A 57,671-nucleotide genomic window follows, 5' to 3' on the forward strand; every position below is an offset into this window, starting at 1 on the left:
TGAACCGCCCCGGGATTGTCGGAGACCTAATATTCTGAGAGAATACGACAATGAAAACACGACATTATACTCCTGAGATTAAAGAACGCGCCGTTCGCATGCTCATTGAAGCGGCAGGCGACTACCCCTCTACCTGGTCAGCGATTCAAGCCATCGCCCCTAAGATTGGCTGCACACCTGAGACCCTGCGATCCTGGCATAAAAAGCACATCGATCAAACTATTCCTGCCTCAGTACAAGCGCAAAGTGATAAAGAGCGCATCAAAGAGCTTGAACGCGAGAATAAAGAGCTTAAGCAAGCTAATGAAATCATCAGGAAGGCTGCGGCTTTTTTCGCCCAGGCGGAGCTCGACCGCCCACCGAAATAATGGTCGATTTCATTGATGTTAACAAGCAAGAATATGGGATCGAGCCAATCTGTAGAGTACTACCGATTGCCCCATCAACCTATCACCGTACTAAAGACTTGGAGAGCTACCCTGAAAAACGCTCACTGCGCAGTCAACATGACGACTTTTACATCAGCGAGATTAAACGCATCTGGCAGGACAGCAAATGCCGTTACGGTGCGCGTAAAGTATGGCAGCAGATGAAAGCTGAGGGGTTAAAGGTTGCTCGGTGTACCGTAGAGCGATTAATGAAGCAGTATGGCCTACAAGGCGTCTGGCGTGGCAAAGGCAAGATTACCACCAACAGCCGTGACGACCAAAAGCGCGCTGATGACTTAGTCAATCGTAACTTTAATGCACGTCAACCCAATCAGCTTTGGGTAGCTGACTTCACCTATATAAAAACAACTAGCGGCTGGGTATATACCGCTTTTATTATTGATGTATTTGCTCGCGCTATTGTGGGCTGGAAAGTATCGAATCGCATGAATACCGATATGGTTATGGCTGCGCTAAATCAGGCGATAGTAGACAGAAACAACCCTAAGGATGTCATTCATCACAGTGATCGAGGGGTTCAGTACTTATCCATTCGCTATACTGATAAAATGTGTGACTCTGGTATCATCGCTTCTGTCGGCACGACTGGTGATTCATACGATAATGCACTGGCTGAAACGGTCAATGGACTCTATAAATCTGAGGTAATTGACTATTTAAAGGAGAACTGGACTGGTATCAATGATGTTGAACTGGCAACCCTTGAATGGGTGGATTGGTTTAATAAAATACGACTGCATAGCACGATTGGTTATGTGTCACCCTTTGAGTTTGAAAAGCGGTATTATGATAATTTAATCCTGTCAGGCATGGCTGCCTGACTCAAGTAAATCACTCTCCGATATAGTCGGGGCGGTTCACCAAGGGCTTTAATGAGATGGAAGCTGAGGTTAGGCTGACTTACGAGACGTTCAGTCGCCAGCTAGCCCCTTATGTGGGGGTTAGTTATGAGACAGCGCTTGGCAAGGCTCGTGGCCAAAGACGTCAAGAAAATGAATCAGTTGATAGCAGTAGTTTGACTGCGGGAGTTAAATTCTGGTTTTAACTGTCTACCCATTTTAATTTAACAAAACAATGGAGGTCATATCATGGAAACTGCTAAGCAAAAAAATATGAATCCTTATGTAAAATTCACCTTAATGATTCTGACATCGACTGTCATCATGTATATCATGATGTACTTCAATACCTATCAGTGGGATCACATTTACTTTAGTGAAACCCGAGCTTATATGGCGCTATACATGGGTGCCGGTATGGCAGTCGTCATGTTGGCATTTATGACCGATATGTATAAGAAGACCAAGGTCAATTTGATGATCTATGGTCTAAGTGTATTGATGTTTGCAGTTGGTATCTGGGGCGTTAGATATCAAGCGACTGTCGATCAAGTCGATTGGATGCAGGCGATGATACCGCATCACTCGATTGCCATTCTCACCAGTAGCCGCGCTGATATTGAAGATCCGCGTGTGCAACAGCTTGCTGATGATATTATAAAAGCACAAAAACGTGAAATTGATGAAATGAAGCAGTTGATTGATGAGCTTGAATAAGAGAATGGTGTACCAGTGAACGCTGCGAAAAGTGATCACTCTTTTCTGCTCAGACGCTCAATGACCCAGCCTGCTAGTGGGAAAGACACCAACTGTGTCAGTGGAACAAGTATTATCGTTTCAATTAATACCACTACTGGCAGGCTTAATCCTTGGGTCACAGGCTTCAATAACGTCAATACGATTAGGAGCGTTGGATAAAGTCCGACATATCCTATCAATATGCGTATAAGTCTATCTTTGGAATTCTGATTCATTGCCTACTACCTATTGATAAAACGATAAAAGAAAAACCTTTAAGCGACAAAAACAATAATTGTCGCTTAAAGATTGACTGTCTGTGAATATCCAACAAGTCACAAATTTATAAATGAAAATAAGGCCATTAGTATTAATGGCCTTATCTCAGTCACTGTTTATATACTTTGCTATTCTTGATAGTAAGGATAATCACTGTAGCCCACATCAGTACCACCATACATCGTGGTAGGATCTACTTCATTCAATGGCCAGTTATTGGCAATACGCTCTGGCAGATCAGGATTGGCGATAAAAGGACGACCAAACGCGAATAAATCACCGTAGCCTTTTTCTAAAATGTTCACAGCTTTTTGTACCGTGTACTTGCCAGCATAAATAATACGGCCTGAAAACTCTTCTCTGACTGCTTGATAAAAAGTGTCTGGTAAATCAGGCGCATTATCCCAATCAGCTTCTGCAATGGACAAATAAGCAATACCCGCTTGCTCAAGCAATTTGACTGCTTCGACATAGGTATGATGGGGATCTGACTCTACCAAGCCTAAATACACGCGCGTCTCATCCGTACTCGCAAATAATGGCGCAAAGCGTACGCCTAAACGATCAGCACCCACCACATCACTGACAGCAGCCACGATTTCTTTTAAGAAGCGCAAACGATTGGTCAACGACCCACCATATTGATCATCACGGTGATTGGTGTGCTCAGAGATAAACTGATTGACCAAATAACCGTTAGCACAATGCAGCTCTACCCCATCAAAACCCGCCTCCAATGCATTGCGCGCAGCGGCCGCATACATCGTTACCAACTCACCAACTTCATCGGTACTGAGAGCGCGTGGCTCACTTGGATCAGCCAATGCACCTGCACCTGGACCTGTTTCAATAAATACTTTGACGTTATCAGCGGTAATATCAGACGGCCCTACCGGCTGAGCACCATTAGGCTGCAAGCTGGTGTGCGACACACGGCCTACATGCCAAAGCTGAGCAAAAATAATACCGCCTTTGTCATGTACTGCTTGCGTGACTTTTTTCCAACCTTCAACTTGGGCTGATGAATGGATACCTGGCGTCCAAGCATAACCTTGACCTCTTGGCTCAATCTGCGTACCTTCCGTCACCATAAAGCCTGCTGACGCACGCTGTGCATAATAGCTGGCCATTAATTCATTAGGGATATTGTCAGGTTGCGTGCTACGAGAGCGTGTCAATGGCGGCATGACGATGCGGTTTTTGAGCGTATAAGGCCCAAGTGCTATAGGGGAAAATAACGTATTTTTGTTTAGAATAGTTTGTGTCATAAGTGTCTCTTTTAAAGCAGCTGATGGCTTATTATTGAATGTATTGAGCCTGTTTTGATGCTTAATAGCTCATTTAGTGGCTACTTAAGCAATGTTGGTCAGCATAGCGTTTTGAGGGTACAATTAGAAACAACCAATTATTGTTTAAGATACAACTATTAATGGTACTCATTATGAATGGAATGAATCGGCTCGATATTAAGCAGCTTAGAGTATTACAAGCACTGCTTGATCTAAAAAACTTATCGCAAGTCGCACGCAAAATGGGGCTGACCCAACAAGCCATTAGTGAGCAGTTACGCAAGTTACGTGAGGTGTTTGATGATCGTTTGTTTATTCGTCAAGGCAATAGCATGGTAGCAACACCAAAAGCGCTATCGATGCAGCAACCTATTGACCATATATTAAAGCAGTTGGAAGATTTGTTAGAGCCAGAGATTTTTATGCCGCACACATACAAAGGCATATTTACGATTAGTGCGACTGACTATGCGACGCAGGCATTATTGCCGCAATTGTTTAATATTACGCGACGCGACGCACCAGATTTGAAGTTAATCGTACGTGATTTTGCCTCAGACAATATCAATCAGCTGATTGCAGCAGGCGAGCTTGATTTGTTGATTACCTTCCCTGAATTTATCCCTGATAACTTATCGTATGTGACTTTATTTGAAGAACAACATTTATGCGTGACGGGTTGTGAAAATACCTTTGCCACAGAGCCATTAACGCTGGCGCAAGTGGCTGCACACGCGCAGCTAGTCGTGTCACCCTCGCGTGCTAATTTACGCGGCTCTCATGATCAATGGTTTGCAGAAAAAGGTCTAAAACGAAATATTGTGATGTCGGTTCCTAGCTTTTCGGCTGTACCAGATATTTTGCACACGACTGACATGATTGCGTTTTATCCTTCGCGATTATTGCCGAGCAATAAGGTCAAAGAACTTGAGGTGGAAGCATTGCCGCCTACTTTTAAGGTCATCGCAGCATGGCATCCACGTACTGCTGACAGTGGCATACATCGTTGGTTAATCGAGCAATTACGAAATCTATAATAATTAACTTAGCTATAGCCAACCTTGAAACGACATCGAACACTCTTAAACTTGATGTAAGTATTATCTAGACTAAACATGGTTCTACACAAGATTCTAGACGGGTGCACATAATCACCTTAGTAACAGTTTCTTAAAATAACAGTCTTTTAAACATAGTTATCCTACGCAATACTCTCCAAATTGGGTATTAAATCATTACTGCTTATCACTTTATCAACATCAACAAACTCACCTTTACCCATGGCGCCAAGATTATAGTCTGCAAACTCATGATATAAAGTGACCACATCACCCATAATCAATAGTGCAGGGGTTGGCAGTTTTGCTTCAGCTTGCTGATCAGCGATATCACTTAATGTGCCGATAAGTACTTGCTGCGTTGGCATACTGGCATGACTAATGATAGCAAAAGGCGTTTCGCTGTCACGTCCGCCTGCTATCAACCCTTGTGTCATCTCATGCAAACGGTGCAAACCCATGTAAAACACAACTGTCTGGCTGCTGTCCATTAGCTCACTATAATCGTTATTAGGCGCTCCATTTTTTTTGCAAGCAGTAACAAACTTGACCGATTGAGCATGGTCACGGTGCGTTAGTGGAATTCCTGTACGGCTAGCAGCGGCACTGGCGGCAGTAATACCTGGAATAGACTCAAAATGAATGCCATGACGTACCACTTCCTGTAGCTCTTCGCCGCCGCGTCCAAAAATAAAAGGGTCGCCACCTTTTAAGCGAACCACCATCTTACCTGCCAGCGCGTGTTTGACCAGTAGCTCGTTAATACTTTCTTGTGGCAATGCATGATTGGCGCGGCGCTTACCAACGAATATTTTTTCAGCCGTGCTCGCGCACATATCCAAAATATCCTCAGACACCAGACTGTCGTATAACACTACCTCTGCGCGCTGCATTACTCGCCACGCTTTTAATGTTAATAGCTCAGGGTCACCAGATCCTGCGCCAATCAGATGCACAGTGCCTCTTTTGGTGCAAGTTTGCACGTTTTCTGCGCAGTGTTGATCCATTAGCTGATAGGTCTCATGCATTGAGGTAGCGGCAGATATATTGGTCATGGTGGTGACTCCTGATAACAGCGTGAATACAGCAAAATGGGCAACCACAAGCAAAGTTGTCAATAAACCCCTACCCTAAAATGGCTTATTGTTCATAACACAACACTCAACCAGTAATTGCATATAAAAGGCTGCAAGCGACGTGCCATAACATCATTTAAGCTTGTGCCAATGGGCCGCATTCTGCGATTAATGCGTTAATTTGCCCCACGCAAGAGCCACAATTGGTACCTGCTCGGCACTGCTTACCCACTGCCGTCGCACTAATACAACCATGCTGTGTGATAGCGTTGAGAATGGTATTTTTTCCAACTGACATACATGAGCACACTAAAGGTCCTGGATCAACATAGCCGCTGGCAGGCCGCCCCGCTAGCAACCATTTATATCGTTGATTAACAGGTATTTGACTAGTATCCGTAAAGCAGCTATCGAGCCAACGTACACTCGGTAATTGCTTTTGCGTTGGAGCAACATAAATAGCCATAATCAGTTGTGTGCTGGGTCTCTCATCATCAGATGACCCACTATTTATGGCAGCGTTATTTGAGTCCGTCTCAGGCGCAGATTGCGTCACAATAAAACGCAATTGATTCTGTACATTATCGACCGTAAACGCCGTATGCATGACACGCTCTTGACAGTTTGGCTGTGATAATGATTGCATAGAGGCCATAAACTGCTGCCAAAACTCGGGGCACGCTAAGGTACTGCTAGCCTCCACCATCGGGCTAGCGAGATTTATCAAGACACTGTTATTTTGATGACTCAAACTCCAAGTAAGTGCAGGTAATGCCTCTGGCAAAATATTATTCGAATGTGCTTCGCATTTTGTTTCAGACAATTCTTTCTCTGACGATTGCGCAGAAAAATTGGCCAAAATAGTACGTAGTTGCACTATAACGGCGTCTTGCCACTCAGGATGCACCAAAATCTTGCCAAATGATTGCATAGGAACGGACGTGACACTGATCGCCGAATTTTTGAGCTCTGGCTGCCCTGAATGTGGATCGACGACTGTTGGAATAAGGGGACCTACCCGAGCAAAGCTAGCAAAAGCATTGCTCCAATGCATGGGCATAAACGCATCACCAACGCGCAACGTATCGCTAATGGCAACTTGCGCCATTACGGTACTTGCGGGCTCGTTGCCATCCCTAGCCGTACTCATCGCGATATCAATGACTATGCCATTATTGGTCACGCCGTTCTCATAACTTTCATACTTTCCGTAGTTTTCATACCTACGATGCAGTTGCACAAAATCATTGTCTTGAACACCTAGCTGCCGTGCATCATTAGGATGTATGGTCAGTGTCGGTACTGGCTGATGTTGATTTAACTGCGATGCAAGGCCAGTGCGAGTCATGGTGTGCCATTGATCACGCAGCCTGCCAGTAATCAGGCGTACATGAAACACTTCGTTTTCAGATTGAGTATCATACTCAACCTCGTGTTTAGAGGGTGTTCGATTATCAACAATCAGTTGGGGTTTTTGCCTGCTTTGATATCGATGCACATTAGCTACGCTCGCTTCATTAGAGGGTGTAATAGCGATTAACTGTGACTTAGTAATAGTAGCAGCGGAATTAATAATCTCGTTTTCTAAAGGTTTTATCTTATCAATCATAGAGATACGCGTGCCACCCCATTGAAACGGTAGCATCTCTTCGTATGCTTGCTGACTGAGTACGATTGGCTGATGTATTTGATTGCCGTTCTGGTTAATATGCTGGCTAATATATTGTTGAGCAGGTTTATCGGCTGGTACCTCATCTGTCATTAAAGCAGACAAGTCTTTGCTAAGGTTCAGATAACGAGGGTAATTCTTATTAGAGTGAGATGTTCTGTGGCTATGCGTATTACCATCAGCGGTCAATGCCACATGCTCATTAAATATCTCGCTAGGATGTTGGTAATCAAACCCCGTTAATCCCATTCGTGTGGCAACTTGAGACAGTATCCACCAATCTGGTTTGGCAAGCCCTGCTGCAGGCATTAATGTCCGCTGCCGAGAGATACGCCGTTCAGAATTGGTGACCGTTCCAGATTTTTCACCCCACCCTTGAGCAGGCAGTACAATGTCGGCACACTTTACCGTATCACTGTCTACCGAGCAATCAGAGACAATTACCAAATCACATGCAGCAAGCGCTTGACGAAAATTATCCGCATCTGGCAAGCTGACCACAGGGTTGGTGGCCATAATCCAAATGGCCTTGATACGACCATCCAATATGGCAGCGGCAGCATCGCAGGCTTTGACACCCACGTTTGGGGAGATAGGTTGAGGCGACTGCCAAAAGTCTGCCACAAGCTGACGATGATCGGCATTGTCTAGTTCTAAATGCGCCGCCAACAGATTTGCAAGGGCGCCGACTTCTCGTCCACCCATTGCATTAGGCTGTCCAGTAAGTGAAAACGGACTGGCCCCTACTTTGCCCACACGCCCCGTGAACAAATGGGTATTGGTAATAGCATTGACCTTATCGGTTCCGCTTTGTGATTGATTAACGCCCATACTAAAGGCAGTGACTGTTTTATCAGTGGCGGCAACGCATTCATAGAACTGGCGGATACTATCTGCCGACACTTGGCAGGCGTGTGCAACTTTGTCAATGCTCCATGCTTTGGCAGCATTCACCGCATCATCAACGCCCAAGCTTTGGTTAACATATTCATCATCTTGGCAACCCTGCTGATCTAGGTAATGCAGCAACCCATTATATAAATGTGTATCCGTACCCGCAGCAATTGGTAAATGCAAATCAGCAAATTCACAAGAGTCCGTACGGCGCGGGTCTATTACAATCAGTTTTTTATTAGGATTGGCTTTTTTGGCTGCTAAAAATCGACCAAACAAAATAGGATGGCACCACGCCATATTGGAGCCTACCAGTACCAATAAATCACAAGCTTCCAAATCCTCGTAATTACCCGGCACAAGGTCTGCACCAAACGCACGTTTGTGCCCAGCTACTGCAGATGACATACACAGCCGAGAGTTGGAGTCGATGTTATTATTACCAATAAACCCTTTTATAAATTTGTTAGCCACGTAATAGTCTTCAGTCAGCAATTGACCTGAGACATAAAACATAATGCTGTCTCGCCCGTGTTTAGCGATAGTGTCATTTAAACGACTGGCTACGTCATCTAAAACGGTGTCCCAGTCTGTCTGATTTATAAGTGGCTTGTCGGATACGTCTATAGCATTGAAATCATTACCCAATTGCATAGGCTGATGCTGTTTCATGACTGCTTGCTTGTTTTGATAATATGGCTCGGTCAAGCGGCGCGCAGTGCCCAGTGTTTGTGCTAGCGCACTCCCTTTGGAGCACAATTTACCAAAGTTAGCCGGATGCTCAGGATCTCCTTTAACGCTCAGCACCTCTGTCTCATTTACGCTCGCTAAAACACCGCATCCCACTCCGCAATAAGGGCACGTCGTGCGGATAGTAGTGATAGAGCTATCAATCGAGCTATCAATCAAATCGCCATCAGAAGACGTCAGTGCTTTTTTTATATTTTTGGCAGCACTTATATCATGTGTTTCAATGACGCAGTCTGTTGCTTTTTGCACGCTATTAGGTAGGCCGTTCGATTTATTAGCTGATACTACTTTGCTTGCAGCAGATTCATTGGCAATAGCGTCATTCATAATGCATCCTCTAACAGTTCAGCCGCTTTATGATGATCGACGTTCTTGTCTGTCTCATTAAATTCTATATCTACTTCCGTAGTTGGCAAATTGTTAAGTGTGATTTCATCCAAATGACAATATGCCTCACCAAATATGAGTGTGTCTTTGATGGACGTAATATCAACGTTATCTATAATCAACTGGCTATAAAAGCTGCCATCGCTGGTGTCCCCATAAAGCACAGCACCAATGAGTTTGTTTTCTTTGAGGTACAGACAATGATAATGGTTTAATTCAGGCTGACGATATACGAGGGTTTCAACAGTATCAGCGGCTTCGTCATCAAAAGCGATTTGCCCTGCAGAAAATGCCGACATACCAGATACTTTTAATTTTAATGACAACGGTTTGCTCACAAAAGAAACCCAGTGATCTGGTACGGCAGTTTTATTGTCTATCACATTTGTATCGTTTTTTATCAAAGCATCTTTTAAAACCGTGACCAACGTATCTACTTGTTGATTGACCGGCGCCACCATTCCAAATAGCTCGCCCTCTCGCTCTATACACTCACCAATCGCATAAACATTGGGACAACTGGTATGCATAAAATCATCGACCACAATACCGCGATTAACCTCGAGTCCGCTTTGCTTAGCAAGCGCTGTATTGGGTATCACACCCACTGCCATCACGATAAAATCGGCCGCTAGCATGCGCCCGTCTTTTAAAGATAGTCCGCATACTTCTCCTGCGTCATTCATCTCAATGGCTTCAGTGTGTGCAGAAACCGCGAGACAAACCCCTCGGCGGCGGAGCTCGGCTTGCAAAAGTTCGGCGGCTGGCAGGTCTAATTGACGATTGAGGACATAACCATCCATATGAATGACCGTCATACTCGCGCCCTGTGCCGCTAACGCGCAGGCAGCCTCCAATCCCAGTACGCCACCGCCAATCACCAAACCCGTTTTTCCTTGGCGGGCATAGTCCATCAGAGCGGTCACATCGGCAAGGTCTCGAAACACATGCACGCCCTTAGCCGTGTGATTGGGGAACGGAATGACTCGAGCAGTTGATCCTGTGGCCATTATTAACTTGGCATAGTTGAGTGTTTGCCCATCATCTAGCTCAATACACTGGCACTTAGTATCTATTGTCTCTACTGCAACCCCAGCCAGCACGGTAATACCCAGCTGCTCATACTCTGAGTTGTCATATAAATAAGTATCTTCAAACGCTGTGTCGCCAGCCAATACTGGTGACAGCATAATGCGGTTATAGCCCACTTGCGGCTCTTTACTGATTAACGTAATTGGCAAACGGGCGGTGTCATCATTTGATTGCGTGCGAGCAAGCTCAATGGCAAAACGACTGCCTGCCATGCCCGCTCCGATAATAACGATGCCAGCGTTTTTTTGATGGTCTGATGCTAAGGCGTGAGTGTTGGTATGAGTATCTACCCTAGTGGCGGCTTGCGACATAGATAGCGACATAAACAGAAAATTCCTTAGCCGCGCGGAGCAGCATTGAATGCAAAACAGCGTGTCATGAAAAGTACGCCAACAACAATAAAATGATGACAAACTCTATGAAGCAAATGCCATGCCATACTAGTAGAGGGTTACGCTTAATGAGAGGCTCTGGGTCGCGGCTGTGCGCCTTATTATCGGGGTTAAAATCTTGTAAAAACTCACCAATGGCTTGATAGCGCGCGTTAGTATTGACATGCAGCGCACGCATGAGTGCCTGTTGGCTGGTGTCAGGTACGTTCTGTTGCCGTAGCGGCTGCGCGGGCATCATTAGTGTTTGGTTTGGCATCATTAGTGTCTGGGTATTAAATGGCAATTGCCCCGTCAGCAATTCATAGCCAATCACTGCAATCGAGAACAAGTCAGAATGCACGCCTTTTGGTGCATCGGTGTAATATTCTGGTGCAGCATAGTGCAAATCACCATTTGGTGGTCGGGTGCTGTCTTTTAAGATAGAGGAACTGGCGGAACCAAAATCAATGAGTTTGACCGCGCCTGATTTGGTTAAAAGAATGTTTTCGGGTTTGATGTCTTGATGCAGCAGATAGTTGCGATGCATGACTCGAACCGCCATGCCAATTTTGGTGAGTAAATCAAAGGTTTGCCACACATCACAAGGCTCATGACGATCCATAAAGTCCCGTAGACTCTCACCGGCGATATATTCAGTCAAATGATATAAGTATGTGGTACTTGCTGGTACTGGATAGTAACGCAGCAGCCCCGACTCACTGAGCCCAGAACCCACGTTATGACCACTATTGTTGGATGCAGGATTGACAGACAATCGATTGGGATCAGCTTGATTATAAGCCGACTCGCCCGCGCGACGATGTTTTGATAGGCTCAAACCAATTTTACGTTCTTTTAGAAAATCACGCAGATAGTGACCATCGGCGACCGAATCTAAACTGGGTGATTTTAGAACAAAGTCATGATTGTATTCATCTTGCACCCAGTACACGTGACTGCGAGCCGTACGAGCAATGATACCAATCACAGTAAAACCATCAATATGATCGCCTATCTGTAAATCGGTTGGCAGCTGGTAGCGATTCACATCATGTATGACCGTATCCAGATTATCAAAGTCAATGCCATCAAAATGACCAATACCCTTTGAGCCATTGATAGAAGTAAAATGGGCTGATCGTGTGTTCATACTCAGCATGACCATGCTTAGATTATCATGACTGCCTGCACTAAAGGCTTGCTCGCACACGGCTTGACTGGTTTTAAACCCTAGCGGTAATTTGTGCGTGGTGGCCATCAACTGAAATATATCAGTCGCACTGCTGCACAGCTCAAATTGCAACTCTGTGGGCTCTATATGCTCATAAACCCCATCTGTCATAATGGCCAAACATTCGTTTTGATGAAGGGTAAATACCGATTGTTGTAGCTCTAACTGGCTATCTGCGCCGATAGCTGCAGCAAGCGCTCCTTTGTCTTGGCCGCGGTGCACGCGATGATCTTTGCTCAATACTGTCAGACAATCTACCCCAACGCGGTATATTCGAGAGTCGCCTGTATGAAACAGGTGAATACGGTCACCGATACAGAGCAAGCCTGATAACGTAGACAACAACGGCGGCACCCGTTGATACGATTGAGGAAAATATAGGATATCGTTGGCTTTGTTGACTGCTGTTTTGATGATAGTGGCGACTTGATCATCATCAAAACTGATGGATGACGTCTCATCTTGTGATTGTGCCAGTGCAGTCAACCCTAATGTGATTTTGTGGGCAATGGTATTCACTACCAGTCGACTTGCCTGTTTTGGAAACTGACAAGCGCTGACCCCATCTGCCATCAGCACCAATAATGGGGCTGATGAGGACGGGTGAGATCTTGCTTGAGATATTGAGCGATTAGCATTAGATGATTCTGCATCTGAACATTGATAGGGCAAGCAGGTGGTGATAAGTAAGCTGTCTTGGTTTTCAGTCTTGCGACCTGCCATAGTAAAAAAATCAAGCCACCATAATGCAGTACTGGCATCAACAATATCCTTACTGTCACCAGTCTTATCAATAGCGTGGCTATCAATGCGCTGGCTGACATCGTTGGTAACAAACTGACCTGAGCCTATTAGAGATGACGGATTGCCTGTATTAAAATGAACCGCCATCTCATCAGCGTTTTGGTACATATCACCATCCGCATTTTGACTATTGTTTCTATTGGCGTTTGCTGCATGTGTTATCGTCATCTGTCTTCACCCCGTACTATCTATGACTCACTTGTATTTCGGCAAATGTGCCATCTGGCATCTCTTCAATAATGATGCCTTCTGGCTCTTTTAAGAGAAACAATGCAAAGAATCCAACCACTGCTGTCGCGGCAATTACAAAGAAAAACACTTGATAAGACACCAGGCTCAACACCGTTAAATACACCACTGATCCAACATTGCCATACGCGCCTGTCATCCCTGCAAACTGCCCTGTCATACTGCGTTTGATCAGAGGAAGCACTGCAAAAACAGCACCCTCACCTGCTTGTACAAAGAATGAGCAAAACATTGTGATTAACAATGCTAATGCCAGTGGCCACGTTGAGTCAAGGAAGCCCATTAATAGATACCCGATGGCCAAACCAGCTGTCAAAATCAACAAAGTAATTTTGCGACCAAACTTATCACTGAGCCAACCGCCACCTGGGCGTGACATGAGATTCATAAAGGCATAGCTCGATGCCAATACCCCTGCCATTACAATCGATAAACTAAAAGTTTCTTGGTAAAACAAAGGAAGCATCGACACGACGGCAAGCTCTGAGCCGAACGTAGCAAAATACAAAATATTTAAAATACCTACTTGCTTAAAATCATAACGATGCGCCACTGGTACAGGCGTGGTGAAAACCTCTTTATTAAAGCGGTAGCTACTAATAAACTCGTAAACATACAGTATCGCAAGGCCGATATAGACCATGGTGACACTAGACTGGCTCAGCAAGCTCACACCATCAGGTGATAGTTTCCACGCCAATAGGGCCAATGCCAAATACATAGGCAGTTTAAAAACCATCATTAACCAAAAATCACCTGATGACGTCACCATCATGGCACCTGATTTTTTGGGTTTAAAATAAGTAGCTCCTTTGGGTGTATTACGCGCCATCTTATAAAAAATGATGCTATAAATCGCCATCACAACTCCTGACGTGGCTGTTGCATAACGCCAACCTTCATCACCACCGAACACTGCTGCGGCACCAATCGCGATAGTCGGCAATAACAGTGCCGCTGCTGCTGAGCCGAAATTACCCCACCCCCCATAAATGCCCTCAGCTGTTCCCAATTCATTGGTTGGAAACCAATCGCTCATCAAACGGATACCCACCACAAAACCTGCACCCACAAAACCCAGTAAAAACCGAGACAGTGCCAAGGTGTTGTAATCCTGCGCGAACGCAAAGGTAAAACAAGGAATAGCACCAATGGCTAAAATGGCGGTATAAACAATACGAGGGCCAAAACGGTCTGTCAGCATCCCGATAATCACGCGGGCAGGAATAGTCAGTGCCACGTTTAAAATGAGTAGCGTTTTGACTTGATCTTTACTCAGATTGAGTGTTTCTCCAATCGCTGATAAAAATGGTGCATGGTTAAACCATACAAAAAAGGTAAGGAAAAATGCCATCCAACCTAAATGAAGGATTTTATTTTTACCCGTAAATGACAAAACATTAAGCTTGTCTTTACTAGGTGCAACGGGGGCTGATGATGACATAGGCAACTTCCTCAAATGATTAACTTCAGGGTTCTGACAACGTACTAAAGGTACTAAGTGTTCAAAAAATGCAGTATTCAAATATGATAAGTAGCAATGTTTCAAGCAGTGCAATGGTTATGCCAGTTATTTATGTACGCTGCCAAATCCGTATAAAGATCAGCACTCGTTAATTATCCAAGCGCCTTTACTGGCGGGTCTATAACCATTACCACACCTGACGCTTATGCTAATAAAGCATTAACACAGCAGATTTAAAACACTCCATCAGCCTCCCTTATAAACAGCAATAACATCCAACTTGGGGCACTGTAGTGTCTATTTTGGTGCATTAATTTTTGATATCACTGTCGTTAACAATCGTGTTCACCCTGATTTTTGGCAAATAGTGGCGCTAACTATACTCACGTAAAAACCTTTGTACATAAGTGACTCGAACCGATACGGTATACCTTTATGTCTGATGGCAACACGCAAAAACCCAGCTAATCAAAGTGCCATGGCATGATTATTGAATGCTCTGTAATAGTAGGTATTAAATGCTGTTTATCAGCTGTTGTTGAGAAACGAAACCGTTTATAGCGTGATAAAAAAATAAACGATGTCCGTATTCAACCAGCCCCATTACTAAGGACAGACGCATGATTAGCACTGCATTGAACACAGAAAACAAAGGCAATTTGGTGGTGATTGGCAACGGTATGGTCGGTCATCACTTTATTGAACGAGCAATTGAGCAAGGACTGCACCAGCAATTTGATATTCATGTATTTGCTGAAGAAGACCGCCCTGCTTATGACCGTGTTTATTTGTCGAGCTACTTTGAACATAAAGATGCCAGTAAGCTGAACCTAGTAGATTTAACGGCTTACGAATTATCAAAAGTTAATTTGCATTTGAATCAATGCATTGTAGATATCGATTCTGCCAGTCAGCGTATTACTACTGAGGCAGGCGAGATTATTGAATACTCTGAATTGGTGCTAGCGACGGGCTCATATCCTTTTGTGCCGCCCATCCCAGGCCGCGAGCATCCGCACTGCCATGTATACCGTACCATTGCAGATTTAGATGAGATTCTAGCGATTGCTGAGCTACCCACTGTCAAAAAAGGCGTGGTGGTTGGTGGTGGCTTACTGGGGCTTGAGGCCGCAAAAGCGCTCGTGACGCTAGGGCTTGATACCTATGTGGTCGAGTTCGCACCGCAATTGATGGGCGTTCAGCTTGATGCCGCTGGTGGTGAGATCTTAAAGCGTAAAATAGAAGCACTGGGTGTCAAAGTACTGACAGGCAAAAACACCAAAGAGATTCTGTCTAATACTGCACGCCACTCTGATGACACTAGCAGTGATGGTCAACATTTAACCATGCAGTTTACAGATGGCACCTCTCTAACGACCGATATGATTGTGTTTAGCGCTGGTATTAGACCGCAAGACGGTCTCATTAAAAACAATCCCGAATGCGGTATCGAAATGGGCGGGCGTGGTGGCATCTTGATCAATGAGCAATGTCGCACCAATGTAGATCATGTTTATGCCGTAGGCGAATGCGCAGTATGGGACAATAAAGTATTTGGTCTGGTAGCTCCCGGTTACAACATGGCCAGTATCTGTGCCGCGCAAATCGCTGGTGATAGCAAACAGATATTTACGGGTGCTGACATGAGCACCAAGTTAAAACTGATGGGTGTGGATGTAGGTAGTATTGGCGACGCACATGGCTCAAGTGAAGGCAGCTTAAGCTACCTGTATCAGAACCCTGCTGAGGGAATTTATAAAAAACTGGTCACCACACCAGATAACAAACGATTGCTTGGCGCTGTATTGGTAGGCGACACCGAAGACTATAACAACCTATTGCAATTATATTTAAATGACATTGACCTACCCGCACACCCAGAAAGCCTGATATTACCCAATGTCGAAAAACCCGTGATGGGCATCGACAATCTGCCAGATACCGCCACGATTTGTTCTTGTTATAACGTGACCAAAGGTGCTATCTGCTCAGCCGTCGAAAACGGCGCATACTCCGTCAGCGATGTAAAAACCATGACCAGTGCTGGTAGTGGCTGTGGCGGCTGTGCCCCTATGGTCAAAGATACGGTCAGCTATCAACTCACCGCCATGGGCTTTGAAGTAAACAATGACTTGTGTGAGCACTTTGCTTACTCTCGTCAAGATTTATATAGCTTGATTCGCGTGCACGGTATCAAAACCTTTGATGAATTACTAACTGAACATGGTAGCGGTCATGGTTGTGAGATATGTAAACCAACGGTCGCCTCTATTTTGGCATCGTGCTGGAATGACTACGTACTCAAGACTGAGCTGACACCACTACAGGACAGTAACGATTACTACTTAGGTAACATCCAAAAAGACGGCACTTATTCCGTCGTACCGCGTGTGCCGGGCGGTGAAATTACTGCAGACAAGCTCATCGTACTGGGTCAAGTGGCGAAGCAGTTTAATTTATACACTAAAATCACTGGTGGGATGCGGGTCGATCTGTTTGGCGCACGCATGGAGCAATTGCCTGATATTTGGACGCAACTGGTGCAAGCAGGCTTTGAGACTGGCCATGCCTATGGTAAATCTTTACGTACCGTGAAATCTTGTATCGGTAATAACTGGTGCCGCTACGGCGTCGATGACAGCATTGGCCTCGCCTTGAGATTAGAAGATCGTTACAAAGGCGTGCGCTCGCCGCACAAAATCAAGATGGGTGTGTCAGGCTGTATGCGCGAATGTGCTGAGGCGCAAAGTAAAGACTTTGGCATGATTGCGACTGAAAACGGCTGGAATTTATTTGTCTGTGGTAATGGCGGTATTACCCCGCGTCATGGTGAGCTGTTCGCCACCGATCTGGATACCGAAACCATGGTCAAATACATCGACCGCATCATTATGTTCTATATCAAAACAGCGGACAAGCTACAGCGCACCTCAAAGTGGCGTGAAAGCTTAGATGGCGGGATTGATTATCTAAAAGCCGTCATTATCGAAGACAGTTTGGGCATAGCAGATGAGCTCGAAGCACAAATGCAATTATTGGTCGACAATTACGTGTGTGAGTGGGCAGCGACGATTAATGACACCGAAAAACTCAAACGTTTCCGTCATTTTGTAAACAGTGAGAAAGGCGATGATAATGTCGTTTTCGTGACTGATCGTGAGCAGATTCGCCCAGCGACTGATGCGGAAAAAGCAACCATCAACCTGGTTGAATTGGCCTAGCCAATGATGAGTGCCTTGTTTGTTATCACAACAAGCAAGGTGCTGTTTTTTCCACTCATGTTTTTAGACTCAAGTTTTACGACTCATTTTTCTCAAATCATGTTTTGCAAATTGCAGCTTATCACTCACGATTTATCATTCATACAGAGCAATATTATCATCACTAAGGATACCGCCTCATGAACCAACAGACTATTTGTACACTTGACGATATCATTCCTGAAACCGGTGTCTGCGCCCTGATAGATGGCAAACAAATTGCTATCTTTCGTACCAAAGAGAACGATTTATTTGCTCTTGATAACTACGATCCATTCAGTCAAGCCAATGTACTGTCACGGGGGTTGATTGGTGGAACCACGATTACAGATGATACAGGAACAGCAAAAGAAGTGCTTTATGTGGCCTCGCCCATCTATAAACAACGCTTTAACCTAGCTACTGGCCAGTGTTTAGATGATGAGAGTATTGTGCTCAATACTTATAAATTCAAACTTGATGGGAATAATGTGGTGGCAAACTACGAATAATAAGCGACGTTATCTCTAATTTGATATGCCATTAATAATTGCTGTATTAATCTAAAACATCCTTTGATTCTGAGATTCAAAGGATGTTTTATTTTTGACAATTACGCTGAAACACCGTGATCTATGATTTTCAAAATACTTACCCAAACTGAAAAGCTGACAATTGCGTTTTTAGCACTTGCTGGGAGTAAGTCTTTTGGCCTTTATCACGTCCTGCTGCACCCACCGCTATCATAAGCGGTAACAAATGCTCTTCTGCCCCTAACGGATGTGAGTCAAGCGCATGAGGCGCATTTTTCCAATTAGCCAAGGCCGTGAGTCGTTTATTCGAATCTGCTGATTCTACAGTGTTCGTTAGCCATTCATCAAAACGCTCTGACGGTTCAGTAAAACTGGTATCGCCATAACCGCGCATATTATGAAAGCTCATGCCGCTACCGATGATTAGCACACCCTCTGTACGCAATGACGCCAATGCCTGACCAGCAGCCAAATGCGCCTTCGGGTCTAAATCATGACGCAGGGATAGCTGCACCACTGGAATATCTGCCTCAGGGAACATTAGCTTAAGCGGTATAAATACCCCGTGATCAAACCCACGCTCCGCATCTTGTTTATTGCTTACCCCTGCCTCTGTCAGTAGACTACTGACTTTCTCCGCCAATGCTGGTGCGCCTGAGGCTGGATAAGTCAAACTGTAAGTATGTTCAGGAAAGCCATAATAATCATAAATGAGATCAGGTTGCTTACTAGCGGTGATACTAAATTCAGCTGTCTGCCAATGCGCACTAATGATTAAGATAGCCTTTGGTCGCTCAGGCAAACGAGCAGAAATGCTCTTTAAAAACGTTGCCATCTCATACCACGTATCCGCTGGTTGCCAATCCATGAAAAAGCACGGCCCTGCACCATGCGGTATAAACAATACAGGCTGGCTAACTGACTCATTAGATAAAAGTGTTGTCATGGCTTTCTCCTTGTTGCTTGTCTTAAATGGCTATTTTCAAACAGCTTTATTCACGAAAATTGAATAAAGCTATTTACAACTATAAAACCTATCCTAATTTTTCTGACAATACCTTATCCATACTGAGGGAGCCGCCACCTTGAATAGCTAGAGCAAGCGAAGCCACCATCAATGTTAGCGCGTATTCATAACCACCATTATCAGCGAACAGCCCATTACTGATATGGACAGAAAAAATAGCCACTAACATGGTAAAGGCTGCGGCTAAAGCAGCTGGTCTGGTTAACAAACCTAATACCATAGCCAGACCACCGAAGAACTCAGCACCGCCTGCGAGTATTGCCATCAGGTAGCCAGGCTCCATACCCATACTGCTTAACCATTGAGCCGTACCTGCCAGTCCGTTACCACCGAACCAACCAAATAATTTTTGGGCGCCATGGGCTGCTAAAATTAGGCCAACGGGTACACGAAGCACTAAGGCCGCTGCTCCAGCTTTTGATGTCAAAATAGTATTTAATAGTGATGATTTCATTGATGCTCACTCCATAACGTATGGTTAGAATAAATAGTGTCGAAAATGATATACGCACACTTTACTATCAACGCTATAAAAGAGTAAGATCAGTTATATTGAATAATTATCAACATACTGTTTATAATGGATTTGATATTGAGAGAAATATAGGAATAAATATGGATAGAATCGATGCCATGCGCGCTTTTGTCGCGGTAGTAACAGAAGGCAGTTTTAGTAAAGCGGCAATTACGATGCAGCTCTCGCCGCAGCTAGTAAGCAAGTATGTGGCAAAGCTAGAGGAGGAACTGCATACTCGCCTGCTCAACCGCACTACGCGCAAAGTCAGCCTGACTGAAGCTGGCAGTCAATACTTTACGCATGCGCAGCAGATTTTATTGAGTATTGATGAGATGGCATCGCAGTTAGGCGGCTTACAGCAGCATCCTAAAGGCGTCCTGCGAATCAGTGCTCCCGTGTCCTTTGCCTTAAAGCATATGGCGAAACTCATCACTGATTTTCAGGATCGCTATCCGTCAGTTACCGTTGATCTGCAGTTGAGTGATCGAAAAGTAGATATCGTTGAAGAAGGGTTTGATATTGCCCTGCGTATCGGACAGCTCCAAAGCTCGTCGCTTATCGCCAAGCAGATTGCTCCGATTCGTGTAGTGTTATGCGCCTCACCCGAGTACCTCAAAGCTCATGGCACACCTAAGCAACTTGAGGATTTAGAGTCGCATCGCTATTTGCATTATAGCTATATGAATGTCGAAACTAAGGGGCAAATCTACAAATACCTAAAGACCAAACAATTCAAAGAACGTAGCGTTTTTCATAGTAATAATGGCGACGTACTCGTTGAAGCAGCTATTGCAGGCGGAGGATTGATATTACAGCCGACTTTCATTGCTAGCGAAGCATTAAGTACTGGCAAGTTGGTCGTAGTGTTGCCAGAATATGAACCTAGCCCTTTAGGCTTGTATGCTGTCTACGCCCATAGAAAACTACTACCTCACAAAGTCAGATGCTTTATCGACTTTATAACCAACTACTATGGCACGCCGCCGTATTGGGATGAGAATATATAGCTTTAAACATAGAGACATAAAAAAGCCACGACACATTATGTATCGTGGCTTTCGGTTCAAGCAAACTTAAGCAAGCACTGATTTAATAATCAGATCCAACCTTCTTCTAATAGGTGCTCAGTATTGCTGATTTTAAAATTATTGCATAAGTCATAGAATGCCATTGGGTCTTCAACATTATCGAGCAACTCTCTTTTATGCAGTGCCACAAAAAGCGCCAACGCATACGCTGCACTATGGATAGATTTTTGAGGATTAAAAGTGATATCAGTGAACCCTTGATATTGAATCACTTCCTCATGTAGCTGAGGGTTTTGCTTGAGCGCATTCACGTACAGCCAATCATAAAATGTTGTTAACGGCTCTACGCCCCATTCCATACCAAAGTAGTTGTAGCCAATGAGCTCGCCCGAGGTCATCAATCGCTCATCTTTTCTGGCTTGTCTTGGCGCTACTGTTAGCAAATCCGTGTAAGGACCACCATCTTCAAAAACCATACTGGCTTGAAAAGCATTTTCAACACTATATGGATTGCCATCATGCTCATCGGTAATTTTTAAGCTAAACGGACTTAGCGGAAAACTCAGCTTATTACCAGATTTGCTAGACAGCTCGAGTACCTGCTTAAATCCATACTTTTTACGAATGACTTGTTGTAGGTCATTGATGGATTTTTTCTTTTGTCTGGTCGCAAATCCCACATGTCGCTCAAACATAACCATATCCGTTTTTACCAAATTGTCACTGTTGACTTTGGGCATGAATACGGGTCTTTGTTCTATCGTATTTGGTACTTCTTCCATAGTGATGTGCCTTAATATCAATGGTCTTGTATAAATATTTTATATTAACAGTGCTGATATCACCTGCTGTTGACGGTGTACTCTGTCATTGCTAGCAGCATTTCTTATTATTGTTGTTTTATTCGCTAGCAGCCAAATACAGTGAATTGATCGAAAGCTATCGAGAGCTATCGAGAGCTATCGAGAGCTATCGAACCCTATCAGCGCTCGCTGGGCAGTTTATCTTATTATCAATCATTTATCCTGCCCTATTTTAGAATTAATGCCGCCACACCTTCAACAATAAACCATAATCGAGCTATTTTAAGCTTAACAACGAATATAAGACGCTACTATAAATGCGCTTGAAAGTATTATATAAATACGCTTGACCTTACCATGATGTCAACCTATATGCTGTCACTATAGAATTAAAAATGCGATTAAAAATGCGATTAAAAACAGAATTAAAAACGACAGAGGTTGTTATGAAAACAAAAAACACCAAAACTCCTACTTATCAGGAAGTGCTGAGCATTGAAGGCATGAGTTGCGCATCTTGCGTCGGGCGTATCGAAAAACAATTAAAAAACATTGAGCACGTTGAAAACGCCGAGGTAAATCTTGCCACTGAACAGGCGACTGTTTACTCATCTCAACCTGTAGATGTCACCCAGTTAAATAAAGCGGTAGAGCGCGCGGGCTATAAGGTGACTGAAACCAAGCCTATCGAGCTATCTATAGAAGGCATGAGCTGTGCCTCATGTGTTGGGCGAGTAGAAAAATCCTTGGCCAAAGTCGCTGGCGTGCAACAAGCCACGGTAAACCTTGCAACTGAACGCGCTTGGATTAAAGGCGATGCGCAAATAAAAACAAGTGACTTAATTGAGGCCGTTAAAAAAGCGGGCTACGAGGCCAAACTGGTAGAACAAGATCAAAGTGATCGACAAGATAAGAAAGCATCAGAGCAAAATCAGCTTAAACGAGATTTGGGACTTTCTGCGCTGTTGTCACTGCCCGTATTCATTTTAGCAATGGGCTCGCATATGATTCCAGCCTTTCATATGTGGGTAGTGAATAACCTCGGTACTCAGCAAAGTTGGCTAATACAGTTTGTTTTGACCACATTGGTATTACTCTTTCCAGGCCGACGCTTTTATCAAAAAGGCGTGCCAGCCTTATTGCGTTTTGCGCCAGATATGAATTCGCTAGTGGCGATTGGTACTATCGCAGCGTATGGCTTTTCCCTCATAGCGACCTTTATCCCGCAAGCGTTACCTGAAGGCACGGTGCACGTCTATTACGAAGCCGCTGCTATGATTGTGAGCTTGATATTATTAGGTCGTTATTTTGAAGCAAAGGCTAAAGGACGTACTTCTGGGGCCATTCAGCATTTAGTAGGCATGCAGGCAAAGACTGCCCGTGTACATCAAGATAGTAAAGTCATTGAAGTCCCTGTAGAAAACGTCACCGCACAAATGATCGTTGAGATTCGTCCAGGCGAGCGTGTGCCTATCGATGGTGAGGTGGTTGACGGTCACAGTTATATTGATGAATCTATGATTACGGGTGAACCTGTCCCTGTGAAAAAACAAGCAGGTGATCAAGTGGTCGGCGGTACTATCAATCAAAACGGCACCGTGAATATTCGGGCAACGGCCATTGGTGAAGATTCTGTGTTGGCACAAATCATTCGTATGGTAGAACAAGCCCAAGGCTCTAAATTACCGATTCAAGCATTGGTGGATAAAGTCACCCTGTGGTTTGTACCAGCGGTGATGTTTTTATCAGCATTAACCTTTATAGTTTGGTTGATTTTTGGCCCCGACCCTGCCTTAACCTTTGGTTTAATCAATGCGGTTGCCGTGCTCATTGTGGCCTGCCCTTGTGCAATGGGATTGGCCACACCCACTTCAATTATGGTCGGCACGGGTCGCGGTGCAGAATTGGGTGTGCTATTCCGTAAAGGCGAAGCGCTACAAATGCTTCAGGATGTGAGCGTGGTTGCCGTTGATAAAACTGGCACATTGACTGAAGGCAAACCTACCTTAACAGATTTCCAAGTCCAACAAGGGTTTGAGAAAGAACAAGTCTTACGTGTGGTGGCATCGGTTGAAGCAAAGTCTGAGCATCCCATTGCCTTAGCCATTGTACAAGCAGCAGAAGAACAGAATATTCAACTGCTGCCTATCACTGATTTTGAGGCGATGACAGGTTTGGGTATTCAAGCAAACGTGGCAGGCCAAGTGATCCACATTGGCGCAGATCGTTATATGCAACAATTAGGGCTTGATGTTGCACCTTTTGAACAAGATTCGCTACGTTTGGGGCAAGAAGGTAAAACCCCACTCTATGTATCGATTGACCAGCAGTTGGCCGCTATCATCGCCGTTGCCGATCCTATTAAAGAGACGACTCATGCCGCCATCGCCGCACTACATCAGTTAGGCTTAAAAGTGGCCATGATTACAGGTGATAATCGCCATACCGCCCAAGCGATTGCCGCAAAATTAAATATTGATCAGGTAGTAGCAGAAGTATTACCCGAAGGCAAGGTAGATGCAATACGCCAGTTGCAAGAACAATATGGCCGAGTGGCATTTGTTGGTGACGGTATCAATGATGCCCCTGCATTGGCTCAGTCCGATGTTGGATTGGCCATTGGTACAGGCACAGACGTTGCAATTGAGGCAGCTGAAGTGGTGCTAATGTCAGGTAGTCTGCAAGGTGTGCCTACTGCAATTGCCTTGAGTAAAGCAACCATCAGTAATATCAGACAAAATCTGGCTTGGGCATTTATTTATAATGTCGCCTTGATTCCGATTGCCGCAGGTGTCTTGTATCCCGCTTTTGGTATCCTGCTCTCACCCATTTTTGCGGCAGGTGCAATGGCGCTATCTTCTGTTTTCGTATTGGGTAATGCGTTACGCCTCAAGTACTTCAAAGTATAGTCAGCGAACTACTAAACCGCTACAGAGTGAATATAGAACCGTAAAGGATATCCATATAGGGTTTAAACCTTAATGGTTAAACCCTTTTGTTATTTGAGTCCCTTTTTAAGTTAGGAGGATAAATATGAATATTGGTCAAGCATCAAAGCAATCAGGTATCTCTACCAAAATGATTCGCTACTATGAGCAGATTGGCTTGCTAGAAACCGTAAATCGCTCGAACTCAGGTTATCGTTTGTATTCTGAAGACGATATAGACGACTTATGCTTTTTAAGACACTCTCGTGACTTGGGATTCTCATCCAAGCAAATGAAAGAGTTACTGTATCTGCGTAAAAATGCCAATCGTCAGAGCGCGGATGTTAAGCAACTGACACAAGAGCATATTGAAACGTTAAACCAAAAAATCGCTCAATTGCAAGAGATGGTCGACTCGCTACAGAACTCTTTTGATCATTGTGCAGGCGATGATAATGCAGACTGCGCTATTTTAGAAGACCTAGGACAGAGTAAATAACTTATATCAGATGCACGAAATACATGATGAGGCTAATACAAATACTCAGCACATAAAAAACCCTTTAAACGACAGATGACGCTTAAAGGGTTTATATTTTGATTTAACCAAAACTACGTTAACGGTCTTTAACGACGGGCTAACTCGAAAATAGGCTGTCCGTATTCAACGTTCTGGCCATTTTCAACCAAAACTGCCGTGACCACACCTTCTTTATTACTAATCACTGGCTGCAAACGGGTCAACTCATCAATGAAGCAAATGGTCTGACCTTTTTGAATATGGTCGCCTTCTTTGACCAAGTTGTCTGTTGCATCGTCTTCACTTGAGTAGATCTGCCCCACATAAGTGGCACATACTTGCAAGACATCACTACCAGTCTGTTCAGGCTCATGAGTAGTCGTGTCATCTATAGGACTAGCGCTCACATTATTCTGCGCACCTAGATTGTTAACCACCCTAATAGACTGCCCGTTGTCTGCAATCGTGACTTCTTGCAGCTGACTGCTTTCAACCAATTTGACCACACGTGCTATTTGCTCTATATCCATAATACATTCCTTATCTTAATTTTTTAACTCATGCCCAGATATTTAGCAATGGTCATGACACTTAGGATACTCATCACAATGGCGATTAACCAACCAAATGCCGCAATCCAAATCGGATGCTTATAATTGCCAACGATATTTTTTCTGTAGGCGGCAATCAGGATAATGACCATGGCGATAGGCAATACCAAACCATTTAACGTACCAACCAATACCAATACTTGAGCCGGTTTACCGATAGTGGCAAACACCAACGTTGAGATAACGATGAAACCAATAATGAAGTAGCGTTTATAAGTCTCAATGAACGGATGAAAGTTGGTCATAAAAGACACAGAAGTATAAGCAGCACCAATCACCGAGGTCACAGACGCCGCCCAAATCACCATACCAAAAATAACTTTACCCGCATTTCCTAGAATGTACTGAAACGGCGACATGGCTGGGTTGGCGGGATCCAATGCAAAGCCTTGAGATACCACGCCTAATACGGCAAGGAATAAAAATACGCGAATAACAGAGGCAATCAAAATACCAGAGACCGAGCTTCTGGTCACTGATTTTAAATTCTCTTCTCCGCTGACGCCTGCTTCCAATAAACGATGCGCACCTGAGAAAGTAATATAACCACCAACCGTACCGCCGACTAGCGTCACGATAGCCACTGCATCAATTTTGTCAGGCATGATCGTTTTGCTGACGGCTTCTGCTAATGGTGGATCAGATTTGAAAACCACATAAATGACCAATACAATCAGGATAAAGCCCATTAACTGAGCGAACTTATCCATCATAGGCCCAGTTTCTCGGCCTAAAAATATGGCGACGGCAATCACACCACTGATCAGGGCGCCTGTGATGGGCGATATGTTGAACATGGACTGCATGCCAAGTCCGGCACCGCCAATATTACCAATATTAAAAGCCAGACCACCCGCAATGATTAAGAACGAGAGCAAGTAACCGACACCAGGAAACACCAAGTTGGCGATTTCCTGTGCACGTTTTTTGGAGACTGCGACTACTCGCCAAACGTTAAGCTGGACGCCGATGTCCATAACAATAGAGATTAAGATAACAAAGCCGAAACTTGCCATTAGGCTTTCGGTAAATGTGGCCGTTTGGGTCAAAAACCCTGGCCCTACTGCTGATGTGGCCATCAGGAAGGCCGCGCCTAAAATGGCGGTATTATGTTTTTTTATGGTGCTCATAAACATCCTTGTTCTATATGGGATTATTTAATCAAATGATTAGTGGGTGGATATTTAATGGGCAGATATAGTGATACCTTGGAGCTCTAGTTGTTTCTTTATTTCTCGCGCGAATAAAATAGCGTGTTCACCATCACCATGTAGGCAGATACTTTGCGCTTCTACTGGTACAGTTTGACCGCAGACACTGGTGACGGTTCCTTCAGTGATCATCTGCAACACATGTTTAACGGCTTCATCTGTGTCAGTGATTAAGGCGTTATCTTTGCTACGAGAGACCAGTGAGCCGTCTTTCTCATAGTTCCTATCGGCAAACACTTCTGATATCGAGGCTAAACCCTGCTTTTTGGCTGCTTTAACCAGATAACCACCAGACAAACCCATGACCTTTAGACTTGGATCAAATCGTTTGATTTCGCTTACCAAAATATCTGATAAATTTTCATCAATGGCGGCTTGGTTGTACAACGCACCATGCGGTTTTACATAGTCCAAAGTCACGCCGACCAAGTCACAGAGCGCTTTAGTCGCGCCCAATTGATATACCAATAACGCACGATAATCGGCTTCACTTAACGGCTCATGAATACGACCAAAGTTTTCTCTATCGTTTAGACCAGGATGCGCGCCTACGCTCACATTGTTTTCTTTTGCCAATTGCAACGTGGCTAGCATCTCGCTGTAAGAACCAGCATGAAGACCGCAGCAGACATTCGCTGAGCTAACAATCGTTAGTAACTTATCATCTTGCCCGCAGCCTTCAGCCACATCAGCATTTAAATCAATTTTCATTGGCATACTCCTTTATTTGATCGATGTAATGTTGTCTTTTCTGTTGTTCACGCAGCGCCTGCTCTAACGACACAACGACGAACTGACAGGCTTTGCCAAATCTAATCTGTGCCATCAGCCCTATGTCTGCATTAATAACGGTTGCGATTTTAGGATAGCCACCCGTCGTCTGCCCATCTGCCATTAACACAATCGGTTGTCCTTGTGGTGGCACCTGAACCATGCCAATATCAACACCATGTGAGCTCATTTCTACTGGCTTACTAAACTCAAGTGCTGTAGCTCCCTCCAAACGGTAGCCCATACGGTTGCTACTGCTTTGTAGTTTCCATGGCTGTGTCTCAAATGCTTGTTTAGACGACTCAGTGAAGCAGTCGTATTCACTGCTTTTTATCACTCGAATAACCTCGGTTGGGGCAAGACGGGCTACCCCAATCACAGGCAGACTTGATTCAGTCTTTACTGCCAAGCTGTCATCGGCTTTTAAATATCTACCCTCAAATCCGCCAAATCCTGCTTTGAGATTGGTGCTGACTGACTGCAACACTGGCTCGATATCAAAGCCGCCATGCACACATAGATAGGTATACATGCCTTGTAGCGGACGCAAAAGTTTGAGCGTTTGCCCAGCTGTCGCATTGATACGCCAATAGCAAGGAATGCGTTTGTCGTCTAGATAGGCTTCGTATAAAGCGCCTGTTAAGCAGAAGCTGACGTTTTCTTCAAACTGGATGGTTAGCTCACCCAGCGCTATTTCGATAGCGGGTTCGTTTGCCTCATTTTTCATCAAAGCATTACCGGCTTGTAGCGCCCAGCTGTCCATCACGCCATTTCTACCGACACCCATACTGCGGTAACCCAGTCGTCCCGAATCCTGAATACTGGCAAGGGCACTCGCGGTTAAAATTTTCATCGATACCACCTGTTTATTGGTCTTTTTGATTCATGCATCTTTTTTTATTTGTCGCTTATTGATGAATATCAATCGCTTTAAATGTCAAAGTATCGCCTGCGTTAAGCAACGTCGGAGAAGACTTGGTTAAATCAAATAAAGCAGTATCCGTCTGGCCGAGTAACTGCCAACCGCCTGGAGACTCAAAAGGATAAACCCCTGTCTGCTCGCCGCCTATACCCACTGAGCCTGCGGGTACTTGAGTTCTAGGGATGGCGTGTCTTGGGAAATACAGCGACTCAGACAAGCCGCCAAGATAAGGGAATCCTGGCTGAAAACCGATAAAGTAAACGGTATAAGTGGCTTTGGTATGTAGCTCAACAACGGCTTCGACCGAGAGATTTAAGTCATTCGCCATGGCTACCAAATCAGGACCATATTTTCCACCGTAATGTACTGGGATCTCGACGTGTTTGCCTTGGATGGTTTTTGAAGGGAGATCATTGAGTAGGTCTGACAGCCTATCTTTGAAGGTATTCAGCTCAGCCCAAGTTAATGGCACGATGAATACACTGAGCGTATTCATACCAATCACCACTTCGATGACTTCTGGCATTTTCTGGATGCTGTCTGATAAAGCCCAGCATTTTTGTTGTTTGTCTAAGGTGGTTGGTTTAGGAAAAAACAACGCTAGATTGGTTTCACTGCATAGTTGCCATTGTAGTTCCATTAGTACGCACTCCATTACTTTGTATTTGCTATAGTCAAATCCTCTATAAATTGGATACGGTATCAGGCTCGCTTAGTCTACGACTTGTAGTACTTTCACTCGCCTTCCTCGTATCCAAATTATATTGAACCGACTATATATCTTGATTCTGACGCTTCTGACGCTAATGTCAGATTTGGTTTTCGCTTTTGCGGGCAAGACCTGATTTATATATTGTCTTGTATCCACTGTTCTAGATAATGGATGCTCATTTGACCTTCACAAAACACCTCATCTTCGAAGAGTCGCTGATGCAGACCAATATTGGTATCAATACCGGTGATTTGCGCTTCTGATAATGCCGCGCGCATTTTTTCTATCGCTTTTTCTCTTGAACGATCTTGTACACATATCTTGGCAATCAAACTGTCATAAGATGGCGGCACGGTGTAGTTCGATTCAGCATGACTATCCACTCTGATACCAAACCCTGCTGGCATGTGGCAGTAGTCTATGCGTCCAGCATTTGGTAAAAATGTCTGCGCGTTTTCGGCATTGATACGACACTCAAAAGCGTGTCCGATAATGGCGATATCACTTTGCTTATATGCCAGTGGAAGCCCTGCCGCCACTCTGATCTGTTCTTGCACAATATCAACACCCGTCACCATCTCAGTAATGGTGTGCTCAACTTGCACACGAGTATTCATCTCGATAAAGAAGAACTCGCCATTTTCATATAAAAACTCAAATGTGCCTGCACCTCTATACTGCATTTGCTCACAAGCCGTGACACAGGCTTGGCCGATTTTCTGACGCTGCTCTTCGGTGATACCGGGTGCTGGCGCTTCTTCAATGACTTTTTGATGACGACGCTGCATAGAGCAATCACGCTCGCCTAAATAAATAGCATTGCCGTGAGTATCGGACATGACTTGCACTTCGATATGACGCGGTGCTTGTAGGTATTTTTCAAGATAGACAATGGAACTACCAAAATTGGCTTTGGCCTCTGTTTGTGTCATAGAGATAGCGGAGAGTAAGTCGGCTTCTTTTTCGACCACACGCATCCCGCGCCCACCGCCGCCGCTTGCCGCCTTGATAATGACTGGATAACCGACCTCATTGGCAATCTTGATAACTTGCTCTGAATCAGCAGGCAATGCGCCATTCGATCCAGGTACACAAGGCACGCCAGCCATCGTCATTTGTTTTTTGGCTTCAACTTTGTCGCCCATATTTCTGATATTGTCAGCCGTTGGACCAATAAACGTGAGACCTGAATCTTCAATCAAGGCTGCAAAGTCAGCGTTTTCAGACAAAAAGCCATAGCCTGGATGGATGGCTTGCGCGTTGGTAAGCTTTGCAGCGGACACGATCGCTCGTTGGTTAAGATAACTGTGTGTGGCATTGGCAGGCCCGATGCATACTGCTTCATCGGCTAGGCGCACGGGTAACGAGTCTTTGTCTGATTCAGAATGGGCAATGACGGACTTAATACCTAGCTGTTTGCAAGCTCGGATAATACGTAGAGCAATCTCGCCGCGATTGGCAATTAAGATTTTTGTGAACATGTTTATTCCCTTAAAAATATAGTGTCAAATACAGTGTTTGTGCAGCGTCTATACAATATTGAGCGGCTATTGAGTGGCTTTAACTGTTTGGCTCTATAACAAATAAGGGCTGGGCATACTCTACGACATCACCTTCATCGACCAAAATCTCTTTAAGCGTACACGCAGTTTCTGCTTTGACTTCATACATCATTTTCATGGCTTCAATGATGCATAGTGTCTGCCCTACTTCCACCTTATCTCCTACCTGAAAAAACACTTCTGCTGTCGGCTCAGAGCGAAGATAAAATGTACCTAGCATAGGCGCTATTATTTGGGATTTCTCCACCTCTGTATTCGCAGTTTTATCACTACGATCACTGTCTACATTGGTATTATTATCCGTACTGTTTTGAGTGGTTTCGGTTTGAGACTCTGAATGAGACGCCCTTGGGTTGGGAGTATGAGCGATATGATTGCCACTACTTTGGTTGTCGTCAGATTGGCAAACGATAGAAATACGTGCATCACCATCAGTGACTTCTAGAGATTTTATATCGGCGCATTCTGCAAGTTTGATCAGTTTTTCAAGATCCGTGAAATTGATATTCATATGATTGGCTATTCCGTTAGAGTGAAAGTGAACAATTATTTTTTATAAAAAATTCGTACCTAGTGATGTATGTAAAGTGTGATTGTTGAACGATATGTGACAATTTATTGATTGGCTTATTAAAATAATAGTTTGAAATTAATTATCTCTATGCGTATTAAAAGTGCTGTTGTCAGCAGAAATTATAGAACTGCCAAGTCTTCATCTCTTGGGTCGCAGATAAACATATGTCCTGGTGAATGCGTTATCATCAGCGCAGGCTTACTAGTCATAGCGATACTTTGCGGCGTCACACCGCAAGCCCAAAATACAGGGGCTTCGCCTTCTTTTATGATGGATGCATCACCAAAATCAGGCGCATGAATGTCGGTTATACCGATGACACTAGGGTCTCCGATATGAATAGGCGCGCCGTGGACTTGCGGAAATCGAGAGGTGGCTTGGACGGCTCTGGTGATTAATGGATAAGGTATTGGCCGCATGCTAACCACCATTTTCCCATGAAACTGTCCTGCAGGCTCAGTCTCTATGTTTGTGATATACATTGGCACATTGTGATTGTCTTCGATATGTCTAATAGGAATAGACGCATTTAGCATGGCAGACTCAAAGGAAAAACTGCATCCTAAAAGAAAGCAGACCAAATCCTCTCTCCAGTAGTCTTTTAGATCTGACACCTCAGCCACTAATTCGCCAAATTTGTATATCCGATACTTTGGGACATCAGATCTCAAGTCTGCGCCTTTTGCCATGAGACGTGGCTCTGCGCTACCGACATCTGTTACATCTAAAATAGGACAAGACTTTGGGTTTCTTTGTGCAAACAATAAAAAATCATAGGCTAAATTTTTGGGCACTATGACTAAGTTTGCTTGTATGTGACCTTTACACATGCCAGAAGTCGGCTTGTTAAGTTCATTTTTACTGATTAACGCTCTGACCTCTGTCGGCGTCATATTTGCTAAATCTAACATTATTACAACCTCTTACGTTTTATTATTTTTAGCAGATAAAAGTTTATGATTTGTTTTATATTGGTATGGCTATTTATAATTTTATTTCATATATCGAGAACTATGATTATCGTTATGTAACTTATCAGAACACTTTCGATATGACAAGATATGAATACAGAAATATGTGATGAACATGATGAGTGATCTTCTTGAACGCACAGTTAAGGATGCAAAGTGAACTATGCATAATGTCAAAAAAAAGGGCTCAAGCGTCGAGCGAGTTTTGCAAATCGTAGAAGTATTGGCCAGATCTGCTAAGCCTATGGGCGTTATTGACTTAGCAGAAACATTGGACATCCCTGTACCTAGTATGTACCGATTGTTAAATCAGCTACAACCGCTTCAATTTGTCCAATTGGATTTGCATGGAAAAGTAACCTGCGGAAAAAGAACGCACGACCTAGCTTTAGACCTATGGAAAAACAGTCCTTTTAAAGCGGAAAGGTTGGCGATATTACAACAGCTTTCAGCCAAAATTGGTGAGTCGGTAGGGATTGCGGTGTTGCAAGACTTAGAAGTGGTGTATATCGATCGTGTGATATCTGACTGGCCTATCCAAATACAGTTACCTACTGGAACCAATATACCTATCTGGGCCTGTGCCAGTGGTAAACTATTATTGACGCAGTTGGCAGATAATAAGTGCGAGCGTATTGTAGAAAGACTATCGTTACAGGCGCTCACGACCCATACTCAAACTGATAAAAAACAACTAATGACGTCCATTGCTGAAGTACGTAAGACACAGATAGGGACAGATAATGAAGAGTTTATTCCTGGTATGGTTGCCTGTGCTGTCCCTATTCCGAATGGTGACCAGCCCGCATTTGCCACGGTATTTACTCATAGTCCTATCGTCAGAAAATCTTTGGATGAGCTACTGAGCTATGTGCCTGCGATGCGAGAGGCGGCCAAGGAGCTATCTGTTATTTTCAATCAGGAATATAATGAGTAGCCTGTCATAATATTCTATGACGATTGTATCTCAAACCTCTTAGGTGTTGATACGAATATGAATGTAATGAGGTTGTAGATAGCACACTTCCCTTACATCAACGCTCACTTCCTACTTTTATCCTCTCAACCAAGAAATCGACGGCGGCTTTTACTTTTGGTACTAGATAGCGCTGCTTTTGATACAGTAGATACATAGCCATATCAGCATGCTGCGTGATTGCTAATGGATGCTCAAATTTAATCTCTTGCAATGCCCCTGACTCAAGATATGAGGATAGTGCCCAGCGAGTGGACATCAAAATCCCTTCCCCGTCACAAGCCTTTTTGGCAAGCCATGGTCCATTGTTTGAAATTGCCACTGCTGGCCCTGAGACATCATGCCACTGATCGTCCACATAGCAGAGCCAAGGCGTTGGCCCGTTTGGGGCTTTAAAATACAGGCCTTTATGTTCCTTTAATTCCATCACATGACTAGGTGCGCCATGCATCTCTAAATAACTGGGCGACGCAACCGGTATAAACCCATTGTCCATTAGCCTAATGGCAAGCACGCGCTCATTTGGCGCATAACCACCGCGAATCGCAATGTCGACATCGTCACGTCCTAATGCGGATAATTCATCACTAAGACTGACATCTAGCACAATCTCTGGATACAACTCACCAAACTCATCCAACAATGGTAGCAGTATCTTTTCACCAAAACCTACCATAGAGCTAATGCGTAAACACCCCATTGGTGTCGTTTGATAACTGCGTACTGTTTCTTTGCTTTGTTCGAGCTGATCCAATACTTGCTGCATATCGTCGTAATAGACCTGCCCTACTTCTGTCAATTTAACGATTCGAGTCGAACGCTTTAATAATGTCGCGCCCAAGCTCTTTTCTAAATCAGATACTCGTCTTGATAGTGAGGATGGCGGCACTTTGAATGCATTTGCCGCCTTAGTAAAACTTCCCGTTTCTACGACTTTGCTAAAATACTTGATGGCACGTAATTGATCCAACTGACCTCTCCATTTAGATAAATATGTGAGCATTTTCGCTTTATTATTGTCTTAAAAGCAATAGTGATTCACGTTATTCCTTATATATAACCACATTAAAACCAGTAATAATGTGTTTAAGTTAGGGCGTGCTTGATATTCGACCATGGCACTGACAGAGACTATTTTTTAGACAGTTCGACGTTAAAAATAGTAAGTTTAGTCATTCTAAGCGTCTATGTTTTAACAATGAAGTGGCAAAAAAATAGTCCTGTCTCCTTCTGTTTATATTGGAGCTGATGCTAAAACTGCCCCATACTGTGTTGTAAATCTAGTTAAGGCACGAGCATTACCGTCGTTTTACGCCTTGTCTGGAACCGTTTTAGCAATCAGCAGTGCCTATTTGTGAATATCAAACACGCCCTAAACGTTGCAATGAAAACACGATTAAAAATAACTTTTACGTCAACAATGGAAGAATGACTTATGATTACTTTGCACGGCTTTGCTGCAAGCAACTATTACAACATAGTAAAACACGCTCTTTTATATAAGGGTATCCCATTCCAAGAGGACCTTTTATACGCTGGTAGCGATGATCTACTAACCGTCAGTCCAGTGGGTAAAGTACCTGCGATCACCATGCCTGACGGTTTTAATCTGTCAGAATCTAACGTGATTTGTGACTTCCTTGAAGAAACGTATCCTGAAAAGCCGCTATATCCTACCGATGCAGCAGAACGCGCGACTGTACGTCAGATTATGAAAATAGCAGAGCTGTATTTTGAGCTACCAAGTCGCCGACTGATTCCATATGTATTTTCTGGTACTCAAGCACCTAACGCAGTCAAAGAGGAAGTCCGTCAAGTATTGGGCCGCGGTATTATTGCTATGAATCGCTTATGTCAATTTTCGCCTTGGATTGCAGGCGAGCAATTCACCATGGCTGACATCTATGTGCATCACGTCAACACCATTGTCAACGCTTTTGGATCTACTCAGCTTGAGTGGGATGTACTGGCAGAAGTGGACGGCATGAAAGAATGGAACAAAGCCATGAGTAAAACTGACATTGCAAAAAGCGTTCAGGCAGACAGTCAAGCAAACATGCCTGAGTTTATGCAACACGTTAAAGCTCTAATCCAAGCCGCAAACGCTAAATAACCTGTGGCAGTGTGGCCACTAAAAATGAGCCACATTAAGAAAATTACTAAAATTCAATAACCTAAAGAACGACCAATGCCGTAAAGGGATTGGTCTAAAAAATCTAACTATTTGCAGGAGCAAATCTTATGACCGATAAAAATAAACAACTGGTTTCAACCATCAGCGAAGACAATAAACTAACCTTGGCTCTACAAGAAATTGATATGCCGCAGCCAGGTATCGACGAAGTTGTCGTTCGCATGGAAGCCATGCCATTGAACCCCTCTGACTTTGGTGTGATGTTCAGCGCCGCTGATATGTCAACCGCTGTACAATCAGGCACTGGTGACAGCCCGATCATTACCGCTGATGTGCCAGCGAAATTCATGCCATCACTCAAAACGCGGGTAAATAAAGACACACCTGTCGGTAACGAAGGCGCTGGTACAGTCGTCGCAGCAGGCTCATCAGAAGCCGCACAAGCACTCATGGGTAAAATGGTTGCGGTAATTGGTGGCGGTACATATCGTCAATACCACTGTGTCAATGTAAGAAGCTGCATAGAAATGCAAGACGGGACGACAGCTACCGAGGCTGCATCGTCTTTTGTAAACCCGCTCACTTCACTGGCAATGGTCGAAACCATGCGCGCTGAAGGCCACAAAGCCATCGTACATGCAGCAGCCGCTTCTAGCCTTGGTCAAATGCTAAACCGTATCTGTATGGCAGACGGTGTTGATTTGGTGAATATCGTACGTAAAGATTCGCAAGAAAAGCTATTGCGCGATATGGGCGCAAAGTATGTGGTGAACTCAAGCAGCGAGACATTCCTTGCTGATTTGACCGCCGCGATTACTGAAACAGGCGCTACGATTTCGTTTGACCCTATCGGTGGCGGTAAGCTCACCAGCGATATTCTAAACTGTATGGAAGCCGCTATCACTCGTGACGTAGAAGAATACAGCGTCTATGGCTCAAACACCTTTAAACAAGCTTATATTTATGGCGCCTTAGACCGTGGTCCGATCACCTTAAACCGTAACTTTGGTTTTGCGTGGGGTGTGAATGGTTTCCTACTGTTCAATGCACTTGGCAAGCTTGGTAGTGAAACGGTTCAGTCCATGCGCAAACGCGTGGCAGAAGAAATCACCACCACCTTTGCGAGCAGCTACACGCATGAAGTGACCCTAGAGGAAGCGCTACAGTTAAAATCAATCGCCGCTTATGGCAAACAGGCGACTGGTGAGAAGTACTTGATCACGCCTCAAGCTTAATAATTGTTTGAAGCATAATATAGAAATAAAAAAAGCAGATATTCTAGGATGTCTGCTTTTTTATTTTTGACTTATATGAATAGTTTTTCAATAAGTGCTCAACACATTGAGCACTTTATTACGCATTACTAAGCAAGACACGCTCAATAATTCTCACTACGTCATCATTTTTATCTATTATCACAGGAAAGCCACAAATATTCAGAATTTTACTTTCTATATCAATTTTTAACTTCCCATTTTCAACAGAACAGTTAAATATATTAGCTCGTTCACCAAGAATGCTTTTGGCTAAAATATTTATATCTTGAGTGGTTACCTGATCGTTTGTGCTTAATCGAGCTACTGCCGGTGCAGCAATGGAAAGAAGGATATCCCTGAGTGACTCAGCCTCATTAATATGTTTACCTTCTGATGCGTACTCAATACAACGAACCAAATCATCTAGTTGTTCTCTAACCTTTTGAGCTGAAAGCTGATCTAAGTGATCAATTTCATCTACTGCTGCTGTAGGCTTGCCTTCTGATGTGTAAATATCGGAGACTTGGTAATACGATTCGATTGCACCTTTTCTTAATATAAAACACCCTGAGTTTTCCAATAGTTGCAATACAACTGTAAGACGGTCTTTCATGGATGACCATTTTTCCGCGTTAGTTAGATCATTCACTTCTGAGCTACTCAGACTGAATAGAGTGCAAAAAACAGCTCTTCTTTTGACATTCTCATCAATTGATTCTCCAGCGTTGGTATAGTAAGGGTGTATTTCAGCCTGCCTAGATATATCCTCCCAGTTATCATTTACTAATGAGCAAAAATCACTATATGTTGAAGATGCAAGTTTCATGGCTGACTGAGCTCCTAGCTTTGAAGCATCTGCATCTGCAGTGGATGAGTTGGCTAAAAAGCATCGGATTAAGTCCAAGTCATCTGTAAACGCATCTGCATCTGCAAGAACCACCGGTTCTTTACCGATGAGCCTCATGAATTTAGTTACCACTGGCATTTGACCTTTACCAATTACGGGCAGCAATTGAGAGCCTGCTGCTTCGAGATGAAGCTCAAGTTTATTAGAAATGAAAGATGCAATCATGACATCACTTGGACCTTCGACTAAAAGGGGTCGTTTACAAAATAATGAAAGCTTATGCTCTTGTCCAAGTCGAGCAATTAGAGTTTGGAGCTTTTTGTTTTTCAACTCTCCATTGTTGGGATCGAGCTGAACAGGAGGCTTATCTAAATCATGACAAAATATGAGCGATGCTAAGTCATTTGACTTAGCTATTCTAAGCATTTCTGTTGAATGTGTAGCCATAATAACTAATTTCTTATACCCACCTTCAGAAGGATGACCAGCTGCGTTAGTAATCTCATTTAATAAAAATGACTGAAGTTGTGGATGAAGTGAAACTTCAGGTTCATCAATTAATATAGCTCCAACTTCATCGTCATATAAAGCTGCGAGAATACCAACAAGATGAAGTAATCCAGATGCTTCTCGTCCAGACGAGTATGGTGTGGAGGTAATATCTAAACGTGCAAATACAACTTTTAAGCTTCCACCATCCCATTCAATAATCAAATCCCGTTTAAATAGTTTTCTTAAACGTTCTTGAACCTTGATCAATATATCAGCACGTTCAGAGAGTGTTTGAAAGTCGCCATTAAGCGTTTCCATTTGATGCCGTCTTGATACGTCGCTTTTTCTACCGAAGCTTGCATTTTCATAATTTGGGAAACCACTACGATGACCATCATAATCTGAGCGATACTCTTCAAGAAGCCCTAGCCTTCCAGCAGACAGAAAGCGAACCTTTTTCCCATTCATTACAGGAGCTAATGGCTGTTTCAAACTCCTCAGAAGATGAGTCTTACCACTTCCATTTGGTCCAATGATAATGGTTAAGCCACCTTGAAGTGTTATATTTCTAGAAAAATTTCCGTTATGGCTAACTATATTTGCCTCAATATTTATTGGAAAATCCACAGCTATTCCTTATAGTTATATTTTTTAAATAATGTCTTACTATTAATGAACAATTAATTATAACCGATATAAGTCTATCTTTATTAGCTCTTCCACATTAAACCATCGAAAATCACCGTCCACTAAACTTGTACAGAACCCTACTATTACCCTAATCAACCAATTTTATGCGCGTACGCGAGTATAAATTTTATACAAATATCTCTTAATTTATATGGCTCATTCTTATTTACTCGCAATTTATATAAACGTTATCAAAAAAATCTTGCGATAGCGGTGTCAAAATCGGACAACCAAATACCAAGAGCTATAAATTAACATCACTAACAAACCTATGGTTGCATCTGACGCTTATTACGCCTAGTATTTCGCTCCTTTAAATAACTCTATTTTTAACAATAACACCTCTACAGGTTTGTCTACTCACAATAAAGAAGGATTCGTTATGCCAATAAATACAACCACAATTATTGATGGTGGCATGGGACGAGAATTGGCGAAACGCGGTGCACCGTTTCGTCAACCTGAATGGTCAGCACTGGCAATGATAGAATCGCCAGAGATCGTTCGTGATGTACATCGTGCTTATATCAAGAGCGGCGCGGCAGTCATTACGACCAACAGTTACGCGTTAGTACCTTTTCATATCGGCGCGGAACGTTTTGCGGCGCAAGCACAAGATTTGGCAGCGGCGTCAGGCGAGGTGGCACGTGCAGCAGTGACATTAGAAGGCGCAGCAAACAAAGTAGCAGGCTCTATCCCGCCACTGTTTGGCTCCTACCGTGCAGACTTATTTGATGCTAACCACGTAGAAGATATCGCCACCCCACTTATCAAAGGTTTAAATCCGTATGTCGATTTTTGGCTCGCTGAGACTCAGAGTCTAATCGCCGAGTCTATCGCTGTTCGTGAGCTACTTAGTACGCTAGATACGGACAATAAACCGCTATGGGTAGCTTTTACCTTAGAAGACAGTATGGATATCGATGTACCACGTCTGCGTTCAGGAGAAACCGTCGAGGAAGCCGTGGCAACGATGGCTGCTCTCGATGTCGAGGCGATACTCTTTAACTGCTGCCAACCTGATGTCATCGAGCAAGCACTAGATGTCGCACAAACTGTCCTACAAGCAAAACAAGCGCAGCATATCAAACTTGGCGCTTATGCCAATGCCTTCCCGCCGCAACCAAAAAATGCGGCGGCAAATGATACGCTTAATGAAGTACGTGATGATTTGACCCCGCCTGCCTATTTGCTCTGGGCACAAAAGTGGCAAGCACAAGGTGCTTCATTAATCGGCGGCTGCTGCGGTATTGGTCCTGAGCATATTCAGGAATTAAGCCAACATTTCACTGCTACTGCTTAGACATAGGCTGATCTGAATATAGAAAATGTAAGATAATTAGAATATTGAGTTAATCATGCCGACCATCGAATGTTATTTGATGGTCGGCATGTTGCTGGTCGTGGTGCTAGTGCTGTAAGCGTATCGAAAAACCTAGTAGCAGTTTCAGGCTTGAATGAAACCATCGACTAGCTTGTCATAAGTATGCGTATTGCATTCTTAACAGTTTACCCTTCTTACCGCTAACCTGAAGCCTGTCTACCCGTTTGTATCAGTAGGACACCACTTAAAATCAGTACCAACGCTATAATTTCTAAGCTGGTGATGTCCTCGCCGATTATCGCGCCAATGATAACAGCAACGACTGGAGCAATATAAGTAGCACCAGCAGCCCGCACCGAACCCAACGTCTCGATAATAAAATAATAAATCAAAAAAGCAGCGCCAGTACCCAAAGCACCCAGACCAAGTATCGTTCCCCATATTGCCCTAGTATCTGTCGACAGCTGGGTTATACCATCGAAATCAATGAGTATCGAAAGTGTTATGACAGCCAACCCCACTTGCCAAGTGGCTAACGCCAGTGGTGGCAATCTCAGAGGAGACAGATAACGCCGCGCATACACAAAAGATGCACCCACACTCAGAGACCCTGCCAACATCCACAAAACGCCAACGAGAGAGACACCAGTAGCACCTTGCCATGGTCGCGCACTTAATGCGATACCAGCAAATCCTAGCGCAAGTCCAATCGCCATTTGCTTGGTCGGACGCTCCTCAGGTAAGAACAGCGCCGCGCCCAAAAAGGTAAATATAGGGATTGAGCCACTTAATAGACCTGCGACGCTACTGGGCAATAGCGCCGTACCTGCGACAAATCCATAATAGTAAAAAGACGTTGCGAGCACTGACATCACTATAAAGTGTGGCAAATGCTGTAACTGCGCCCGAGTAATTACTTTGCTGTGCCAAGCAACGGCAACCAATGGTAAGAACCCAAATAGTAGGCGTAAAAATACGGTTTGTGAGGGACTGATTAGAGCCGTCGCCCATTTCATAAAAATAAAATTCGACCCCCAGATGACACCGAGGAGCACCAGTGCAGCATATGCTCGAAACATAACATTGGCCTTAATAAATAGATGAGCTGCTTTTTTCAAGCATCTAGCGTCGATAGTGTTTTATTGCTTGTACTAACAGTCTGGTATTAACTATCTTGTATCAATAGGCTTGTATTGATTGATTCGTTACACAGAGCGAATGACACCACCATCAACCCGTATATTCTGACCAGTGATATATCCAGAAGCTTCGGATAATAAAAAGGCAATCGTTGAGGCGACCTCTTCAGATGTGCCATAACGTCCCATCGGCACACTCTCACGTCGCTCATCGACTTCAGGCAAGCTATCAATCCAGCCAGGCAAGACATTATTAATACGCACACCTTTTGCTGCATAGTCATCTGAAAAAATCTTGGTAAAAGCGCCAAGGCTGGCACGAAAAGCCGTTGACGTAGGAAAAAGCGCAGTCGGCTGCGTTACCCAAGAGGTAGATATATTGATGATAGCACCGCTACCCTGTGCCACCATGATTGGCGTGACCAAACGAATTGCACGTACCGCACTAAGAAAGTAAACCTCTAGCCCTTTATGCCAATCCTCATCAGTGATGTCTAAAATAGGTGCGCGCGGGCCATGACCAGCAGAATTCACAAGCGCATCAATACGTCCCCACTGTTGCATCGCCGAATCAACCAAGCGCTGTACATCTTCATTAATAAGGTTGGAGCCAGTAACACCAATGCCGCCCAGCTCCTTTGCGAAGGCCTCACCTTTACCAGAGGAAGATAAAATAGCGACATAATAACCATCAGCTACAAGTTTACGAGCAGCGGCAGCACCCATGCCTGACCCGCCTGCTGTGATAAGCGCTACTTTTTTTGTCGTTGTAATGTTATTCATCTGTCTTTCTCCATTAGTTATCGTTTCATTTATCATAACCAATAAAATCAGATTCCTAACATCATGATTAAAGATGCTAGACTGTAGAAAATCTACAGTCTAGGAAAACAAAGTGCCAAATAGCCATCGTACATTGCCACCGCTCAATGCCTTACGTGCGTTTGAAGCTGCTGGGCGTCATCTTAATTTTCGGGCGGCGGCAGATGAGCTGTTTGTGACACAAGGCGCGGTCGCTCAGCAGGTAAGAATGCTAGAGGAGCATATCGGCTTTGCTTTGTTTCAAAGACTACCAAGAGGCGTGGCGCTCACTAGCCAAGGTTCTGTTTACTTTGCAGAAGTCACTCGCGCTTTTAAGATTTTGGACAAAGCAACAGCTCAGCTACTCAGAGAACCTAAGGCTGTCACTATCAGCGTGACGCCGACTTTTGCCACTAAGCTATTACTGCCGCGCTTATCGGCTTTGACTGCGGCGGTTCCTGATGTCGAGTTGCGTACTGTAGCGACCGAGTCCGTTGCAGACTTTGATCGTGATCAGGTAGATATCGCGGTACGCCTGACACGCCCACCATTCCCTGCAGCATTTGATACTCATCTGCTGTTTAAACAAACGCTTGTAGCCGTAGCTAGCCCGCATCTGATAACCAGTAGAAAATTGCCCATGTCAATAGAAGCGCTACAAGAGATGCCATTGCTCCATGACTCACATCATCATTGGCCACGATTTTTTGGTACCACAGGTAAGCTGGCCGGCGCTGTATTTAACCAGACCGCATTGGCTTTAGATGCAGCGCTAGCAGGTCAAGGCGTTGCGATTGCTTGTCAGGCGTTTGTACAAGCAGATTTGAATGCAGGAAGATTGGTGCAAGTGAGTGAGTCAACGCTAACAGTCGATCCAGATTATTATCTTGTTCGCAAAAAGAGTTCGTCATCAACACCAACTGTCGACGCTGTCTGGAACTGGTGTGTCACTCATTTAGCACTGGCTTAGCACTGACTTAATTTAGTCAGGGCTAGCTAAGCATTAAGTTAAACGTCAATATAAATAATCTAATCTCAAACTTATTAACGTAGTTAGCTTCTGAAGCTAACTACGATTTTAGTCGTGCTTTTCTATCCCATCACAGTCGTGCTTCAACGTAATGATGCAGGCCTTCCTGCTTTTTTATCCTCGTCTTCTTTCCTCATTTTATCCTTTTGCTAACTACCCTAACTCAAAAATAAAACACAGTTACCTACCCCCTTCTCAATCAAAAAACGCCCTATTTTTACGTGATTAAAATACTAAGTTTTTATGTCACATTACGTACAACTTACACAGTTAATTTATCACAAACAATTATCGGCTAAATCATTACTTAATTTTGTATTAGTATGCACTGGTATTCATTAAATGACTGAGGATACAAGTACTTACATTGTCTATAGGCGCATTCTTTTTATATAAATTTCATTTGTTGTACATGCTTAAGGACCAGACATGACTGCTAACACACAAAAAGCTCTAACTAACGAAGCACTCAGTTTTCAATTAATGACGCGAGCTGAGCCTCCAGAGTTGGTTATTGCCACGATAAAGTCGTTATTAGCAGTAAAAGAAGCACGCGATGAAATATTGATTATCGATAACAATAATAAAGAGACGTCGTTATATAAGCCATTAGCAGCATTTTGCCAAAGCTTAGACGCTGAGCTGAATGTCCATTTTTATCATATTGATCGTGTCGAAGGATTCAAAGCGGGTGCTTTGAACTTGGCACTTGGATTAATGAGTCCAGACTGTAGTCACATTGTGGTGGTCGATAGTGATTACCAAGCATTACCACATGCTAGAGCCTCTATTACGCGGGCTATCGCTCAATATCCTGAGCATACCCTACTGCAATTTCCGCAGTTTTATCGTAATGAAGGACAGCTAGATGCGCATAGCGAGTTGAATCACTATTTTAATCATCATCTGTATCGTCCTTTTAATCGCAATCGCGCCTTATCAACGGGTACTTACGCCGTCATTCGACGCTCGGATCTTTTGAGTATAGGAGGCTGGTCAGGTGCTTCTATCACTGAAGATGCTCAGATGGGCGTACTTATGCATCGACAAGGTTTTCGCAGTCAATTTGTGCCAGAAGTCATTGCCACGGGTTTACTGCCCAACACGCTAGATGACCTAATATGTCAACGCCGACGCTGGATCTACGGCAATATGCAAGTGCTCACGGATTACTTGTCAGTCCCGTACAACTCTCCAAGTCAATATGTTTCACAGTCCAAAAGTATGAGTGAACGTCTAGCATATATACGCGCTCATCTGTCTCAGTTAAGTGCTTGGGTAAACTTCACGGGGTTCTTTATCCTTTTGCATATCTGCGCATTACTGGTGATGGCTGATATGCTTTTGGTAAATAACGCTAACGTGTCAATGCTTGCCCCTCTATATGTGGTTTATACAGGCTATGCATTTTTTATCCTTAGACGGTTGTGGGCTTACTGCCGTGATCAATCGCCTCTCAATCAACAAGTAGATGACAGCCATCAGCCACGTTTTAGCAGAAAAATACGTGCATGGTTGATGCATTTAAACTTTTGGGAAATTGGTGCCTTGTCATGGCTTCCGGTGCTGTGGGGACGAGAGAAACCTTTTGTTTGTATAGTCAGTTCAATATAATTTCGATACAAGGAAACCGAGTGCAAGTTATACATTAGTATGCTTAGCAAGGATGACGATGTATCGGATTTATATAGGCTTGACTATACGCCAAAACAAAACTATATCCAAAGTCGTCAGTCATTATTCCTTAAGAATATAGCAGCGTTACCAAAACTGCTGTTGGTGCTAAATATCATTACAGCTCTAGTTGTAGCACCGTTTTCATCGCTCTACTCACCAGTACTATTTATCTGTGCAGCAGCAGTCTGTATTCTTAAACTAAGCGCCGCCAAGGTCGCAATGGATAATTTCTCTGATGCTCGAGCAGATATATTAAGTATGAGTAAGGTTCTGAGACAGACTCTAAAAGTAGCCCATGAAAAGAAGACGACTATCACGACATCTTATGCGACGTCTTTATTTAAAGATAAAAAGACCATCGACTCGTAAGAATCAGTACTTATAAAGATAGCGGTTTATATAAGCCAATTTTGAAACAAGGTCATTCTATTGTCTTTTATTGTTTCTATACTAAGTTCCCTATACGCCACTCTACTAACCAAAACGCTTATAGCCATGATGCTTATAACTATAAAGGTCTTAAAAACATGATTAGGTCTTCGAATTCACCGCTACGTATTGCCATTATTGCGCATTCACTGTATCCCATTGCCCAGCCTTACGCGGGTGGTCTAGAAATGATTACCCAATTGATTTGTGATGAGCTAGTGGCGCAAGGTCATGAGGTATTGCTTTACGCTCATAAAGATAGCGAGACGAAAGCAACGCTGGTGCCATTATTGACTCGTCATGAGTTTAACAAGATGGTCTATGATAATGAGCATGAAACGGTCGCCATGGGCCGTGAAGAGATGTACCAATATCTCACCTATCAGATAGCCCTACGAGATATTATCGAACGTGATGAGCGCGGTGAGATTGATATCGTACATAACCACAGTCTGCATCATATTCCGATGATGACAGGCCAAGCATTTGGCGAAAGGTTTTTTACCACTTTTCATACGCCTATTTTTCCACAGTTACGTTTGGCACTTTTGACGCTACGCTCTGGTACAACCACTCAGTTTACAGCGATTAGTAAACATCAACAGCAGTTATTCGCTGAGTTTGTTCCCTCACAAGTGGTGTATAACGGCATCGATGTCGAATCCTTTACTGCCAATACAGAATCGCTTGGCAATACTAATGGTAGCGATGACGAGGTGTATTTGTGGTATGGACGCATCTGCCCTGAAAAAGGCACTCATTTAGCCATGCGGTACTGTATGGAAGCTGGGAAGAAACTTATCATAGCAGGACCTAAAAGCAACGAAGACTACTTTAATCAAAAAGTAGCCCCTTTATTATTTAAAGACAGTAAGAGTGGCGATGACAAACTATTCAGTTACGTAGGTCATGTCACCAAGGACGAGATTAACAATTACTTATGCCAAGCAACTGCCATGCTATTCACCAGTACTTGGGACGAGCCATATGGATTGACCTTGGCTGAAAGTTTGGCATGTGGCACACCAGTGATTGGTTTCGATGCTGGAGCCAGTGCAGAAATTATTACTCCAGAGACAGGAGTCATCGTACCTAAAAAAGACAAAGCCGCCTTTATCAATGGCTTTGCTACGATTAAAAATATATCACGCCAAGCCTGCCGTGACCGTGCTTTACAGTTTTGTTCAGTGTCAGCCATGGTAGACGGCTATCTGGAACTTTACCGAGCAGCGTTAAAAAATAGAACTGCGTTAATAGAAGACAATTCAGTAAGTTATATCAACAATATCAACAGCTATGAGCTCTCTGATTTAACAAAAGACTCCCTGCAATTTTTTAATCAGGCCATTCAAGCACCAGTTGAAACTGATACCACTCTTGTTAGCTTTTCTGAGGGATCGTAATGATGCGTATCGGATATTATGCTCATCATCATGGCTCAGGACATTGCCGACAGGCAGACAAACTGGCTGCATTGCTACCTAATAACGCAAGAGCGCAATTAACGGTATTTACGAGCTTAGATATAAATAGCTATCGTTTTACCGCTATTGATGAACAACAAATCGTACGTTTGAATGCGGAAGATGAACGCCCAGATGACATACTAGCAGGTCGTGCGGGAGAATATTGGCAACCAGCCAGCCTACATTACTCGCCCGTAGGCAATGGCGACATTCAAAAACGCAGTCACCAAATACTAGACACTATCTTTCAATGTAAGATTGATCTGATGATTATCGATGTCAGCGTCGAGGTGGCAATGCTCTGCCGTGCGGCAAGTATTCCTTACCTTTACGTTAGGCTTCCTGGTATTCGCGATGATGCGCCACATTTGGGTGCATTTGCTGGTGCGCTTGCCTTACTAGCACCTTATCCTAAAGCATTAGAGTCTACCCAGACATCTGAGTGGGTCTGTGATAAGACGCTCTATCTTGACTTTATCTACTCTCAACAAGCTGAGTTATACACTTATGAGAGCTTTATAGATATCTTGGCAAAGTTGAGCATGGATAATGAAACTTCTGATCTTAAATCTACAAACCTACCAGCTATCGAAACTCAATTAACAGACAAGTCCGGAGCTACAATACCTATTATTACCGTTATCAAAGGCTATGGTGGACACAAAGCGATTGACGAAAAACTACCGGAGTTGCGCTCACTGCTACCCGATACATTAATTGTCTCTCTCGGGCCTATAGACGATGAAAAACGATGTTATGTCGATATCTCAGCTGAGGTAGATGATGTCACACCATTTATTTGCCATAGCGATTATCTGATGATGGCCTGTGGCCTAAATGCTGTCGCGCAAGCGTATCATTACGATACGCCGCTCATAGTAGTGCCTGATGACAGGCCACATAATGAACAGGCCGTCATGGCTGAAGCGTTAGTCGCTCAAAACAAAGCGCTAAATTGGCATCAGTTTAAAACCTTAATGAGCGTCAATGATAATCAACATGAATCTATTGCCCAAACAATTCATGGTCGAAGCAAACCACACCCTACTACCTCGGTTGATAGCATTGAAAAAAATAACATTGAAGAAAACAACATTGAGGAAAATAGCAGCGAGGAAATCAACGCAGTTACGCCAATAGCTGCTCAAGCGTTTATGCATAGCATCACTGATTATCCTACTACTAAGCGTTGGTTTAAAAATTGGTTACTCCCTCGACTCAACTTAACACCCGAATCAACAATTAAAGACTGACTTATTAAAAATAACAGGCAACTTGATAGCGAGGCAAAGATAAACGATGACCATTCAGCCAACGAGTAACGCTAGTACGACTTCTGATACTGTACCGATGACCGTCATTACGACTTGCTATGGTCGTAATCGTCATCTCTATAACCTACTCAGCAGTCTAGAAAATAGTAGTGTAAAGCCAGCCGAAGTCATTATTGTCAACGATGACGCAGATCCCAATCGGTTAGCTGAATTTCCATTAAATATCGTGAAATTACCGACTACGGTCAAATCAGCTGTAAATGATGGTAGTGATACTACAATTACAGAGTTTGATATCGGACATAATCGTAATCTTGGGGCACTGCAGGCAACTCACGATATGCTGATTTTTTTGGATGTTGATTGTATCGTAGCGCATACGTTTATTGAGCAAATGTACAAGAAGCTTCTGCAATATCCTAATGCGCTTTTGATGGGTCAACCGCGCTATCTAACGCGACCTTTATCACCAGAAGAAAGTACGCAATTAAAAATCAACCATCTGCCTGTCTCTATTTTAGACGAGCTGTCTGTCTATAACCCTTATCGTTATAATTTTGATGAAGCTGACTCATATCCTACTGAAACAGAGCAAACAGCTATCAAACAGACTGATGATTACGGTGCATTCTGGAGTCTATGCTTCGCTCTCAATCGACAGACTTTTGATAAAATTGGCGGTTTTGACACCCAATATACAGGTTATGGCGCAGAGGATACCGATTTTGCTTTTACAGCACGTCGATTAGATATCGATTTTTACCTTACTGCCGATATCGCTTATCATCAGCAGCATAGTGTCTACCGGCCACCCCTCAATCATCTGGACAGTATCATTGTCAATGCCAATCGCTTCTATCAAAAATGGCACTGTTGGCCCATGGCAGGATGGCTGTCCCAATTTTCCGACATGAGGCTAATTGATTGGACAGAGGAACAGTCGTTACCGATAGCTATACTACGAAATCCTAGTGACAACGAGATAAAGCGCGCTCATTGTCCCGACGCTCCTTATGTTTAACTACTTTTAGCTAAACATAACTTAGTTAATCAATATTCTAGTACCGATGAATAGTCACTCCTATAAGTGGTCGACTCATTTCCTGACGTTCAAAATCCCAGTTATGCCCGTGCCAAAAGTGAGCAGTTTTATCATTGTCATTGAAACCAATCATTACTATCTCTAACGGTAGTTTCGTGTTTTGAATATGCTGTAAGTATGCTCGAGCTACCAGCATCAGCCGATACAATAGAAAACCTGATGAAGGTGCTGACGAATGAATATCGGTAAAGCATGGATAGTCAGCAACGACTTTATGATGCTCTGATAGCACACTGTGATAGGTAGGGCTTGATAATAGTTTTTGCATGTTCGAAGGAATATCTAAGATGCGATGAGCAGTGATAGGATCGTCATTAGGGCTTGGGTCATCAGCCAATGTTGGAAACTGATAAGGCTGGTTGCTCGTCAATATTCCTAGCGGGGCGGTCTCTGCCATTTGCTCCACCACTGATATATGATTGCTTCTAGGCGGCAGGCCAAAATGCAGCTTACTATCACCAATCTGCCGAAAAAACAGCAGCTTAGGCAGTAAACTAGCTAACTGATGGCTGGCAAAGAAATCAGCGTGAATAAAGTGATTAAATAACACCAAGACATCATCGGGCTGTAACAACATCTCAAGCTGAGCCGTGGTGACAGCAGGATTATTTGCAATTAGCACGACTCGTTTAGCTTGCTCTAGTGCAGTTTGTATAACGACTGGTAGTATTAAGAAAGCAGACTTCGCTGTGCTTATATCATCAAATGTATATTTGCTATTCTCTGACAGTGCGATACTCTGTTTAAGTATTGGTTTTTCTGTATTGGACTCTATATTAGACATAGCAACCTTAGTTAATGTGAACTTTTGATTGCTACTTTAGCATTATTAGCGATTTTTATAGAAAAATTGACGATGTTAGTATGCCTATTACTTTTGCCTTAAATAAGTAAAGCCCTTAAAACTTATACTTGATCAAATTTTTTCACGCTTATATATGAAGCCTTCTTCATCATAAATTTGATAAGTAACATCTAATAACGTTTCCAGTAATTCAGACTTATCGAAATGCCTGACACTCATCACGATTGGCGAAGTCAATATCCCTTCTTCAAATGGTATATAGGTTATCTCTTGATGACGTAAATGCTCAAGTGTCTTCGGTACGATAGTCAACCCTTCTCCTGCTGCTACTAACCCTAGGGCAATATGCAATTCACGTACTTCCATGAAATAATTCGCTTTCAAATTACGATTTTCAAATAGTTCTAATACGTAATCAATGAAACTGGGCCTCGGTGCTGTTGGATAAAGTAAGAGATTTTCATTTGTTAAATCGATCAAGCTTAAACTGTCGCGTTTTTCTTTTGATAACGGGTGTTCGATAGGAACAGCAACTACTAAATCTTCCTCTCTAAGTACCATTCGCCTAATGGAAGCATCTTCAAATAACAACCTGCCAAAACTTACATCTATCTTCCCTTCTGTCAATGCTTGCGTTTGTTGCCAAGAGTTTAGCTCATACAATTTAACCTCGATATTCGGATGAACTTCTCTGAAACGGGATATTACTCTCGGCAATATGCCATACAATATAGATGATACAAAACCTATTGAGAGTGAATTATCAAAATTCCCCTTACGAATAGTCATAGTACGCAGGTCGTCTGATTTTTTTAAAATTTGTATCGCATGATCATAAAAAAACTCGCCAGCCTCAGTGAGTTTCAAGGGACGGTTCTCCCTATCGATGAGCGTAACGCCAATCTCTTCTTCCAATTGTTTTATCTGCCGGCTAAGTGGTGGCTGCGAGATGTATAAACGAGCAGCTGCTTTATTGAAGCTTTTTTCTTCTGCCACAGCTATGAAATAGCGTAAATGCCTGAGTTCCATTATTCTTCCTTGATTGACTTCCTATTGTTTCTATCCTAAGTCGTTCTAATTTCTTCCCTTTTATCCATCACCTACTTCATATACAAAACATCCATACCTAAAGAACATAACATACCACCTACCTTTCGACAAAATACCTAAAAAGTATTAAAAAAAGACTAAATAGGTCTTAGACATGTCGATATTTAACACCTATAGTTCTTATTAAGCATAAGGAAGCCAAAATTTTATACTAAGGACAGATATGATTCGTTCAATTAATACTTTACTAGTACCAATACCTACTATTCGAGCGCATAAACTGGCTTGTACCGTGATGAATGAACAAGTATTGGTTCTGGTGCATATCCAAACCGAAGATGGCTACGAAGGTTGGGGCGAAGCAACGACGATTGGCGGCTTAAGTTATGCTGAAGAAAGTCCTCATAGTATCAAAACTAATATCGATACTTACTTTACCCCTCTCTTGATGAAAGAAAAGCCTACAAGCACAGCAAAAGCAATGCAGCTATTGAATACCCACATCAGCGGCAATCGTTTTGCAAAATGCGCGATTGAAACTGCTCTACTCGACATCGAAGGCAAAAGACTCAATCTACCTATCAGCGAGCTCATCGGTGGTCGCGTCCGTGATCGTATCGAAGTGGCATGGACGCTTGCTAGCGGAAATACTGATACCGATATCGCTGAAGCTCATCAGATGATTGAACAGAGAAAGCATCGGATTTTTAAATTAAAAATAGGCAGCAACCCTATCCTTGATGATGTCGCCCATGTGTTAGCTATTAAACAAGCTTTACCTGATTGCCGCATCACCGTTGATGTCAATCAAGCATGGACAGAGCTTGAAGCTATGAAAGGTATAAATTTATTACAGAATGGCAGTGTTGATTTAATCGAGCAACCAGTATCAATGCGTAATAAATCAGCGCTGAAGCGTTTAACTGAGCACTTTGACGTGGCTATTATGGCTGACGAAGTCGTGCAAGATCCACATAATGCGTTCCAATTGGCAGCGGATCATTGTGCTGATGTCTTTGCTGTAAAAATCAATCAAGCTGGTGGATTAAAAGCTGCCTGCCTTATCGGACAAATGGCACATCTAGCAGGTATCGAGCTTTATGGCGGGACGATGCTAGAAGGACCCATTGGTACTGCTGCATCAGCGCATGTGTTTTCTACTTATCCTAGCTTGAACTTTGACACGGAGCTGTTTGGCCCGTTGCTATTAACAGAGAATGTTTTAGTTCAACCGCTTGATTATCAAAATTTTGGTTTGACTATTCCAACTGGTGCTGGCCTAGGTATCGAGGTAGATAGCGACAAAGTATATCACTATGCCAGACAAGCAGTCCCTACGTTACCTAAACCATCAAATCCATAATTCTCTACCAACGCTCAAACTGAAACGCTGTAAAAGTCAGCCAAATTATCTTTCATCACGTATAAGGAAATAATTATGTTATACCACGTCAGAATGGATGTCTTAATCCCAACAGATATGGATACCGATAAAGTCAACGAGCTTAAGGCAACTGAGAAAGCACTGTCACAGAAGCTGCAAGAGCAAGGTAAATGGCGTCATATTTGGCGTATAGCAGGTCAGTATTCTAACTTCAGTATCTTTGATGTTGAGAGTAATGAAGAGCTACACGATATTATGATGTCATTACCACTTTATCCGTACATGAAGGTTGAAGTGACACCGTTATTGCGTCACCCATCATCTGTTCGTAGTGATGACAGTTAAATCAAGGCATTAAATCTGTAATCAGAATCTATAAAAGGTGGGTAAGAATACTCACTGTAGTTACCCCTTAATAAAACAGTCCTCAACAAGGAGAGAGACATGGAACGCAGCCAAATTGAAGCATTAGCCACTCAGTTCATCAAAGGCAAAATCGACTTCCCTGAACAAGTAAATCCACGTGTACAAGAGATTGTATTACGTATTGTGACCGACCTTATGCAAACTATTAATGACTTAAAAATAACCGCCGATGAGTATTGGTCTGGGGTTGAGTTCATTGGTGATTTAGGCAAAGAAGCCGGTTTGTTATCACCAGGTCTTGGTTTTGATCACTTCATGGATTTAATGATTGAAGAAGATTTAAAAGAAGCAGGATTGGATGGCGGGACTGTACGTACTATTGAAGGCCCTCTCTATGTCGCTGGCGCACCAGAAGAAAAAGGGTTTGCACGTCTTGATGACGGTACAGATATTGATAATGGCACGGTGCTATTTATGCAAGGCACTGTTTATGGTGAAAATGGAAAACCTCTTCCAAACGCAAAGGTAGAAGTATGGCATGCCAACAGCTTAGGTAACTACTCTTTCTTTGATGAATCACAGTCTCACTTCAACTTGCGTCGTAGCATCATTACAGATGAGAACGGCAATTATGCATTCCGCAGCATCGTTCCGCTAGGTTACTCGGTACCACCAGAAGGAATGACGCAAAAAGTATTGGGCGCGCTAGGACGTCATGGTCATCGCCCAGCTCACATTCATTTCTTCGCCAGTGCTGACGGTCATCGCAAACTGACCACGCAGATTAACATCGATGGCGATGAGTACCTATGGGATGACTTTGCTTTTGCAAGCCGCGAAGGTTTGGTACCAGAGGTAACGATGGTCGAAGATGCGGACAAGCTAAAAGAAAAAGCGCTGGATAAGCCTTACGCAAGTATCGACTTTGACTTTCATTTAGTAAAAGACATTGACCAAGCTGTACAAGGCAGCGAAGTAGAACGCCGCCGTGCTCAAGGTTAATGAGCACTCATATTAAATAGCATTAATTAATTGATCACTACTAGCGACTTACGTTTGATATGCCCTCAGTTGCCGTATCAAACGTAAAATTCTAATCTCATTTTATACCGTCATTATACAAGGAAGGCAGCCATGAGCGAGCGTATCAATTTAGTACCTGAAGGATCAGACATCACTATTGATGATTTTTTAGAAGAGAACAGTGAAAAAGGGATTTATCGTCTGCATCGTAGCGCCTTCACTAACGAAGAGCTATTTGAGCTTGAAATGAAATACATCTTTGAGAATAACTGGGTCTATTTGGCGCATGAGAATCAAGTGCCTAATAACAATGACTACTACACCTCATACATAGGCCGCCAGCCGGTGATTCTAGCTCGCAATAAAGAGGGTGAGCTGCATTGTATGATTAACTCTTGCTCCCACCGCGGTGCGCAATTATGCCGCCATAAAAAAGGCAGTAAAGCCACTTACACCTGTCCATTCCACGGTTGGACTTTTAATAACTCAGGTAAGCTGCTTAAAGTTAAAGACCCAAGACACGCCGGCTACCCAGAATGTTTCAATAAAGAAGGTTCACATGACTTAAAGCAAGTAAAACTGGCCAATTATAAAGGCTTTATATTTGCCAGCCTAAATGATGATGTTCAGCCAATCGAAGACTGGCTTGGTGGCTCAACCAAAATCCTTGACATGATTGTCAATCAGTCGCCAGAAGGTCTAGAAGTTCTACGCGGCACATCAACCTATACTTTTGATGGCAACTGGAAACTACAAGCCGAAAACGGCGCTGATGGCTATCACGTTTCAGCCGTCCATTGGAACTACGCTGCCACTACCGCACGTCGTAAAGAAGAAGCGGCTAAAGAAGACAATATCAAAGCCATGAACGCGGGTAAATGGGGTCGTCAAGGCGGTGGTTTTTACTCTTTTGAAAACGGTCATATGATGCTCTGGACCCAGTGGGAAAATCCACAAGATCGTCCAAACTATGCCTATCGCGACGAATATATCGCAAATTACGGTGAAGCCATGGCAGACTGGATGATCGGACGCTCACGTAATTTATGCTTATATCCAAACGTCTACATCATGGATCAGTTCGGCTCGCAGATTCGTATGCTGCGCCCTATTGCGGTTGATAAAACCGAAGTCAGTATTTGGTGTATTGCACCCAAAGGCGAAAGCGATGAGGCACGTGCGCGCCGTATCCGTCAGTACGAAGACTTTTTCAACGTCACTGGCATGGCCACACCTGATGATCTAGAAGAGTTCCGCTCATGCCAAGAAGGCTATAACGGCATCAAAATGGAATGGAATGATATGTGCCGAGGTTCTGAACACTGGATACAAGGGGCAGATGAAGGGGCAGCGGCTATCGACCTCAAACCTTTAATGAGTGGCATGAAAACTGAAGATGAAGGTCTCTATACCGTTCAGCATCACTACTGGCATGAAGAGATGAAAAAAGCTTTAGCACAAGAGCAGCAGCTACATGGCGGATGCTAATAGCTATCGATATATTTATACCGTTGACCTGCCAGTTATTATGGAACTGACAAAATATAAGGATATCAATCATGAAAAACACAACTGTTAACATTGAAGACATTCGACAGTTTTTATACCGTGAAGCACGACTCCTTGATGAAAAAAAATGGGAAGAATGGCTCACCTATTATGATGAAGACTGCCCCTTTTGGATGCCAAGTTGGGATGACGATGGTCAGCTCATCAGCGACCCACAACGAGAAATTTCGCTGATTTATTATCCGGACCGCCGTGGTCTTGAAGATCGCATCTTCCGTATTGAGACTGAGCGCTCATCAGCGACCATTCCTGATACGCGTACCACGCACAATTTATCGAATATTGAATTACTCGAAAACAATGACGGTATTGTGACGGTACGTTTCAACTGGATCAACAAGTCCTTTCGCTATCACGAGACCAATACCTATTGGGGTTACTCTCAGTACAAAATAGACATGACTCAAGACCAACCAAAAATTTTGGATAAGTATGTGGTCTTAAAAGACGACTATGTGCATCAAATCATGGATGTCTATCACGTCTAATCATTATTCACTCATTACTTAATCACTAGCTTTTAATTAATACGTGTTGAAAAGGGATATTTCTCATGGAATATAATATTGCTCTACAGTTCGAAGACGGCGTCACGGGCTTCATCAAATGTGAAGCCGACGAAACAGTTGCCGAAGCAGCGTATCGTCAAAAATTTAATATCCCTGTGGACTGCCTAGATGGTGCTTGCGGTACTTGCCGTTGCCATTGTGAATCTGGCAGCTATGACATGCACCCTGATATGTATATCGAAGATGCACTCACAGAAGCTGAAGCTGAAGAAGGTTATGTACTCACCTGTCAGATGATTCCTGAAAGCGACTGCGTGATCAAAGTACCAACCTCCTCTGAAGCTTGCAAAGTTGGCAAGTCTGTATTCAAAGGCAAACTACAGCAGCTGAATGTACTGTCTGAGTCTACCATTCACTTTGGCGTCGAAGTCGATAATCCAGATGCGCTAGTATTTTTGCCAGGCCAGTATGTCAATGTCAGTATTCCTGATTCTAACGAGACACGCTCCTATTCATTTAGCTCTATACCTAGTGCCAATCAGGCCGAATTTGTCGTCCGCAATATTCCTAACGGCAAAATGAGCACCTTTTTATCTGATACTGCAACTATAGGCCAAGAGATTAATTTTGAGGGTCCATTTGGTAGCTTTTACCTGCGCCCTCTAATCCGCCCGACCCTATTTCTAGCAGGCGGTACCGGTATCGCGCCTTTTTTATCGATGCTAAAAAGTTTAGAAGTGTCTGGTGCTCATCATCCTGTCAGGATGGTCTACGGCGTCACCAACGATTTTGATCTGATAGAAGTCGAGAAACTAGAAGAAGTAAAACAAAACCACCCTTGGTTTGACTACCGCACCTGTGTCGCCACAGAAGATAGTAGTCATGAGCGTAAAGGTTATGTTACCGGTCATGTTGATAATGAGTGGCTGAACGATGGTGACGTCGATGTGTACTTGTGTGGTCCGTTAGGGATGGTGGATGCGGTGAGTAATTGGTTAGACAGCAGTAATCTAAAACCGTGCAATTTTTACTATGAAAAATTCACGCCCAGTGAACAATAACATAGCTTAGCCGTATTACTCTACTAGCAAAGCATGAGCAAGATTTTTAGGAGACTGTCATGAGTAAAAGATTTGATAATAAAGTATGTATCGTTACTGGTGCCGCCCAAGGCATCGGGCGCGGAGTCGCATTACGCTTAGCAAGTGAGGGCGGAAAAATCGTCATGGCAGACTTTTCTCCATTAGTAGAAGAGGTGCTGGCTGAAATCATTGCTAATGGTGGACAAGCCGTTACCATTCAAGCTGACCTTGAAACCCGTCAAGGTGCTAAAGAGGCTATTGATAAGGCACTTGATAGCTATGGGCGTATCGATATATTAGTCAACAATGTCGGCGGCGCAATATGGATGAAACCTTTTACCTGCTTCTCTGAAGCAGAAATCCAAAAGGAAATCAGTCGCTCATTATTTCCAACATTATGGTGTTGTCATGCGGTATTACCAACCATGGTCAAACAGCAGTCAGGCATTATTGTTAATGTGTCCTCTATCGCTACTCGTGGTATCAACCGCATACCCTACTCGACAGCGAAAGGCGGCGTGAACGCCATGACCGCATCGCTCGCTTTTGAGTATGCAAACGATGGCATCCGTGTGAATGCCGTGGCAACTGGCGGTACTGAAGCGCCGCCCAGAAAGATTCCACGTAACGCCAAACCATTAACTGATGATGAAAAATCATGGATGAATGCGGTGGTTG

At 43.5% G+C, this 57,671-nt stretch carries 49 protein-coding genes, 1 pseudogene and 1 other annotated feature (1 of these 51 running past the window's edge); of the genes and pseudogenes, 26 read left to right on the top strand and 24 right to left on the bottom strand.

Features of this window, described 5'->3' with window-relative positions; genetic code table 11:
- Window positions 1-50: 50 nt before the first annotated feature.
- From FQV37_RS11715 to FQV37_RS11725, 3 genes and pseudogenes are all read left to right on the top strand, one after another.
- A protein-coding gene (locus tag FQV37_RS11715) for an IS3 family transposase (protein WP_420877019.1) occupies window positions 51-1,270 on the top strand; the annotation gives its coding sequence in 2 pieces (ribosomal slippage) (window positions 51-327 and window positions 327-1,270; 1,221 coding nt in all).
- Window positions 326-442: a sequence feature (AL1L pseudoknot), on the top strand. It overlaps the preceding gene by 117 nt.
- 50 nt (window positions 1,271-1,320) lie before the next feature.
- Window positions 1,321-1,494, top strand: a pseudogene (locus FQV37_RS11720) (copper resistance protein B); the annotation flags it as partial.
- Window positions 1,495-1,537: 43 nt separating this feature from the next.
- The gene (locus FQV37_RS11725) at window positions 1,538-2,005 is read left to right on the top strand and encodes a DUF305 domain-containing protein (RefSeq protein ID WP_160023195.1); all 468 of its coding nucleotides are present in this window, start codon (window positions 1,538-1,540) and stop codon (window positions 2,003-2,005) included.
- A 35-nt stretch (window positions 2,006-2,040) separates the two neighbouring features.
- Here the strand turns inward: FQV37_RS11725 and FQV37_RS11730 are convergent, their stop codons facing one another.
- Together FQV37_RS11730 and FQV37_RS11735 are read right to left on the bottom strand one after the other, a co-directional pair.
- Entirely contained in the window at window positions 2,041-2,262 is a 222-nt protein-coding gene (locus FQV37_RS11730; protein WP_101204544.1) for a putative antibiotic biosynthesis monooxygenase, read from the bottom strand.
- 171 nt (window positions 2,263-2,433) lie between these two features.
- Window positions 2,434-3,573, bottom strand: coding sequence for an alkene reductase (locus tag FQV37_RS11735; RefSeq protein WP_160023197.1), 1,140 nt, complete (start codon window positions 3,571-3,573; stop codon window positions 2,434-2,436).
- Window positions 3,574-3,746: 173 nt separating this feature from the next.
- Between FQV37_RS11735 and FQV37_RS11740 the strand changes: the two genes are divergently transcribed.
- Entirely contained in the window at window positions 3,747-4,631 is an 885-nt protein-coding gene (locus tag FQV37_RS11740) for a LysR family transcriptional regulator (protein WP_160023199.1), read from the top strand.
- A 164-nt stretch (window positions 4,632-4,795) separates the two neighbouring features.
- Here the strand turns inward: FQV37_RS11740 and cobA are convergent, their stop codons facing one another.
- The 5 genes from cobA to FQV37_RS11765 all read right to left on the bottom strand — a co-directional run bounded on the left by cobA (window position 4,796) and on the right by FQV37_RS11765 (window position 14,619).
- A complete protein-coding gene (gene cobA, locus FQV37_RS11745; protein ID WP_227522881.1) occupies window positions 4,796-5,659 on the bottom strand; it encodes a uroporphyrinogen-III C-methyltransferase in 864 nt (287 codons plus the stop codon).
- A 205-nt stretch (window positions 5,660-5,864) separates the two neighbouring features.
- A complete protein-coding gene (locus tag FQV37_RS11750; RefSeq protein WP_101204540.1) occupies window positions 5,865-9,368 on the bottom strand; it encodes a nitrate reductase in 3,504 nt (1,167 codons plus the stop codon).
- Entirely contained in the window at window positions 9,365-10,843 is a 1,479-nt protein-coding gene (locus FQV37_RS11755; protein ID WP_240991028.1) for an NAD(P)/FAD-dependent oxidoreductase, read from the bottom strand. Before FQV37_RS11755 ends, FQV37_RS11750 begins: the two co-directional genes overlap by 4 nt.
- Window positions 10,844-10,895: 52 nt before the next feature.
- A complete protein-coding gene (locus tag FQV37_RS11760) occupies window positions 10,896-13,094 on the bottom strand; it encodes a bifunctional protein-serine/threonine kinase/phosphatase (RefSeq protein WP_338104009.1) in 2,199 nt (732 codons plus the stop codon).
- Between the two features lie 16 nt (window positions 13,095-13,110).
- On the bottom strand, window positions 13,111-14,619 hold the full coding sequence (locus tag FQV37_RS11765) for a NarK family nitrate/nitrite MFS transporter (RefSeq protein ID WP_160023201.1): 1,509 nt from the start codon (window positions 14,617-14,619) through the stop codon (window positions 13,111-13,113).
- 641 nt (window positions 14,620-15,260) lie between these two features.
- Between FQV37_RS11765 and nirB the strand changes: the two genes are divergently transcribed.
- Window positions 15,261-17,861 carry a nitrite reductase large subunit NirB gene (gene nirB, locus FQV37_RS11770; RefSeq protein ID WP_160023203.1) on the top strand — a complete coding sequence of 867 codons (2,601 nt, stop codon included), beginning with the start codon at window positions 15,261-15,263 and terminating at the stop codon, window positions 17,859-17,861.
- A gap of 179 nt (window positions 17,862-18,040) precedes the next feature.
- Complete coding sequence (nirD, locus tag FQV37_RS11775; protein WP_101204537.1) at window positions 18,041-18,391, top strand: nitrite reductase small subunit NirD; 351 nt, start codon at window positions 18,041-18,043, stop codon at window positions 18,389-18,391.
- 139 nt (window positions 18,392-18,530) lie between these two features.
- Here nirD and FQV37_RS11780 read toward each other — a convergent pair whose 3' ends face one another.
- Together FQV37_RS11780 and FQV37_RS11785 are read right to left on the bottom strand one after the other, a co-directional pair.
- Window positions 18,531-19,358 (bottom strand): DODA-type extradiol aromatic ring-opening family dioxygenase, encoded by an 828-nt coding sequence (locus FQV37_RS11780; RefSeq protein WP_160023205.1) that lies wholly within the window; start codon window positions 19,356-19,358, stop codon window positions 18,531-18,533.
- Window positions 19,359-19,446: 88 nt separating this feature from the next.
- Window positions 19,447-19,893, bottom strand: coding sequence for a DoxX family protein (locus FQV37_RS11785; protein ID WP_160023207.1), 447 nt, complete (start codon window positions 19,891-19,893; stop codon window positions 19,447-19,449).
- Between the two features lie 161 nt (window positions 19,894-20,054).
- Between FQV37_RS11785 and FQV37_RS11790 the strand changes: the two genes are divergently transcribed.
- Window positions 20,055-20,963, top strand: coding sequence for a LysR family transcriptional regulator (locus FQV37_RS11790; RefSeq protein WP_160023209.1), 909 nt, complete (start codon window positions 20,055-20,057; stop codon window positions 20,961-20,963).
- An 89-nt stretch (window positions 20,964-21,052) separates the two neighbouring features.
- Here the strand turns inward: FQV37_RS11790 and FQV37_RS11795 are convergent, their stop codons facing one another.
- Window positions 21,053-21,766, bottom strand: coding sequence for a DarT1-associated NADAR antitoxin family protein (locus FQV37_RS11795; protein ID WP_160023211.1), 714 nt, complete (start codon window positions 21,764-21,766; stop codon window positions 21,053-21,055).
- A 467-nt stretch (window positions 21,767-22,233) separates the two neighbouring features.
- On the opposite strand from FQV37_RS11795, the gene FQV37_RS11800 reads away from it, so the two are divergent.
- Together FQV37_RS11800 and cueR are read left to right on the top strand one after the other, a co-directional pair.
- On the top strand, window positions 22,234-24,696 hold the full coding sequence (locus FQV37_RS11800) for a heavy metal translocating P-type ATPase (RefSeq protein ID WP_160023213.1): 2,463 nt from the start codon (window positions 22,234-22,236) through the stop codon (window positions 24,694-24,696).
- A 124-nt stretch (window positions 24,697-24,820) separates the two neighbouring features.
- Window positions 24,821-25,213: a Cu(I)-responsive transcriptional regulator gene (cueR, locus tag FQV37_RS11805; RefSeq protein ID WP_160023215.1), complete on the top strand. Its 393-nt coding sequence runs from the start codon at window positions 24,821-24,823 to the stop codon at window positions 25,211-25,213.
- Between the two features lie 128 nt (window positions 25,214-25,341).
- Here cueR and FQV37_RS11810 read toward each other — a convergent pair whose 3' ends face one another.
- The 8 genes from FQV37_RS11810 to FQV37_RS11845 form a co-directional block, all read right to left on the bottom strand.
- Window positions 25,342-25,764 (bottom strand): acetyl-CoA carboxylase biotin carboxyl carrier protein, encoded by a 423-nt coding sequence (locus FQV37_RS11810; RefSeq protein WP_160023217.1) that lies wholly within the window; start codon window positions 25,762-25,764, stop codon window positions 25,342-25,344.
- A gap of 23 nt (window positions 25,765-25,787) precedes the next feature.
- Entirely contained in the window at window positions 25,788-26,975 is a 1,188-nt protein-coding gene (locus tag FQV37_RS11815; RefSeq protein WP_160023219.1) for an NRAMP family divalent metal transporter, read from the bottom strand.
- Window positions 26,976-27,029: 54 nt separating this feature from the next.
- The gene (pxpA, locus tag FQV37_RS11820) at window positions 27,030-27,767 is read right to left on the bottom strand and encodes a 5-oxoprolinase subunit PxpA (protein ID WP_160023221.1); all 738 of its coding nucleotides are present in this window, start codon (window positions 27,765-27,767) and stop codon (window positions 27,030-27,032) included.
- Window positions 27,757-28,680 carry a 5-oxoprolinase subunit C family protein gene (locus FQV37_RS11825; RefSeq protein ID WP_160023223.1) on the bottom strand — a complete coding sequence of 308 codons (924 nt, stop codon included), beginning with the start codon at window positions 28,678-28,680 and terminating at the stop codon, window positions 27,757-27,759. The genes pxpA and FQV37_RS11825 overlap by 11 nt, the downstream gene beginning before the upstream one ends.
- A 55-nt stretch (window positions 28,681-28,735) precedes the next feature.
- A complete protein-coding gene (pxpB, locus tag FQV37_RS11830) occupies window positions 28,736-29,389 on the bottom strand; it encodes a 5-oxoprolinase subunit PxpB (protein ID WP_160023225.1) in 654 nt (217 codons plus the stop codon).
- A 206-nt stretch (window positions 29,390-29,595) separates the two neighbouring features.
- Window positions 29,596-30,942, bottom strand: coding sequence for an acetyl-CoA carboxylase biotin carboxylase subunit (gene accC / locus FQV37_RS11835; protein ID WP_160023227.1), 1,347 nt, complete (start codon window positions 30,940-30,942; stop codon window positions 29,596-29,598).
- Between the two features lie 79 nt (window positions 30,943-31,021).
- Window positions 31,022-31,534: an acetyl-CoA carboxylase biotin carboxyl carrier protein gene (accB, locus tag FQV37_RS11840; RefSeq protein ID WP_160023229.1), complete on the bottom strand. Its 513-nt coding sequence runs from the start codon at window positions 31,532-31,534 to the stop codon at window positions 31,022-31,024.
- 182 nt (window positions 31,535-31,716) lie between these two features.
- Window positions 31,717-32,508 carry a putative hydro-lyase gene (locus tag FQV37_RS11845; RefSeq protein WP_160023231.1) on the bottom strand — a complete coding sequence of 264 codons (792 nt, stop codon included), beginning with the start codon at window positions 32,506-32,508 and terminating at the stop codon, window positions 31,717-31,719.
- Between the two features lie 223 nt (window positions 32,509-32,731).
- Between FQV37_RS11845 and FQV37_RS11850 the strand changes: the two genes are divergently transcribed.
- Window positions 32,732-33,505 carry an IclR family transcriptional regulator gene (locus tag FQV37_RS11850; protein ID WP_160023233.1) on the top strand — a complete coding sequence of 258 codons (774 nt, stop codon included), beginning with the start codon at window positions 32,732-32,734 and terminating at the stop codon, window positions 33,503-33,505.
- A 97-nt stretch (window positions 33,506-33,602) separates the two neighbouring features.
- Here FQV37_RS11850 and FQV37_RS11855 read toward each other — a convergent pair whose 3' ends face one another.
- A complete protein-coding gene (locus tag FQV37_RS11855) occupies window positions 33,603-34,514 on the bottom strand; it encodes a LysR family transcriptional regulator (RefSeq protein WP_160023235.1) in 912 nt (303 codons plus the stop codon).
- A 465-nt stretch (window positions 34,515-34,979) separates the two neighbouring features.
- Here FQV37_RS11855 and FQV37_RS11860 point away from each other — a divergent pair, with 465 nt between their 5' ends.
- Both FQV37_RS11860 and FQV37_RS11865 read left to right on the top strand, forming a co-directional pair.
- Window positions 34,980-35,657, top strand: coding sequence for a glutathione S-transferase family protein (locus FQV37_RS11860; protein WP_160023237.1), 678 nt, complete (start codon window positions 34,980-34,982; stop codon window positions 35,655-35,657).
- A 128-nt stretch (window positions 35,658-35,785) separates the two neighbouring features.
- Window positions 35,786-36,913, top strand: coding sequence for a zinc-binding dehydrogenase (locus tag FQV37_RS11865; protein WP_160023239.1), 1,128 nt, complete (start codon window positions 35,786-35,788; stop codon window positions 36,911-36,913).
- A gap of 118 nt (window positions 36,914-37,031) precedes the next feature.
- Here the strand turns inward: FQV37_RS11865 and FQV37_RS11870 are convergent, their stop codons facing one another.
- Window positions 37,032-38,900: an ATP-dependent nuclease gene (locus tag FQV37_RS11870; RefSeq protein WP_160023241.1), complete on the bottom strand. Its 1,869-nt coding sequence runs from the start codon at window positions 38,898-38,900 to the stop codon at window positions 37,032-37,034.
- A gap of 445 nt (window positions 38,901-39,345) precedes the next feature.
- Between FQV37_RS11870 and FQV37_RS11875 the strand changes: the two genes are divergently transcribed.
- On the top strand, window positions 39,346-40,266 hold the full coding sequence (locus tag FQV37_RS11875) for a homocysteine S-methyltransferase family protein (protein ID WP_205962092.1): 921 nt from the start codon (window positions 39,346-39,348) through the stop codon (window positions 40,264-40,266).
- Between the two features lie 221 nt (window positions 40,267-40,487).
- On the opposite strand, the gene FQV37_RS11880 is transcribed toward FQV37_RS11875, so the two are convergent.
- Window positions 40,488-41,366 (bottom strand): DMT family transporter, encoded by an 879-nt coding sequence (locus FQV37_RS11880; RefSeq protein ID WP_160023243.1) that lies wholly within the window; start codon window positions 41,364-41,366, stop codon window positions 40,488-40,490.
- A gap of 126 nt (window positions 41,367-41,492) precedes the next feature.
- Window positions 41,493-42,209 carry an SDR family oxidoreductase gene (locus tag FQV37_RS11885; RefSeq protein ID WP_160023245.1) on the bottom strand — a complete coding sequence of 239 codons (717 nt, stop codon included), beginning with the start codon at window positions 42,207-42,209 and terminating at the stop codon, window positions 41,493-41,495.
- 112 nt (window positions 42,210-42,321) lie between these two features.
- Here FQV37_RS11885 and FQV37_RS11890 point away from each other — a divergent pair, with 112 nt between their 5' ends.
- The 6 genes from FQV37_RS11890 to FQV37_RS11915 all read left to right on the top strand — a co-directional run bounded on the left by FQV37_RS11890 (window position 42,322) and on the right by FQV37_RS11915 (window position 49,124).
- Window positions 42,322-43,197 carry a LysR substrate-binding domain-containing protein gene (locus FQV37_RS11890; protein WP_160023247.1) on the top strand — a complete coding sequence of 292 codons (876 nt, stop codon included), beginning with the start codon at window positions 42,322-42,324 and terminating at the stop codon, window positions 43,195-43,197.
- Between the two features lie 489 nt (window positions 43,198-43,686).
- Window positions 43,687-44,871 (top strand): glycosyltransferase family 2 protein, encoded by a 1,185-nt coding sequence (locus tag FQV37_RS11895; protein ID WP_160023249.1) that lies wholly within the window; start codon window positions 43,687-43,689, stop codon window positions 44,869-44,871.
- A 39-nt stretch (window positions 44,872-44,910) separates the two neighbouring features.
- Complete coding sequence (locus FQV37_RS11900) at window positions 44,911-45,303, top strand: hypothetical protein (protein WP_160023251.1); 393 nt, start codon at window positions 44,911-44,913, stop codon at window positions 45,301-45,303.
- 158 nt (window positions 45,304-45,461) lie between these two features.
- Window positions 45,462-46,766 carry a glycosyltransferase gene (locus FQV37_RS11905; protein ID WP_160023253.1) on the top strand — a complete coding sequence of 435 codons (1,305 nt, stop codon included), beginning with the start codon at window positions 45,462-45,464 and terminating at the stop codon, window positions 46,764-46,766.
- On the top strand, window positions 46,766-48,082 hold the full coding sequence (locus FQV37_RS11910) for a hypothetical protein (protein WP_205962093.1): 1,317 nt from the start codon (window positions 46,766-46,768) through the stop codon (window positions 48,080-48,082). Before FQV37_RS11905 ends, FQV37_RS11910 begins: the two co-directional genes overlap by 1 nt.
- 46 nt (window positions 48,083-48,128) lie before the next feature.
- Window positions 48,129-49,124 carry a glycosyltransferase family 2 protein gene (locus FQV37_RS11915; protein WP_160023257.1) on the top strand — a complete coding sequence of 332 codons (996 nt, stop codon included), beginning with the start codon at window positions 48,129-48,131 and terminating at the stop codon, window positions 49,122-49,124.
- Window positions 49,125-49,161: 37 nt separating this feature from the next.
- Here FQV37_RS11915 and FQV37_RS11920 read toward each other — a convergent pair whose 3' ends face one another.
- Window positions 49,162-49,989, bottom strand: coding sequence for a hypothetical protein (locus tag FQV37_RS11920; protein WP_160023259.1), 828 nt, complete (start codon window positions 49,987-49,989; stop codon window positions 49,162-49,164).
- 132 nt (window positions 49,990-50,121) lie between these two features.
- On the bottom strand, window positions 50,122-51,039 hold the full coding sequence (locus FQV37_RS11925) for a LysR family transcriptional regulator (RefSeq protein ID WP_160023261.1): 918 nt from the start codon (window positions 51,037-51,039) through the stop codon (window positions 50,122-50,124).
- A 244-nt stretch (window positions 51,040-51,283) separates the two neighbouring features.
- On the opposite strand from FQV37_RS11925, the gene FQV37_RS11930 reads away from it, so the two are divergent.
- The 7 genes from FQV37_RS11930 to FQV37_RS11960 all read left to right on the top strand — a co-directional run.
- Complete coding sequence (locus FQV37_RS11930; protein ID WP_160023263.1) at window positions 51,284-52,423, top strand: muconate/chloromuconate family cycloisomerase; 1,140 nt, start codon at window positions 51,284-51,286, stop codon at window positions 52,421-52,423.
- A 75-nt stretch (window positions 52,424-52,498) separates the two neighbouring features.
- On the top strand, window positions 52,499-52,789 hold the full coding sequence (gene catC / locus FQV37_RS11935; RefSeq protein WP_101204514.1) for a muconolactone Delta-isomerase: 291 nt from the start codon (window positions 52,499-52,501) through the stop codon (window positions 52,787-52,789).
- 99 nt (window positions 52,790-52,888) lie between these two features.
- Window positions 52,889-53,812 (top strand): catechol 1,2-dioxygenase, encoded by a 924-nt coding sequence (gene catA / locus FQV37_RS11940; protein WP_025643597.1) that lies wholly within the window; start codon window positions 52,889-52,891, stop codon window positions 53,810-53,812.
- Window positions 53,813-53,944: 132 nt separating this feature from the next.
- The gene (benA, locus tag FQV37_RS11945; RefSeq protein WP_160023265.1) at window positions 53,945-55,321 is read left to right on the top strand and encodes a benzoate 1,2-dioxygenase large subunit; all 1,377 of its coding nucleotides are present in this window, start codon (window positions 53,945-53,947) and stop codon (window positions 55,319-55,321) included.
- Window positions 55,322-55,392: 71 nt separating this feature from the next.
- Window positions 55,393-55,890, top strand: a complete 498-nt coding sequence (gene benB / locus FQV37_RS11950; RefSeq protein WP_025643600.1) for a benzoate 1,2-dioxygenase small subunit — start codon at window positions 55,393-55,395, stop codon at window positions 55,888-55,890.
- 65 nt (window positions 55,891-55,955) lie between these two features.
- Window positions 55,956-56,972: a benzoate 1,2-dioxygenase electron transfer component BenC gene (benC, locus tag FQV37_RS11955; RefSeq protein ID WP_025643602.1), complete on the top strand. Its 1,017-nt coding sequence runs from the start codon at window positions 55,956-55,958 to the stop codon at window positions 56,970-56,972.
- A 59-nt stretch (window positions 56,973-57,031) separates the two neighbouring features.
- Window positions 57,032-57,671, top strand: partial view of a 1,6-dihydroxycyclohexa-2,4-diene-1-carboxylate dehydrogenase gene (locus FQV37_RS11960; RefSeq protein WP_101204513.1) — the 5' portion only. It continues 140 nt past the right edge of the window; the window shows 640 of its 780 coding nt (coding positions 1-640); the start codon lies at window positions 57,032-57,034; its stop codon lies beyond the right edge, outside the window.

The sequence above is a fragment of the Psychrobacter nivimaris genome (genome assembly GCF_009812035.1).
In the GTDB taxonomy this organism is placed as follows: domain Bacteria; phylum Pseudomonadota; class Gammaproteobacteria; order Pseudomonadales; family Moraxellaceae; genus Psychrobacter; species Psychrobacter nivimaris.

Coding starts and splice junctions, on each gene's coding strand:
- FQV37_RS11920 (WP_160023259.1), bottom strand. CDS start 49,989: ATGTCTAATATAGAGTCCAATACAGAAAAACCAATACTTAAACAGAGT.
- FQV37_RS11810 (WP_160023217.1), bottom strand. CDS start 25,764: ATGGATATAGAGCAAATAGCACGTGTGGTCAAATTGGTTGAAAGCAGT.
- FQV37_RS11900 (WP_160023251.1), top strand. CDS start 44,911: ATGCTTAGCAAGGATGACGATGTATCGGATTTATATAGGCTTGACTAT.
- accC (WP_160023227.1), bottom strand. CDS start 30,942: ATGTTCACAAAAATCTTAATTGCCAATCGCGGCGAGATTGCTCTACGT.
- FQV37_RS11780 (WP_160023205.1), bottom strand. CDS start 19,358: ATGACAACACTTTTATCTAATGAGTCAGTTAGCCAGCCTGTATTGTTT.
- catA (WP_025643597.1), top strand. CDS start 52,889: ATGGAACGCAGCCAAATTGAAGCATTAGCCACTCAGTTCATCAAAGGC.
- FQV37_RS11765 (WP_160023201.1), bottom strand. CDS start 14,619: ATGTCATCATCAGCCCCCGTTGCACCTAGTAAAGACAAGCTTAATGTT.
- catC (WP_101204514.1), top strand. CDS start 52,499: ATGTTATACCACGTCAGAATGGATGTCTTAATCCCAACAGATATGGAT.
- accB (WP_160023229.1), bottom strand. CDS start 31,534: ATGAATATCAATTTCACGGATCTTGAAAAACTGATCAAACTTGCAGAA.
- FQV37_RS11930 (WP_160023263.1), top strand. CDS start 51,284: ATGATTCGTTCAATTAATACTTTACTAGTACCAATACCTACTATTCGA.
- FQV37_RS11880 (WP_160023243.1), bottom strand. CDS start 41,366: ATGTTTCGAGCATATGCTGCACTGGTGCTCCTCGGTGTCATCTGGGGG.
- nirB (WP_160023203.1), top strand. CDS start 15,261: ATGATTAGCACTGCATTGAACACAGAAAACAAAGGCAATTTGGTGGTG.
- pxpA (WP_160023221.1), bottom strand. CDS start 27,767: ATGAAAATTGATTTAAATGCTGATGTGGCTGAAGGCTGCGGGCAAGAT.
- FQV37_RS11760 (WP_338104009.1), bottom strand. CDS start 13,094: ATGACGATAACACATGCAGCAAACGCCAATAGAAACAATAGTCAAAAT.
- FQV37_RS11860 (WP_160023237.1), top strand. CDS start 34,980: ATGATTACTTTGCACGGCTTTGCTGCAAGCAACTATTACAACATAGTA.
- pxpB (WP_160023225.1), bottom strand. CDS start 29,389: ATGGAACTACAATGGCAACTATGCAGTGAAACCAATCTAGCGTTGTTT.
- benA (WP_160023265.1), top strand. CDS start 53,945: ATGAGCGAGCGTATCAATTTAGTACCTGAAGGATCAGACATCACTATT.
- nirD (WP_101204537.1), top strand. CDS start 18,041: ATGAACCAACAGACTATTTGTACACTTGACGATATCATTCCTGAAACC.
- FQV37_RS11740 (WP_160023199.1), top strand. CDS start 3,747: ATGAATGGAATGAATCGGCTCGATATTAAGCAGCTTAGAGTATTACAA.
- FQV37_RS11825 (WP_160023223.1), bottom strand. CDS start 28,680: ATGAAAATTTTAACCGCGAGTGCCCTTGCCAGTATTCAGGATTCGGGA.
- FQV37_RS11815 (WP_160023219.1), bottom strand. CDS start 26,975: ATGAGCACCATAAAAAAACATAATACCGCCATTTTAGGCGCGGCCTTC.
- FQV37_RS11915 (WP_160023257.1), top strand. CDS start 48,129: ATGACCATTCAGCCAACGAGTAACGCTAGTACGACTTCTGATACTGTA.
- FQV37_RS11905 (WP_160023253.1), top strand. CDS start 45,462: ATGATTAGGTCTTCGAATTCACCGCTACGTATTGCCATTATTGCGCAT.
- FQV37_RS11875 (WP_205962092.1), top strand. CDS start 39,346: ATGCCAATAAATACAACCACAATTATTGATGGTGGCATGGGACGAGAA.
- FQV37_RS11910 (WP_205962093.1), top strand. CDS start 46,766: ATGATGCGTATCGGATATTATGCTCATCATCATGGCTCAGGACATTGC.
- FQV37_RS11730 (WP_101204544.1), bottom strand. CDS start 2,262: ATGAATCAGAATTCCAAAGATAGACTTATACGCATATTGATAGGATAT.
- FQV37_RS11925 (WP_160023261.1), bottom strand. CDS start 51,039: ATGGAACTCAGGCATTTACGCTATTTCATAGCTGTGGCAGAAGAAAAA.
- cueR (WP_160023215.1), top strand. CDS start 24,821: ATGAATATTGGTCAAGCATCAAAGCAATCAGGTATCTCTACCAAAATG.
- FQV37_RS11725 (WP_160023195.1), top strand. CDS start 1,538: ATGGAAACTGCTAAGCAAAAAAATATGAATCCTTATGTAAAATTCACC.
- FQV37_RS11735 (WP_160023197.1), bottom strand. CDS start 3,573: ATGACACAAACTATTCTAAACAAAAATACGTTATTTTCCCCTATAGCA.
- FQV37_RS11785 (WP_160023207.1), bottom strand. CDS start 19,893: ATGAAATCATCACTATTAAATACTATTTTGACATCAAAAGCTGGAGCA.
- benB (WP_025643600.1), top strand. CDS start 55,393: ATGAAAAACACAACTGTTAACATTGAAGACATTCGACAGTTTTTATAC.
- FQV37_RS11800 (WP_160023213.1), top strand. CDS start 22,234: ATGAAAACAAAAAACACCAAAACTCCTACTTATCAGGAAGTGCTGAGC.
- FQV37_RS11850 (WP_160023233.1), top strand. CDS start 32,732: ATGCATAATGTCAAAAAAAAGGGCTCAAGCGTCGAGCGAGTTTTGCAA.
- FQV37_RS11795 (WP_160023211.1), bottom strand. CDS start 21,766: ATGGAAGAAGTACCAAATACGATAGAACAAAGACCCGTATTCATGCCC.
- FQV37_RS11865 (WP_160023239.1), top strand. CDS start 35,786: ATGACCGATAAAAATAAACAACTGGTTTCAACCATCAGCGAAGACAAT.
- cobA (WP_227522881.1), bottom strand. CDS start 5,659: ATGGATCAACACTGCGCAGAAAACGTGCAAACTTGCACCAAAAGAGGC.
- FQV37_RS11750 (WP_101204540.1), bottom strand. CDS start 9,368: ATGAATGACGCTATTGCCAATGAATCTGCTGCAAGCAAAGTAGTATCA.
- benC (WP_025643602.1), top strand. CDS start 55,956: ATGGAATATAATATTGCTCTACAGTTCGAAGACGGCGTCACGGGCTTC.
- FQV37_RS11845 (WP_160023231.1), bottom strand. CDS start 32,508: ATGTTAGATTTAGCAAATATGACGCCGACAGAGGTCAGAGCGTTAATC.
- FQV37_RS11790 (WP_160023209.1), top strand. CDS start 20,055: ATGGATAGAATCGATGCCATGCGCGCTTTTGTCGCGGTAGTAACAGAA.
- FQV37_RS11895 (WP_160023249.1), top strand. CDS start 43,687: ATGACTGCTAACACACAAAAAGCTCTAACTAACGAAGCACTCAGTTTT.
- FQV37_RS11755 (WP_240991028.1), bottom strand. CDS start 10,843: ATGTCGCTATCTATGTCGCAAGCCGCCACTAGGGTAGATACTCATACC.
- FQV37_RS11885 (WP_160023245.1), bottom strand. CDS start 42,209: ATGAATAACATTACAACGACAAAAAAAGTAGCGCTTATCACAGCAGGC.